Below are 57,671 nucleotides of genomic sequence, written 5' to 3' on the forward strand. Positions count from 1 at the left end.
AGCCCCGGCACCCCGTCAGTCATCGGATCCGCTGGTCACGGTGGCGACGTCGGCATCAGGCCCGCGCCCGTCGCTGTCATTACCAACGTCAGCGACGACTCATCGATCACTAAATGCGGCTGGAGTACTAAATCTGAAGAGCCCCGAGAAGGTGCTACTTGCTGTATAGCCACCCGGTGTCCATACTTCCGGTGAAGGCCCTGCTCATGTTTCTACTCTTAAGGACGTCATTCCACGCCGCGCCAGTATGTGAGGGTGTGGCTGGTGCTTTTGACCACACTCGGTGAGGACTCGGGCTGCGGCCAAATTTGCAGCAGGTAGCGATCAACGGCGGCATTCCCCGGAGCTAGACTGTTCACCTTGGAACCTTCGTCCATGTTGGCGGCGTGATATCGCAGTCGATACCACCCCGGCCCCGAGGGCAGCTCTGGGAGCGGATGGTCGCCGCTTTCTCCAGACCACTCGGCTATGCGGAGATGCTCCGACATGGACCAGAAGCTGATCTCCACGATGTCTTCGTATCCGTCTAAGTCCGTTCCCGGGTCGTGGTCGGCCACGACTACGGAGAAATCGACCGGGCCCGTGTGTAGGCCCGTGACTAGGAAGGCTTTACCGTCTGCGGCTCGGATGATCCCGACCGGGTTCTCCGGGTGATCCTTGGGGCGGGACTCCGGAATCGGAAATTCATCGCTTGCGTCGACGAGATAAGCCTGCTGGTAGTGGACGTGAAGAACGAACCCGATTTGTGTCGTGGCCATGGCCGACAAGCATACAGTTGTCGACCAATGTTTCAGTCGAGCGTATCGGGCTTGCTACGGTACAGAGTCAAGGTATTGCCGGTGGCTGGGGAATCCCACATCAGAAGCCCCTACACCAAGACCGTTGCGTTCTCGGTTGGTGAGACTCTGCACCCCTGGGCCGAGTAGCCCAGTGAGGGCGCCCAGTGCGGAGATGACAAACGCGACCCCTGATGATCGTCGGTGTCTAGCCAGTCGATCAAGAACAGGGGCCGCGTTCGCGTGCCATCATCCCCGATCAACGTGCTCTCTCGCCACCTGGAGCACGTCACCCTCACCGACCCGGCCATCGACCTGCCCACCCTGGCCGAGGTACTGGACACCGTGCCCGACCCCCGCAGCCGCAGCGGACGCCGCTACCAGCTAGGACCGATCCGATCCTCGCCTTAACCATGCTCGCCGTCCTCAGCGGAGCGACATCACTGGCACAGCTCGCCAGGTTCATCGCCGGGTACGACCCCGCCCTGCGCATCCAACTCGGCCTCCCGGCCACGACGCGGCCGGCCGCCTCCACCCTGGGACGGCTGCTGGCCCGCCTGGACGGCGACGCTCGCAGCGGATGGGCGGCTGCACCGAGGGTTACGCGCCGCCCTGGCCCACCATGTCGTCTTCTCCTGGAACCGGCTCGGCCTGCCCTACACGACCCAGGCCGTCCTGGCCCACACCGCGAAGAAGGTCGTGTTCGGGAGCGACCCCACGGTCCCCGTCGCGGACGAAACGAGGAACGAAAGAACATGAACGACTCGCTTCAGCAGATCGCACGGCGCTTCCCTCTGGTCGCCCGCCCCCGGCCAGCGTGCCTGCCCCTCAAGGCCCGCATCGCCGAGGTACGCGACCTTGCCGATGCGACCAGCCAGCGCACGGCCCCCGACCACCTCACACTCGCCGCGCAAGCGCTGAACAAGGCGGCACTGATCGCGAGCGACTGCGGCATCCCTATCACGGCCCGATCGCTGTGCTGGCGGCACTTCACCGCCTACCTGCCCGCCCGGCCGCTCGGCGCACGCGAAGCCCGCCATGCCCTGGAGCCCCTCATCAACCTCGCCCGGCTGGCCATCCGAGATAACGACGGCACCCGCGCTTACCAACTGCTCGACACCCTCTTCCACGCCGTCAGCACCGGCCGCGAAGCCGACATTGACGGCCGTCGGGTGTCCTTCGAGTCATTCACGCGCACGGCCGACGATCTTCGCACCGTCCTGCAGTGGTTCTGGGGTGTCTTCCTGGCGGAAGGCACCCCGGGCGCTCATCAGCGAGGGCCGATGGCATCGAGCGGTAGCCCACGCCGACCAGTACCGGGGCGTCGGCCAGCGGCTTCTGGACGGCCGCCAAGCCGCCATCGTGGCCCACTGTCTCGCCGGCCACACCGATACCGCCACGTCGCTCGTGGCCGGCAGCACGTTGTCCCAGCCGTGGGAACACGCGGTCGCGGCTTGCCTGAGCGCGCTGTGCAGGCGGGCGGTCGGATGCTCGGCCGATGACGCCTTCGCCGCTGTCCGTCAGTACTGCCACGACGTCGACCGCTCAGCAGAGTTGCTGATCTTCCGTACGCGCCTCGGCCTGACCGTCCTTGACCTCGACCAATCCCAAGCCAGCTACGTACAAAGCTCTCTGATCGGCGATGTCTTCGCCATGGCAGACGGTTACGCCGCTCGGGAAGTTCTGGCGCACGATCAGGCCAGGGAGATGCTCGGCGCAGCTAAGAAGCAGGCGCTCGCCTCGGTCGGCTGTCCATCGACGCGAGCAGACACACGGAGGCCAGCAGATACCTCACCGCCACGATCTACGCCGCCCACGAGGCCGACGACCTTTCCCTGGCCGGTCACGCCCTCGGGTACATGAGCCTGCACGCCCTCTACCGCGACCAGCCTGGCAAGGCGCTCGCTCTGGCGCGTACCGCTGTCGATCTCACCAGCGTGGGCACGTCTCCACACGCACGAGCAACCGCACATAACCGCACTGCACGCGCCCATGCCCGGCTTGGCGAGGCCGACGCTTGTAAGCGCAGCCTCGCTCTGGCGCGAGCCGCGTACGACGCGGAGGCGGGCGAGAGGGAGCCCCGATGGGTCGGCTACGTCGACGAGGTAGAGCTACTCGCCCAGCGTGGCGCCTGCTTCCTTGATCTGGGGCTGGCCGGCGAGGCGATCACGGAAATCGAGCACACGATCTCACTCGTACAGTCGAGAACGCCGGAGCATGCAAGAGACCTGGCCCACTACACGGTCCGGCTGGCCGCCGCCTACCTGAGCAAGGGCGAGGTAGCGCAAGCGACGGCCATCGGCGGGAGCGCACACCGAATGTCGGTCGCCATCGGCTCGGCCCGGGTACGGGAACGCTTCACCGAGTTCATGGACAGCCTGTCCGCTCACAAGAAGGTTCCGGAGGTCCGTGAGCTGGCGGAAGAGGTGCGGGCGTCCTACTGAACGTCGTCGGCCACCCCCAGGACGGCACGAATGGCGGCCTGGGTATCGCTGAGATCGGTGAGGACGAGTTCGGCGCCGGCCTCGCGTAGAGTGTCCGCGCTGCATGATCCGGTGGCGACGGCGACAACCCGGGCACCGCCGAGGTGTCCGGCCAGGACGTCGTTCGGGGTGTCCCCGATGAGCACGGTGTTCTCGGCGCCGAAGGCGTGCCCGTACTTGGCCGTGGCCCGTTGCTGCGCCAGCCGCACGAGCTCGGGACGCTCTTCGTGGTCCATCCCGTACGCGCCCGCGTCGAAGTCCACGAACCGGTCGAGTTCGAACGCCTTGAGCTTGCCGATCGCGATCGGCTCCATGTTCCCGGTGAGCACGGACTGGACGACGTCCGGGTGGTCGGCGAGTCTGGCGAGTGCCTCCGTCGCTCCGTCCAGCACGCTGCCGCGTTTCCTGATCTCCTCCTCGAAGGTCAGGAAGGACTCGGCGAGGGCGAGGCCGAACGAGTGCAGCAGCTCAGCCGAAACCTCGATGTGGTGCAGGCGCAGGGTGTCCGCCGTGATCGCGCGTTCGGTGCGGCCGGTCATGTCGGCGAGCTGGCGCATGGCCTGGCCTGTCGCGGTTTGGAAGGCTTCGGCGTAGATGTTGTGGCTGAGGCCGCCGATGGTGATCAGAGTGTGGTCGATGTCCCACAGGACCAAGGTCTTCCCGGCGCTCATCGTACGAGCCTAGCCTCCATCTTGTGATTTCGGCATGTATGGATGAGTCCTATCTTCCCAGGTCATAAGCGCTTTTCTTATGTTCTCGCGTGAAATTCGCCGCGAGAGCCAGAGGCTGGAGAGGCAGTGGGTGGAGTGACCAGAAGGATCGGGTAGAGATTTATACGCCTGAGGATGACGTTCTTGATGACTTCCCACGCCCTCTGGGGGCAAGGCCTGTTACCTCCGCCAGACTTGCGGATCGTGTCGACGACCGAAAGACCGTTCCATCCCACGAGTGAGGCGACTCCGTTCACCGCTTCGAAGGAGCGTGGGCTGCCTGCGATGCTACGTCCACGACGGCCCGGGCTCGCCGCCCTTGCGGTCCTGCTCGTGCTCGGAGGTGCCTTGGCCACCACGCTGCTTGTGCAACGCGCTGATCAGCGGATCTCCGTGATCCGGATCAATCAGCAGGTCGGCTCGGGGGAGGGATTCCGGCCGGCGGTCATGCAGGAAGCGCTGATCGCCGACGCCGGCGGGGAGTACGTGCTGTGGTCGGAACGCGAGCAGATCGCCAGGACAGTGGCCGCGGTGACGATCCTTCCTCACACGTTGCTCACCCGGGCGATGACCACGACGGCGAGCGAGAAACTTGCCGCGGGCAAGGCGCGGGTGGGGTTGGCGCTGAAGCCGGGTCAGGTGCCGAGCGAGTTGAAGCCGGGATACCGGGTGCAGATCATCCATGCCCACCACACGGGGCAGGCCAGTCTTCTGGCGCCCAGCGCGCTGGTGGACAGCGTGGTCGAGCAGCGCAACGGCACGACGATGGTCACGGTCGTGGTGGACAGCGCCGCGGCTCCGGAGATCGGAGCGCGCGCGGCGGCTGGTGACATCGTGATCGTGGAGCTGTCCGGCGAGCGTTAGAACCAATCGAGCACTATAACGAATAGTGGTTGATTGATTACTCTCTGTAGGTGTACTTGTTATGCACCTACGGAGGGGGTCCTCAATGGGCAGGGCGCGGGTTGTCTTGGTTGCTGTAGTCGTTGCATTCGGGGTATCAGGAGTCGCATCTCCGGTAGCCGCAGACAGAGGACCATGGGTCTCTCGCTACAGCGATGCTGGGAAGGCCACGGTCAGCTCCGATCGCAAGACCATCACGGTGTGCGATCTCGATCGCCGGGATGATCTCCGCTTCAAGGCGGAGTTCGCGACGGCGAATCCGATCGATCCTTCGACCTACACCGTCGTCGCTCCCCAGGGCGGCTGCAACGACGACCGTACGTACATCAGCCGGATCCAAGTGTTCAAGCTGTGCGTCGGCCGGCCCTCATTCGGCGGCATTGTGTGGGGCGATTGCTACAACCCCGTTCGGCCCCGCCCTTGACGCTCACGTCTTGAACGCAAGGGATCGCGCGTCGGCGCGGCAACTTGCTAGCGTTCACTGCCCGGGTACGACTCTCGACCCGGACCTTGAGGAGTGAGGCGTAGAGGAAAGGGCCAGATGAACGCTGAGACCGCGGACCTACTCTTGGACGTGGTGCGGCGTCTGGAGAAGAGCATCGTGGCCCGGGAATGCCCCGCCATCGTCGCGGTCCAGGGCGAGCGCAAGCTCGTCCTGAGCGATTACGACTACCTGCGTGACACGGCGGCAGCAGCGGCATTCGAGACCAGAGCTGCGGAGAAGGCGCGAGAGATAGGCGTCGACCGATGGGTGCTGGCCGTTCCGCAGGTGTAGATCTTCAAACCGCCGAGCACGATCGCGGTACGCGCTGTCTCGAAACATCCACTCCGGGAGGGGGAACAAGAAGCCATCACGTGGATGAGCTTCGATCGTGAGAACGGCGTGGACTACGGCCGAGTCGTCTACGCACGCCGCCCCAACGGCGAGCCCGTCTTCGAGGAACCAGAGATCTTTGACGTGGGGATCCGCCCAAGAGAAACGATGCCCGGATTCGTGCTGCTCCAGAGATGTCCAGGGAAGGAGTGAGGGCCGACTCACGAAGAACCGGCCCTCTGACCAACCTGAACTCTCTGACAAAAGAAAGGTTGAGATCGGTCATCACGAGTCTACGACCTGCCATCGCCATTGTCAGGGATCCCGGGGCCCAGCGGATGACCCGTACACGAGCCTTGGTTTAGTACTTGTCGAAGGTTAACTCGATGGAAAAGTGGTCGATAGTTCATATGGCCGCTTCGCGGTCATATGAACTATCTCGAGACAGTTGCCTCTCTGATAATCGTGATTGGTCGACGGTCGTTCTTGTCAATCACGACTCGCTCGCCAAGCGGGTTCGCTAGCTTAAATGGTACAGGAAAGACATGTGCGGGAAGATTGGTGAACTCCTTCTCCCAGGGCCAACTACGGCGACAGGAAGCATCCACGTCAACTTCAACGATCACTTCGGATGACGATTCTGTCACTCCCTTGCCCGTTATCCTTTCGCAGAAGGCACCCGTGCTGTCGGGCGCACCGAAGGACAGTTCAACTGTAAGAGTGCGTTCGTCGGACGACAGTTTCGCTCTGTGAATATCCCAGGGTGAGCTGCAGCCGACTGCTCCGAGTATGGTGCCTGTGATACAGATAAGGATAAGTGTTGTCCTGTGCGCCCTGCTGGGAGGAGTAGACATGGTGTCAGAGTCTACCCTATTTACGCTTCAGGACATCACCGCCGAAGGCTTCGCGAATCGTGGTGATATCGGTGAACACCAGCTCACAGTCGCCGAAGAAAGGACTGACGCCGGCGGCTATTACACCTTTCGCGACGACGGATCCGTCACTGCGGAAGGTGTATACAGGCCCACCTGAGTCGCCATTTTGGGCGCACCCGCTCGGTCGTGTGCCGACGACGATATTGTCTGTTGTTCCACCGTTTGTCTTGCGCCAGGTGTTGGGGTCCTGAACCTTCCAGTTACAGCTCTGTCCCGACTCCGATCCGCCTACGCAGAACAAGTCATTCTTTATGGAGCGCCGACCGTAACCACCCGTCACGGACTTCTTAACGTTCGACCCTGCATTGCCGATGAAGATAGAAGCAGTAGGTGCCACCGGAGCATTCGTACTGACAAGGGCAATGTCACCTAGCCACTTGTTCTGGCCGGGAAGCGGTACCGTCCCGGTGCCGTTGGAGTAGTTGGTTAGTACGCGTTGGCCGTAGTATCGTGTGCCGTCGTTGGTGACCGACACTGAGCTGTAGGCGGTCGGCATGCAATGGCCCGCCGTCACCAGTCGTTTGCCTGCTGGAATTTTCCAGGCGAAGGCCATGGTGCATCCCGGGGTGGAGGTGGCGCTGTAGCGACTGCCGCCGTTGATGAAATCATCGCTGTCGTTCTGTCGGTTGTCGTCGCCATTAAGCAGCTGCATTTCGCTCGCGTTCGGATCGAGTCGGATCACGACGGAGTCGACACCGTAGCGTTGAGCCAGAGCCAGTCTGAGCTCAGGTGTGACAGCATTCGCTGTAACCAGAACCTGCCCGCGTTCTGCCCAGATGCGTGCGGCTATGACATTGTCGGCATTGGGTAGTTGAGTGCTGTTCAGGTTCATGATTTCCCGGGCGACGGATGTCTGGCGGGCGTAGCTGATGGTACTGTTGGGCACCTGAGGCGTGAAGTTATATGGTTCGCTGGGACCTATCACGCCCTCAGAGTCTTCATCGGTGTCGCCATCGATATACTCTCCGGGAAGAGTCCAGTCGACACCCCCGAGCTCCAGGTAAGCGGTTCCTGTCAAAGGCGTGGAGCCGATGCTATGGCCATTCGCTGTAGCGGCAGGGACGATGACCTGGCCACTGACCATGTCGACATAGGGGTTGGCGAGTTCTTCCGGGTTGGCTTCGGCTCGGTCGATGGCTGAACTGAGGGCATGAGCCTGAGATTCGGCCATTTGAGGCATGTCGCTACCCCAATTCGCCGGAGCTTGGATCACTTCCACGCCATCTGGGCCAGCGGGATAAAGGGTGGTGGCGTCGCCGATCGGTGTGAACGTTGCGATCAGTTTGGGAGGGTCATTGAAGTCGGTGTCCTCCGATGAAGGGAATACTCGGTAGTTCGCGCTTGCGTTCTCATTGGGCGACATTAGAACGAGTCCGTAGTTGCCGGCATCCTCCGCCCATTGGCGTGCTATGGGGGTTATATCCCAATTCATAGAAGTCGGGGCACATGATCCACCAACACTATTTCTGTTGATGACGGCGTTTTCGGTGGTGTTGCTCGGCTGCTCCGCCCATGTAACTGTGGTCGGATCCCAGCGATTGGTGACACGCCGCACCTGTATGCCGGCTCCAACCGTCGAACCACAACTGGGTCCGGCGATGTTGAGTAATGACAGAGTGACATTGCTGATTTGCTGCCCGACGAAGGGAGCGGAGTTGAACTTCAAATATGCCCGGGATTTGCTGCCGTCCGACTCCGTCCCCGCCTTCAGGAAGGCGCCATCACCGTTCGGAGAGTCTGGGGAAATGCTCCAGACATCTGCGTCTGCTGTGGCAATAACGGCGACGGCCGATTGCAAGGTCACTGGATACGCCGTGTCGGCGTCCTCAAGAAAGTTCTGGTCTGGCTTGAGAAGTAGTGTTTGCTTCTCATCTACGGTCATTAGGGTGGTTTCCACCCTGCCCGTCTCTGCGCTGCGACTCTCGGTGGCTTCGGCGCCACGCATGATGGGTTGCGCAGTCACAGTGAGATTGCGGCTCCCCTCGCCGACCAGGCGCAGGCGGCCATTGGAATCTCCGCGTAGCGCAAGTTTTTTGCCTCGCACTGGAATCTTGATTTCTAGAGCCTTGGTAGGCCGCTCGCGTAGGACCAGATCGTAACGAAAGCCTGTGGCAAGTGCGGTCACCACGAGGTCGGTGCCGGATCCCGCCGCATCGGTGTAGGTGGCACGGTTACCCTGAAGTGTCGGCCTTGGAAGCCTGGTAGGCCATGCCAGAGTGAGAGATTGCGCGGGGGTGAAGGTAAAGGTGGTTGCAGGATCCGAATCCTCCCCATGAGGAAGTTTCAGATCACCCTTAATCACCTTGGGTCTGATTTCATCGCCCTGAGCTGTGAGGGTAGGGTCGATCCATGCCCATGCGCCTTTTTTCTTGACCCGGACTGGCCTTGTCCAAAGCTCTGTCGTGATGTGTCCATCAGGGTGTCGCCAGTAGCGTGCGGTTTCGGTGGCCGCTCCGAGAAGTTCGACAGCACCGCGTTGTGTGGCTACATCAGTCCCGACCTTGGTGGTTAGGTCCCGCGGGGGATTTGCATGTGCGCTGGGGAGTAGGGGTGAGATGAGGAAGGGGGTTATCAGGAATCCGACGACTGCTGCTCGTAATGGGACCGTGCTCATAAAGCTCCTATCTGACGTTGATCACCAGACGGATTGACATTAACAGCAAAGATCGTCTGCTTCAAGACTTTTTGTTCGTCACAGAGCGTGAGAGTAATACTGTTTGTGTATTCTGGCTACAGAAGAATCACCCAGAGGATAGAGCGCAGGGCTGACGCAGTTCTCACATGAATGAGATCGAGAGCGATCAGTCGATCGTAGAAATCGTCGCGAGCCAAGTTGAGGTGACTCAAGTGCCCCAAACGACTGCTGGGCCATCACTCTCCGTCTTGGGTTCCTGGGATGCTAGGGCCGGACGATACCGATGAACTCTCGCTCTCGGTACGGCACGCCTGCCCAGCCTTCGATTCGTACGGTGCTGCCGGTGGACGGTGCGTGCACCATGCGAGTGGCGTCGATCGCGATGCCGACGTGGTGGATCGTGGCTGGATTCTTCAGGTTGTAGGCGAAGAAGATCAGGTCCCCGGGGCGGATCTGGCTTCTGGGCACACGCGTCCCGGAGTTCCACTGCATGGAGGTGTCTCCGCCGACTCGGACACCGGCCTTGGCCCAGGCATACTCGGCCAGCCCGGAGCAGTCGAAGCCCTTGGTGCCGGCCCCGCGGCCGATGCCGTAACTAGGGCCGTTCGGGCCGCCTCCGCCCCAGGAGTACGGGACGCCCCGCATGGCGAGTGCTGCCCGTACAGCCACAGCTCCGCGGCCGGCGGTGGCCAGTGAAATATCTCCTGCCGAGAGCTCCGCGCAGAGGTCGCCGGCGATCGCGGTGATCGCTTTCTCGGCATGACGCCTGATCTCCGTCTGGTCGTCTCTGCCCGTCTGCTCGGCAAGGGCGGAGGCGACGTCATCGATGGCGGAGCTTCTCGGGGTGCCGAGTGCGGCGGCTGTCTGAATGGCCTGCCGTAGCTCGGCCTTCTCGGAGGCGGACAACCTGACGTGAGAGGTCCCCGGCGAGGCAGCGACCCTGGTGGGCTTCCAGAGGGTGGCTGTGAGCGTTCTGGCTTTGCGCTCGTGCTTGGCGTACTCGCCGCGCAGGTCCTGCCGAGGGCGTTGGACGATCGCCGCTGCTTTGGTCAGCGGCATGGTCTCCCAGCCGGGTACCTTGATCAGCCGCTTGTAGAAGGCGCGTGCCGCATAGTCAGGTGTGCTGACCTGGGCTCGGGTGCCCCATCCGCTGTCCGGGCGCTGCTGGAAGAGGCCGAATGCTTTGCCGGGATCGCCTACGGCGGAGTTGTCGAGCCCGCTTTCCTGCAACGCGATGGCGATCGCGATCTCGGCTGCTCGCCTGGGCAACCTGAGGGCGCGGGCGGCATCGACGATGCCCTTCGCATGGGCCAGCTGGGCGCTGCTCAGTCGCGAGGCGCCCCAGCTGGCGGCGGCCTCTGGAAGGGTTGCGGGTACGAAGGCGTAGGAGCACACCGTGTTGGCATACGTCGACGCATACTGGGCCCCGCCGCTCGCCCCGCTGATCACAACGACGCCGGACACGAGGGCTCCACCCATCACGAGGACCTTCGTGAGGCCGCTCTCGACGATCAACAGCGCTCCTCCGCGGCTGCTGTCGCCTGCGGCCAGTGCTCGGCGAGCTGGGCGAGGCGGAGCCGTCCGGCCCGGCGGTCGTGCGGTAGCCAGATCGCGCCTTCCGGCCCGTCAGCTCCAGCCACGGCGATGGCGCAGGGCACGTGCATGAGGGCGGCTCGGAGCTGGAGCCGGGTGTGCAAGCTGCGCTCCCTCCGGGCGGAGCTAGTCAGGAACAGGAGGGGAGTGGTGATGCCGGTAGCCGCAGTGAGGGTGGCATAGCCCGACAGCTTGGCGAGGACCCGGTCGAAGGTCTCCGTTCCTGTGTCGTATTCGAGGAAGAAGTCCAGCGTGCTGCCGTGCTCCGTCCACCTGCCGTACGCATCTGGGCGCACATGCTCGCCCCACTGCACGGCGCAGCGGGCCTCGGTCCACCACGTCTCCAGGCGGCGCCCGCTGGTCTGGCGGCCGGCGTCGTACAAGCGGGCGAAGACTTCATTGATCCCGACGGTGTGCGCGAGGCGTTGGCTGTAGGCGATCGACAGGGCGCGGTCGCGGCGGTAGCCGAAGTCCGACAGGTCTATGCCGTCCTCGGTGGCCAGGACGGCCGCTCCGGGCTCGCCGAGGACGTAGTGCCAAGGCGCTGATCCGACGGGTGGTTTGGGCCGGAAGCGGTCCAGGACGCCGATGCGGTGGAGCTTGACCAGGCGGTGGCGTGCGGTGATCGGGCCGTTGAAGGCGATGTGCGCGATTTGGTGGCTGGTCAGGACCTTGTGGGTCCAGACCAGCCGAAGTACGTGGCGGTCGCGGTCGGTCAGCCGGGTGGCGAGCGAGGCGAGGACCCCGGGCGTGTAGTGCTCGTTCATGACTCTTCCTTTCTGGGTTGCTGTCGAGGGTCGTCGGCCGGCAGGGCTTCGGGACGGGTACGCGTACGGCCATGGGCCTGGGCGGCGGCGGCGCGGAGGCGTCCCGCGAGTTGCGTGTCAGGCGTGGGGAGAGGCCGGGTGCGCAACGTGAACGGCGCGGTCTCGGCGGAACGGACGACCAGGCGGGCGGCGGCCTGGAATGCGCCCAGGTTGGCGAGGTCGTGCTTGGTCAGGTAGGGGCTGAAGTGGTGCTCGTTCTCGCGGGCGTCCTCAGGGGAGAGCGAGAAGTAGATCTTGTTCCGGGCGTCGGAGCTGATCGCCTGTCGGAGGTCGCGGGGGAGCTGAGCCAGGTGCTGGTGGGCGAGCACCATCGACAGCCGGTAGGCGCGGGCTTCGGCGAGCATGTCGGACAGCGCGTGCGGCAGGTTCAGGAAGTTCTGTGTCTCGTCCACGTAGAGCGTGGCCGGGGCTCGGGTGCGGCCGAGCCGAGCGCGGTGGGACGCGGCCTGCCAGACCTGGGCGAGCAGGAGTGAGCCGAGCAGGCGGGCGGTGTCGTCGCCGACGACTCCCTTGGGAAGCCGGGCGAGCAGGATGCCGCCGTCGAGGATGTCGCCGACGTCGAAGGTGGATTGGGCCGAGCCGAGGATGTCGCGGACGAATGGGCGGAGCATGAACGCCCGGAGCTTGTTCATGATGGGCGCGGTGACGTGTGCCTGGGCCTGCTCCGATAGGTGCTCGTACCAGTTCCAGAACCCGAGCAGGAAGCTGTCGTTGAGCTGGTCGACGAGTTGTCTCCGGTAGACGTGATCGGTGAGGAGGGTCGGGATGTCGGCGAGGGTTCCACCGTTGCGGGAGAGGGTGAGGCAGCAGCCGCGCAGGATGTCGTCGCTGCGTGGCCCCCAGGAGTCGGCGTAGATCTTGTGGAAGATGCCGACGATGTTGTCGACGAGCGTTTCCCGGTCGGTGCCGCTCAGGACGTTGAGCGCGGGCCGGGGATGGCGGTCGTCGGGGTCGATCAGGGCGATGCGTTGCCCGGCTTCCTCGGGGATGAGGCCGAGGAGGTCGGCGACGAGATCGCCCTTGGCGTCGACGATGGCGACGCCGCGCCCGGCCTGGATGTCGGAGAGGATCATGTGGGCGAGCAGGGTGCTCTTGCCGGTGCCGTTCGGTCCGAGTACGTGTACGTGGTGGCAGGAGTCGATGACCCGCAGCGCGACTGGACGCTCGTGCCCGGCGTCGGCGTAGCCGAGGACTTTTCCACGCTGGGCGACCTGGGGCGAGGGCGCGACCGTGTTGGAGCCGGCTCGTTGAAGTCCCGGTACGGCGGCGTCCATCGGCAGGTGCGCGAGCGCGGCCAGTTCGGGTACCGATAGGAGGAATCCGCGACCGAGCTGCCGTGATGCCAGATGGCGTGCAGGGAGCGGCAGGCGGTGCCGTTCGAGCCGGTTGTGGCCGGAGAACAGGGCGAATGCGGAGGCGATGGCGTGCGCCCGGCCCCGGATGGCGCTGCGCCGGGCTCTGCGGGCTGCTCGGTCCTTTCCGTCGTCGCCCTGGACCGTGTAGCGGACGGCGACCTCGTACCTGGGGGACATGGCCTTGTCCCGGATCGCACGGGCCTCGGCGTACTGCTCCAGCCGTACAGCGTGATCTTGTGGGCTGTGGCGGCTCTGAGGGTTCCCAGGGCTGAGCGAGAGGAGATCCAGAACACCTCGTAGCAGGGAGATGCCAGCGGCGCCGCGGGAGAGTCGGCGGCCGGAGGCGGGCCGGGCGAGGATTTGTACTGCGGCGTGCTGCCAGGTGGGCATGCCCACACCGGCTCCGAGCAGAGCCCGCAGCGGGTCGTGATCATGATCGTGCCGGAGCGGGAGCCGCTCGCTACGGGCGATCCTGAACTGCCCGCCGGTTGCCTGCCCGGCCAACGGGATCGGCGGAGCAGCCTCCAGCACGGCGGTACGGGCGGACGGCCAGGCCGCCTCGATCGCATGCTCGACCAGATATTGCGGGACGTTGCCAGGGACCCACAACCTGATCCGGACGCCGCCGGCGCCGAAGACGTACTCGAAGGCCAGGTGCGGCTGGCCGAACAGGACCCGTTTCCAGACAGGGCGCAGCAGGCCGATCAGGTTGGCCCACAGCGCCTCCGCGCCTGGCATGTCCGCCTCGGGCGGGGCCAGGATCTCCACGCATCGCGCGCCCTTGACGAGCGCGCGGTGACGGAGCCGTACGAGCAGGAGACGGAGCAACTCGATCACGATCACGGCGGCTGCAACCAAGACGGCCAGGTCCCAGGCGTGCGTTTCCAGCCAGGTCAGCGTCAGATCCAGGACGGCGTCCGGGTCGTAGAGCATCAGAGCTCGTCCTCCTCGTACTCGGCCAGTTCTTGCGGCGAGGAGGTGACGAGCCGGTGTTCCTGCTCGCTGGCCAGCACCTGGAAGGCCACCCGGGCTGCTCCCGAATCGGCGGCGAGCAGGCCGAAGCCGCGATCCGCGGTCAGGAGGAGTTGCCGTTCACCGTCGGAGAGGCGGAAGGCGTCCGTGACAGCGTCGATGGCCTGGGGTGCCTGCCTGAGCAGGATCTGCGTGGTCGAGTTGGCGACGATCGCCTGCCCGATGTCGGAGCCGAGCAGGTCGGCGGCGTCCTGGGTCACCACGGACAGTCCCGCCCAGTGCTTCCTGGCCGCCTTCGCCATCCGCAGCAGGAACTTGGCGCCCTCCGGGTCCTTCATGAGCAGCCACGCCTCGTCCACGACGACCAGACGAGGACGCCGGTGGTGCGGGTCGGACACCCGCCGCCAGACCGCGTCCAGGGTGAGTAGCGTGCCGACAGCCTTCAGCTCGTCGGGCAGATCCCGGAGCGAGAAGACGATCAGGTGAGAGTCAGGCTCGGTGGTGGTGTGCCCGTCGAAGAGCTGGCGGTGGCTCCCGGTGACGTACGGCGCGAGCCCGGCGGCCACCTCGGCGGCCTTGGGATCACCGTCTTCGGTAAGCGCGGTTACCAGATCGCTCATGAGAGGCGGGCGCTTGTCCCAGGTACTCGGGTCGAAGGTGATTCCGGCCCGCTTGTAGGCGGCGATGATCGCCCGGTCCAGGGCAGCCTTGCTCCCCCTGTCCAGCGGGCCGCCGAGCATGACCGCAACCAGCGTGTGGAGGAACAGCGCCCGCCGGGTGAGCGGATCATCGTTCCGGCGGCTCGCCCGAGGAAGATCGAAGGGGTTGAGCCGGACGCCCGGCGCTCCCAGGTGGAGATAGGCGCCGCCGACCGCCGCGCACACTCTGGCGTACTCGTCTTCGGGGTCGATGACCGCAACCTCGACTCCCACGTACAGGGAGCGCAGCGCTTCCAGCTTGGCCAGGTACGACTTTCCGGCCCCGCTGCTCGCGATGATCGTGGAGTTGTGGTTGGGCTGGGCGAACCTGTCCCAGGCCACCAGGGACGCGCTCGCGGCGTTCGCGCCGTACAGGACCGTGGTCGGCCCCAGCTCAGCGGTCAGGTCCGGACTCGTGAACGGGAACGCCGCCGCGAGCGCGGGAGTGTCGAACGTACGGGCCATGCCCAGGTTGTCGTAGGCCAGCGGAAGCGAGGACACCCAGCCCTGCAACTGGCGGAATGCCACTTGGCGGGCGTCGAGCAGGAGGGAGGCGGCCAGCGCCCGGACCTCGGCGCACGCGTCGCCCAACTCCTCCTGTGTGCCTGCGTGCACGGTCAGGTAGATCGAGGCCCGGAACAGCTTGGCCTGGCCGCGTGCGATCCGTGCTGCCAGATCCTGAGCGTCCTCGGCGGCGACCTCCGTACCGGGATCCAGCAGCCGGCCGTGCTGCTGGTCGCTGCGCAGCCCGGACTCAAGCCGGGCGAGCTGCCGCCGCAACCGGTCCGAGGCGACCAGCGACGGCACCGGATCGACGTGCAGCGACACGTCCAGGCGGCCGGGGTAGGTGAGAAGCGGTTCCAGCCAGCCGGGCGTGACCTCGCGCGGGTACCCGCTGATGGCGAGCGTGGCGCACAGCCTGTCATTGACTCGGAGATCGAGGGCCCCGACCTGGACCGCGTCCGGGCCGAACCCGGTAGGCGCAGTACGCCTGCGGGAAGGTCTCATCGGCGTTCCCCTCTCGTGATGACCTCGTCCTGTGCCGCGAACTCGATCTCGGACGTGGGCGGGGCGGCTGGGTCGAAGCAGGAGGCCAACAGCGCACCCGTGGCCGGGGCATCCAACGGGCGGACGGTCAGCCCGCACGCCGACAGCAGCCGGGCGGCCTCGTCCAGGCGTCGCAGCGCGCGGGCCGCCGCCGCGTCGCGGCCCTTGGCGGATGGTTCGCGGATGACCAGCAGCACCTGGCGGCGCAGCAGGTCGTGCCGTGCGGAGATGTCGGCGAGGAACGCCGCGTGCTTGTGCGCAGCGTCGGTCAGCGCCGGATGGGGGAGCCCGCGGGCGTTCTCCACGAGGGTGGTGATGGTTTCGGTGAGATCCACCCGCTCGGCGCGTACGAGGATCTGGGCCGGGCCGGAGAGCGAGTTGAGCCAGCCTCCGAACACCGAGACCAGCGCGTCCTGCTCCTCCGGCGTCCGGAGCGCGAAGCTGACCGTGGACACCTCCGCGACCGCCGCGACACCGTCCGGCCCGAGATCGATCAGCCCATCGTTTGCTACCCCGCGCGCAGGAAGGCGAAGAGGCGCGGGCCGAGGATCGGACCGGGCGGCCACCCAGGAAGGCGCCGGAGCGGCCTTCCCGGGTGCGGGGACCAGGGACTTCGGGGAACGCTGGTAGCGGACCGCCGCCAGAAGGTACCGGTCCAAGGGCACGCCATCACGCCGGCCGATCGCCACGAGGACGCCGAGAATCCCTACAGGGAGCGCTACGACGGCACACATCGCCAGCGGCACCCGATCGCCGATGATCAGATAGGCCGTGTAGAGGATGCCTCCGGTGCCTCCGAGGATGGCTAGCTGTCGAGCGGTGAAGCCGCCGACGATCCGGTCTTCCTGCTCGATGTCGGCAGGGATGCGGACGGGTTGCCCCCAGCTCATCGGCCGCCACCTCCCGGCTTACGGCGCGGCGTGCGCCCGGCCTGCGAAGGATTGGGCCGACCGGCGGCATTGGAAGCGGGCGGGACGGGAGGGCGAGAGGCTCCGGGCGCCGATGGGCTGTTCTGATTGCGGAGCCAGTACATCTGCGCCAGACCGGCGGGCCCGTTGGCGTAGTAGGTCTCCCGCGGGTATCCGTATACCGGAGTGTTCCGAGGAACTGGGGCCTGTCCGGAGGGCCGGTACTTGCCTTGCACGGCCGGCGCAGGCTGGCCGGGACGGCGTGCGGCAACGGACGCAGACTTGGCCGCTCCGGCACGGGTACGGGCTGCCGAGGTTGCCGTCGCGGCACCGGCGGCACCGGCACCGGCAGGCCCTCCGGCAATCGCCGGTAGAGCCCTGCTGGCCATGGCGGAAACCGCGGCACCCCTGGCGGCACCGGAAGCCCTGCCACCGCGTCGACTCCGGCCGAGATGGAGAGCGTTCAGAACCGGAGAGGTGAGCTTGTACGCCAGGGCGTACTTGATGATCCGGGTGATGGTCGAGCCGCGGCCGGCGGTCTGGGCGAAGATCCTGCGGGTGATCCAGCCCGGAATGCGGACGAGGATGATCAACAGGCAGAGGGCGAGCACCAGGTTGACGAGCTGTCCGGTGGGAGTGAGACCGAGCAGGAGTCGGCCGTCCTGGTTGAAGACGATCCTGACGGCCAGGATCAGCGTGAGCGACTGGGTGACCTGGATGAGCAGAAGCCCACCGAAGGCTCGCGCCCAGAATCGGGCCAGCCCGTCGGTGTACGGCAGCGCGAGGCAGGCCAGCGCCAGCGGCGCGGCGACCACCAGCAGCAACACCAGGGCGGCCCGCATGACGAACGCGATCAGCAGCAGGATGAGCAGGACGACAGCGACCAGGGCGAGCAGGATGTAGAAGATCTCTTGCTGACTGGGGACGATGACCAGAAAGCGAAGAGTGGCCATGGCCCGGCGGCCGTCGAAGTCCTGACCGAGCAGCGCCGTCGACAAGGAGTTGGCCAACTCGATCACCTTGCCGCAGATCAGGAAGCTCGTGTTCGCCGCCAGGAACGCGACGCAGAGGCGGGGCAGGACCTCCTTGACCGCGAAGCGCGTCTGCACGGTCTCGTGCCCCATGGCCGCAATTGCGCCGACGGTGGCGAGCAGGACGAGACCGGCATCGGCGATGACGGCGTTGGCCTTCCACAGGTCGAACGCCCTGCCGCTACCTGAGACATCGGGAGTCGCGAGAAGCGTCACCGCCAGCAGGTCCAGCAGCGGCTTGACCGCCATGGTCACCAAGCCGGCGAACCAGGAGTTGATCTGATCGGCGATCAAGTCGCCGATGCCGAACCCGAACCCCGGACTCTCCGGCAGCGGTGCAACCACGGCATCGGATGGAGATGGAGACGGCGTCGGAGTGGCAGCCTCGGCAGCGGCGGCCATGGCGGCGAGGACCCCGATTACCGCAGCGGCAACGACAGCGAATCTGTGCTTGGGGTGAGTGAACACCGCACTCACCCGCCCACGATGCGCTTGAGGACGCTCACGAACAGCGGGGCCAGCACAGCCAGCGCGTAGCCGAACGCGGCGGCCTTCAGCGCACCCTTCGCCTTCTGGACCTCGCTGGGATCACCTCCGGCCACCAGGTAGCGCAGCCCGCCGATGGTCAGCATCAGCGTGGACAGCGCGGCGAGGAGGCCGATCAGCCAGTTCCGCAGATTCGTGAGGACGGAGTTCAGATCCTTCGGGACGGCAGCCACCACCGAGGCCGCGCACGCACCCGTTGCCGCGGCGGCAATGACGAGCACCGCGGCTGCCGTTACGGCCAGAACCCAGGTGACGACCCAGCACGGCAACGGTGTCCTGCGCCGGGGACGGCAGCGGGCCGGGCGCCGCCGTCTGGCGCGGCGGGCGCGGGCGGCGACCGAGGGGTGGTTGGGGGAGATCCGCGCGGAGCCAGGGGTCGTGCCCCTGCCTCCCTTCGGGTCGGTTGCCGTTGTTGCATCCGGAGTTCCCTGGTTCCGCGCGGAAGTCATGTGCGCTTGTTCGTCCACACCTGTGGATGAACAAGCGGCCGAGGAGAAGGTGGGCGGTACGGGCGTGCGCAGGGGCACGTCCTCCAGCCGGGACAGGGCGATCAGCTCGGCGTCCAGCTCGTCAAGCACGCCTTCGCTCACCGCGTCGATCAGGACCAGGTCCGGGTGGAACCAAGGCCGCGGAGGCGGCGGTTCGCCTCGTTGCCGCTCGGCCTTGGCGACCAGGTACCGGACGGTGCGCTCGCCCGCGAACCGGGCCGCCTCGCACAGGCGGGGCCGGATGCCGGGCAGGTCGACGTCCACTCGGTGGACTCCGCGCAGGAACCCGGCCAGGATCGCGATGTCCACGTCGACGGGGTCACCGGCAGGCAGGGTGCGGGTGAGCGAGAGGGCGATCGTGCGGAGCGCGGGCATCGCCATCCCGACCGCCGCGACGGTCCACGCGGACTTGCCTTGGCGAGCACGGGCGACCAACTCTCGCCAGACGGCGTCCCGGGCGGCGTCGCTGACGTGCCGGCTGGTGAGCAGCGTCCGAAGCTCACGCAGGCCAACCGAGCCTCGGGGCAGTTCGGGGGTGATCGCGGCGCAGTTCAGGGACAGGCCGCCGGGGCCCGTCGTCAGCAGCCGGAACGAGGTCTCCGCGGTATCCAAAGGTGATTCAGCGAGGCGATGCGCGCCCATGTCGTACTCCGGGTCGAGAGAGGTCCGTGGTCTCGAAACCGGTCTACGCACGGCCTCAGAAACGGCTCAGAAGCCCGTTGAGCGTCCGCTCGGGAATTTCTCAGAACCTCAGAACCCAACTGGCCTCGACGACCTCTGAGCGGTGGCATCTGAGCAGACTCTGAGCGCGCTGCTTGCCTGGTCACACGCCACCAGCGCCGCACCCGCGGCTGCTGCGGCGTACATCCGGAGAAACGTGTCCCGACGAAACTATGGAGCACTGGAATGACATCCAGAACACCATCCTGAACAGTTCGGAGAATCGGCAGCTGGTGATTGCACCGGTCACCATTCAGACCGCGCGGGCATTCGCCGCCTGGACCCACCCGCACCTCGCTCCGCCGGCCGACGCCGAATTCGTCATCGGCGTGCACTCCGGCCGCGGCGCCCTCGTCGGAGTCGTGTTCATCGACCGGCCAGGCCGCTGGGCCCTCGACGACGGCCGCACCGCCGAGATCACCTGCCTGTCCACCGACGGCACGCCCAACGCCTGCTCGGCCCTGCTCGGCGCCGCCTGGCGGGCCATCCGCTCCAAAGGGTGCAGGCGGCTGATGGCCTACACCCGTACGAACGAGCCCGACATCCGCCTGCTGTGGGAGGTCACGACCTTCGGAGGGCGCTCATGAGCGCGCTGCGAAAGCCGTACTGGAGCGACGAACACGCGACGCTCTACCAGGGAGACGCCCGCCAGGTGCTGGCCGAGATGGCCGACGGCTCGGTGAACTGCATCGTCACCAGCCCGCCGTACTGGGGCCTGCGCCACTACTGCGAGGACCAGTACGGCCAGGAGCCCACACCCGAGGAGTACGTGGACAACCTGCGGGCCACCTTCGCCGAGGCCCGCCGAGTACTCGCCGACGACGGCACGTGCTGGCTGAACCTGGGCGACTGCTACGCCGCGAACTCCGACGGCTGGGCACGCGGCAAGGCCTACAACACCCGCCAGCCCAAGCTCAGGCCGAAGGCCCGGCTGGCTGTCCCGCCCAAGAATGCGCTCGGCATGCCGTGGCGGGTGGCCTTCGCCTTGCAACAGGACGGCTGGATCCTGCGCAACGCCATCGTCTGGCACAAGCCCAACGCGATGCCGCAGTCCGTCCGCGACCGGCTGTCCAACCGCTACGAGCTGATCTTCCTGCTGGTCAAACAGCGGACCTACTGGTTCGACCTCGAACCGATCCGCCAGACCTACACCGGAGACCGCTCGATCACCAGACGAGCCCGCACCGGCGGCACCAAGCCGAACAGCATCAAGACACCTTGGCCATCACCCGGCAAGTACGGCAGAACCGGCCAGGACGCGGCAGGCCCGCGGCACGGGACGGCCATGCGCCCCACCGGGCAGCGGCACACCGCAGCCCACCCCGAGGGCAAGAACCCGGGAGACGTCTGGCACATCTCCACCCGGCCACTACGGGCGGCGCACTTCGCGGCCTTCCCGATCGACATCCCGCTCAGAGCCATTGCCGCCGGCTGCCGCCCCGACGGAACCGTCCTCGACCCGTTCACCGGCAGCGGCACAGTCGGCATCGCCGCCCGGCAACTCGGCCGGAAGTTCGCCGGCATCGAACTCAACCCCGACTACTGCGCGCTCGCCCGTACCCGGCTGCACGTGGAGGCCGGAGGCGAGGGTGACTGAACAGCCACAAAGGGCCTGCTCAGGGCCTCCCGAACCAGGTTCACCGGCGTACTCTGCAGGGCCTCTGGATCGGGAAACGCAGCCGACCAGATCAAGCCTACGGATCGAACTGCCCAACGAAGAACCACCGCTGCCACCGGCAGCAGCACGTGTGCTCCTCCGGATCCTCCTCAAGAGCCACGCCGAGCTGACCAGGAGTCAGCAGAAAGAGAGGAACACTGAATGATCCCGTTCGCCTTCTGGGGCCGGGTGTCCACCGAGGACAACCAGGATCCGGCCTCATCGCGAAACTGGCAGCTATCGCGGTCACGAGCACTGATCGAGCCGCGCGGCGGCGTCATCGTCGCCGAGTTCTTCGACATCGACAAGTCACGGTCGATCCCGCCGCAGCGCAGGCCCCAGGCCGCGATCCTGCTCGACGAGCTGCGCAACCCCAACCGCGGGTTCGACGCCGTCGTGGTGGGCGAGCCGCAGAGAGCCTTCTACGGCAACCAGTTCGGCAACACCTTCGAGCTGTTCAACCACTACGGGGTGCCCCTTTGGGTGCCCGAGGTCGGCGGGCCGATCGACCCGGCCAACGAAGCGCACGAGCTGATCATGCTGATGTTCGGCGGGATCAGTAAGGGCGAGCGCAACAGGATCAAGATGCGCGTCCGCACCACCATGGAGGCACAGGCCAAGATCGAAGGACGCTTCCTCGGAGGTCGCCCGCCGTACGGCTACCGTCTCGGCGACGTCGGGCCGCATCCCAACCCGGGCAAGGCCGCCGACGGCAAGCGGCTTCGCCGGTTGGAGCCCGACCCGGTGACCGCTCCCATCGTGGCCCGCATCTTCTGGGAGTTCCTCCACGGCCAGGGCCTCTACCTGATCGCCGAAGGGCTCACCCGGGAGGGCATTCCCTGCCCGTCCGCCTACGACCGGGCGAGAAACCGTCACCGCAGCGGGCTCGCCTGGTCGAAGTCGGCCATCCAGGCCATCCTGCTCAACCCGCGCTACACAGGCCGCCAGGTCTGGAACAAGCAGCGTAAGCAGGAAGAGCTATTGGACGTCCAGGACGTCACCCAGGGGCACATCACCAAGCTCAAGTGGAATCCCGAGAGCCAGTGGGTCTGGTCCGAGAAGATCGTGCACGAGCCGATCGTGGATACCGAGACGTTCGAGCGAGTCCAGAAGCTCCTGTCCGCGAATGGCCGCCCCGCCGTCGAGCGCAAGCCCCGCAGCAGTCCGAGACCGTACGTCCTGCGCGGCCTGCTGCACTGCGGTGTCTGCAACCGCCGGATGGAAGGCTCCTGGAACAACGGCCGCACCCACTACCGGTGCAAGTTCCCCACCGAGTACGCCCTGGCCAACAAGATCGAGCACCCGCGGACTGTCTACGTCCGCGAGGACCAGATCCTCGGCGAGCTGGATACCTGGCTCTGCCAGATCTTCGCGCCCGACAACCTCCGGAGAACGGTCGAGACCTTGCTGGAGGCAAGGGACAACGAGGCCGACCGGGTCGTGATCGAGGCGGCCAAACGCACCGTCGACGACTGCGACCGCCGGATGGCCCGCTACCGGACGACGCTGGACGCGGGCGGAGACCCGCAGGAGATCGGCAGGTGGATGGCCGAGACGCGGGCTGAGAGGCTCAAGGCGGAAGGAAGCCTGCGCGCCATCAACCGCAGACGAGAGACGACGGAGAAGGAGGTCATGGAGCTGATCCCCAGGCTGGCGGAGATGACCGATGTCCTGGAGGATGCGGACCCCGCGGAGAGGAACGACCTCTACACGCAGATGGGCCTGCACCTCGTCTACAAACCCTCGGAGAGAGTCGTCGTAGTCAAGGCCAGGCCCAGCATGTACCAGAGTACGTGTCCGAGGGGCGAGCACCACCGGACGCACATGGCCCACCACCGCCGTTGGCCACATCCGCGTAGCCTGACCGCCGGCCGGAGCGACCGCCTGGTTCACGGCCTCTGACGGGTCCGACGCCACCGAGATCGATTCGGGGAGACGCACACTCAGCAGCGCGGTTTTCGTTTCGTATCTTGATGGATCTTGGTGCAGCGGTCACAGTGAGTGGGGTGCTGGTCATCGACCGGAGGTGCACGTGGCCCGAGTCCCCAAGCGCGACACCAGAGCCACCGCGAACGCGATCGTTGCTAAGTTCGGCCGGACGGTGGCGGAGAAGCGAGGGCTGGGCGGCGCGGAGGAGGACCAGTTCCGTGGGCCGTTGGAGACCCTGCTGCGCGATCTCGGCGCGTTGATCGGTGTCGAGGCGATTCCCTATGGCGAAGTACGACTGAAGCATCTGCGGGCGCGGCCGGATTACGCGGTGAACATCGGACAGGTCCGCGTCGGTTACGTCGAGTTGAAGAGGCCAGGCAAGGGGGTGCCAGGTGCGCCCGAGTGGCGCCCCGACAAGCGGGATCTGGAGCAGTGGGGCAAGCTCTCCGCGCTCCCCAACGTGGTGTACTCGGACGGGGTCACCTGGGCGCAGTACTCGTTCGGCGAGCGGATCTCGCCGATTGTCAGGTTGGGGAACACCGTCGCTGAGTTGCGGCGCCCGGCGGCGCCGGCCGTCGCCCAGCTGGTAGGCATCGTTCGGCGGTTCATGCTCTGGGAGCCGGAGTCTCCTCGGACACTTGGCTCGCTCGTGAAGATCATCGGCGGGTTGTGTAGCCTGCTGAAGGACGAGGTGTATGCGGCAATCACCGACCCTTTGAAGAAGCGCTCCCAGATGCGGCTGGCGCTACTGGCCGACGACTGGCGAAAACTGCTGTTCCCTGGGCTCGACCATGAGCGCTTCGCCGACGCCTTCGCCCAGACCGTCACGTTCGCGCTGCTGCTGGCCCGCTCGGATGGTATTGACCTGATCGGCGAGCCCTACCAGGAGATCGCTCGGAAGCTGGGCAAACGGCACCTGCTGATGGGACAGGCGTTCGCGGTGCTCACCAGCGGGGCCGACGACGAACTCAACACCATCGAGACCCTGCGCCGCGTGATCAGCGTCGCAGACCTGCAGACGCTGGACGTCAGCCCGGTGGACGCCTACGCCTACCTCTACGAACGCTTCCTCGCGAGCTACGATCCCACGCTCCGCAAGGACACCGGCTCCTATTACACCCCGGTAGACGTTGCCCGCCATCTTGTCCGCTTTGTAGACGAGGTACTTCGTGAGCATCTCAGTAAGGAGTGGGGGTTCGCTGACGACGACGTGGTGGTCGTCGACCCGGCGATGGGAACCGGCACCTTCCTGGTCGAGGTCATCGGCCGTGTCGCGGACCGGGTCGCCGACAAGCTCGGGCACGGATCTCGAGAGGATTACGTCAACGACCTAGTCACCGACCGGCTGATCGGGTTCGAGATCCAGGTCGCCCCATACGCGGTGGCTGAGCTGCGTATTCATGGATCGTTCCAGAGCAGGTTCGCGGTGGAGACTCCGACTGAGGCTCTGCGGTTTCTCAGCGACGCCTTAGCTGACCCGCACCATGTACAGCCAACGCTGGGTGCTCAGTACCGAGTGATGGAGGAAGCACGAGACAAGGCGAACGGCATCAAGCGCAGGATCCCTGTGATGGTGGTTATCGGGAATCCGCCTCACGTGGAGAACGCCAAAGGACGAGCCGAATGGATCGAACGCCCGCGCAAAGGAAAGACCCGGCAGGAAGCCACGGTTGACCGCCCCTCGCTTGACGAGTTCCGAGCCGACGGTTTCGGCCGGTATGAATCTGATCTGCATGGGATGCCGTGGTATTTCCTGCGTTGGGCGGCTTGGAAGGTATTCGAGGCCGAGCATCGCATGCCGGAAGGCGTAGTGGCGTTCATCGTCCCCTCCAGCGTGATCAAGGGAGCAGCCTTCAGGGGGTTGCGTCAATACCTGCGACGCACGTGTGACCTGGGCTGGATCATAGAGCTCACCCCCGAAGGGAACCGTCCACCGATCGCGACCCGGGTCCTCGGGCCCGATGTCGGGCGCCAACTCGCCATCCTCATCTTCGCCAGGACAGCGCACTCGGACGCCAAGAAGCCAGCGACGGTCCGCTATCTGGCGTTGCACGGGACGCGTGAGGAGAAGACGGCCGCGCTAGCGCAGCTGACGACGACAGGATCGCGCTGGCACACCTGCGGTATCGGGTGGCAGGACTCCTTCCTCCCGGCCGCCGACCCGCAATGGGTGGCGTTTCCCTCGCTCGGTGACCTGATGCCGTGGCGGTCGAGAGGCGTCACTCCCGGACGGACATGGGTCTATGCACCCACCGCCGAGGTCCTGCGTACCCGGTGGCGGACATTCCTCGCCGCGTCGAGGGAGGATCAGCGTGAATTCTTCCGAGAGGGGCGGGATCGCACTCTGCACAGTCGAGTCGACCCCCTGCCTGGGTTCCCGCCAGTCCAGCGCTCGCTGGCAGAGGAGTCGGAACCGTGTCCCGAGCCGATCCGGGTCGCCTACCGCTCGTTCGACCGGCAGTGGCTCATTCCCGACAACCGACTTCTTGTCATGGCCCGTCCGCCGCTCTGGCAAGTCCGCTCCGACCACCAGATCTACGTTTCCGAGCAGGACGCGCACGAGATCACCGACGGCCCTGCTCTGGTCTTTTCCGCGCTCATCCCCGATTTGCACCACTTCAACGGCTGGGGCGGCGGCGGGGTGCGTCCGCTCTGGCGCGATTGCCTGGCCAGCGTCCCCAACATGACCCCGGGGCTGCTCGAACACCTCCGAAGCTGGCTGGGCGTTCCCGTCGGCGCAGACGACGTCCTGGCTTATATTGCGGCGATCATCGCGCACCCCGGATACACCCGCCGATTCCGTGAGCATCTTCGGCAACCGGGCGTCCGCGTCCCGCTCACTGCGGACTCGATCCTGTGGAATCGCGCGGTGACGATCGGATGCGAAATCCTCTGGCTCCACACCTACGGCAGCCGCTGCGTCGATCCCACTGCGGGTCGGGGGCGCTCAGAACGTGCCCTCATCGAACGATTCGGCGTCAAGTGCTTAACCCCCGTCAGGTCACTTCCTGAGCGGCTCGGCGAGCACCTCGACTACGACCCCGGAGCACAGACACTCACCGTGGGCAGTGGAACATTCGCCCCCGTACGTCAAGAGGTCATCGACTACACGGTTTCCGGCCGACGCATCGTATGGCGGTGGTTGAACGACCGGACCATACAGCCTCGAAACAAGCGCCGGACATCGAGCCTCGACGACATCACACAGACCTCCTGGAACCGTGAGCTGACACTCGAATTCCTGGCGCTTCTCTCCGTGCTGACCGGATGCGTCCTGATGCATCCCGAGCAGGACCAGTTGCTGACCGATGTGTGCTCGGGGCCGCTGATCGGTCAGGCCGATCTTGCCGCCGCTGGCGTGCTCCCGGTCCCGGAATCAGCGACGAGGCCGCCGAAGCCGAGGCAGGCTGGAGCGCATCCTCTTCCCGGCAGCTGATCCAAATCAGCGCGTCTGGGGTTCCAGTCCCTGGCTGCGTACTGCCTCTGTTCAAGCCCCGGGGCTCAAACCCGGAGCCTACGGATTCAAGGCCGATGTGGTCGTTGGTGGTCGGCCACTATGGCGGCGAATTAGGTGCGTCTTGGGCGAGGCGCACGCGGTGGCCTTCTGCAGTGTCGCCGAAGTCGCGTTCATCGTCGTCGCGGAAGCGTTTGTAGAACCACTCGGGTACTCGGGTGGGGTCCAGGCGGGTGCGGAGTACGCCGTCCTGCACGTCCCGTGCGATGTTCCGTAGGCGGTGCCATTCGTCGTTGGGAACGGGGCCGGGGCGTCCGTTGTGCAGCTCGGTATTGACGATCTTGGTGAGCCGGTCGCGTTCGTCGGCCACCTTTCGTTGGCCAGACCAGATCTCGTAAGAGATCTGGTAGGCCGCCAGCGACGGGACGAAGAAGCTGAGGAGAGTGTCAAGCAGCGTAGCGTCCGCGACCGCGAGGCCGATAACGAGGCCGATGGTAGTCCACAGGATCGCGGTGGCGGAGATGAAGTGACTATAGCGGCGGCGGAGGCGCGCGTCCCAGGCGAGGTTCTGTTCCTGGGCGATGAGCACGTCATAAGGGTGGTGGACGTCGTTGGTGGGGTCGTACCAGCCGTCGGTGATGCGCTTGTCCTTCGCGCCGCCTCGGATGAGTTTGCGCGCGAGCCGGCGGACGTCGGGTTGAGGGATGGGGTCGCCTGCAGTGGTGGCACGCCACGGCAAGTGGAATAAGGCGGTATCGAACATCTCCTGGAGTAGGGCACCCTGGCGGGCGGTGTTCCCGGCGAGGCCCTTGAGCAGGAACGCTGAGACGACGAACCAGAAGAACCCGACGATGGAGACGGTTGCCCGGCCGTGACCGATCAGCGTGATCAGAACACCGGCCCCGGCGAGCGCAACGGCGGTGATGACGCGCACGGCTTCCAAGAACTGGCCGCGCTGATGACTTGCCGCTGCGGCGCGCTGTAGGAGCAGCATGGCGTCGTCGAGCTGCCGCTCATGGATGGCCCGAGGTGGTATCCCCCGGACACCGCCAGGATCGGTGGAAAGGTTCATGGCTTGGTTATCCGGTTTCCGAACAATTGCTTCCACTCGTCGTACGCCGCGCGTTCTTGGCCCTCGTCCTCAAGGTCCACCGCCCGTTCTGCGATGGAGCGGGCCTGGTCGAGTGCGTTGGCGGCAGCAAGTTTCTGGGTGGCGTCCATGACAGCGTTGACGTCGCCGCCCAGGCCGGCGGGGTCGGGCCACTCGTCGCCGATGCGTTCGGCGGCGGTCGCGAGGAACAGCACGATCTCGTCCTGGTAGCGCCCGATCGGCGGCTTCACCAGCGACTGTGCCATGACCTCCAACAGGAACGACGGCGATACAGGCTCGCCGAGTTCGCGATTGATGCCCTTGACCATCTTGACGAAAGGTACGTACTTGCCGTCGCAGTCGGCGTTCTTGGCGATACTCAGCTCGTGGTGACGCTTGGGGTTGGTCGCGATCCAGTCGCCTGCCGAGGGATTGGGGATGTAGTAGCCGCCGTTATCTCGCTTGAAGGCGGGAACTACATCGACCGACATGACCTCGTCGTCGGAGCCGTAGGGGATGACGACGGCCATGCCGTCCCGGGCGGCGGCGGTCCACTTCTGACGGAGCAGGGACTCCAGGGCGTTGATCACCTCGATGGGGGCCTGATCGCGGAAATCTGCCTGGGAGCCGTTAGCGTCGAGGACCATGAAGATGTCGATGTCCTTGAGCTTCTTCGTCTTGGTGTCGCGCCGGTAACTGCCGGTCAGGAAGTCGTCGATGAGGTCCCAGTGAGATCGGACGAAGTCGCGGATGGTCTCGTGGCGTGTTTTCGCCAGATTCTGCTCGGTCTGGGTGATCTCCAGGTTGTGCTTGAGATTGGTGAAGGCGTCGTCGATGTATCCCATGGGGCGTGTTCCTGCTCGTGGTCTCAGGTGTGGAAGTACCGCATGCCGGTCGAGGCGTGCGGGGCAGAGCCAAGGGTGCCGAAGGTGATGCCGCGCAGGCCGTCCGTGCTCGCCCGACGGCCGGGATCCCAACCTGGCTGAGGGGTGCGCGGTCCGTTGAACGTGCAGAACAGCCGGTAGGTGGTGCTCGTGGGTACCCGGTCGAACTTCGCCCGAAACCGGGCGGCTCGGGCACGGGAGGCGGTGAACTCAGCGTTGCCGTTCCCGGAGGTGGTGTAAGAGACCGGGAACTCGATCACCGGTGCGACGGTGCCTGAGGGTTGGTGACACTCGAGGACGACCGTGTCGAGGGAGCCTTCCTCGATCCACGCTTTGATCGCGTTCTCGTTCTGCACCCAGTCGCGGTGCAGCTGGTCCATGTTGATCCCCAGGTCGGCGAGGATGTCGGTGATGGTGCCGAGGATGACGTCGGTCAGGTGAGTAGCGGTGTGGGTGCGGGTGTAGCTGAAGGTGTACGTGGAGGTCATCGCGGCGTCACCGCCCGCCGCAGAGCTTCACGGTCGATCAGCGGACCGGCGTTGGCAGTCTTCGTCTCCGGCGCGGGCGGGGCAGTGTCAGACAACCGGTCGTGACCGTTAGCGGCTGCCTTCACCTGCTCCTGAAGTGGGGACGGGGACGGCAGGTGGATCATAAAAGTGTCGGTGCCCGCCGCACCGGGGACGGGGTTGAGGTTCTCGTCCAACGTCAGCGCCGCCGTGCCGGACACTGTCGTGATCTCGCAGTACACCTTGCCTGCCACGAGAGTAATTGGATGCTGCTGCAGGTGCCCTGCTGCGATCAGCATCCGTCCGACCGCCTCGGCGGCCGACATTGCCTGTACCGCCTCGTCGCGAGACAGCGCGGAGGACTGCGCCACCGTGTCGGCCACGAGCTCCGAGACCACCGTCCAGGTTGCGCTGGCGCTGCGCACGGGAGAAGCTGCGATCTGTCTAGTGCGTAGCACGAGACACCTCCGGCTGACCCGTGTCCGCGACAGCGTTGCGTACCGCGTCGGCTAGGTCGTCTTCGGTGAGGTTGCCAGGGTCCAGGACCGTGTCCAGCCGCTGAGCCAGGGCTTCGAAGACCACCTTGCGCGTACGGCGACCGTCCAGCCCGTGAGCGGCGAGGGCGATGCGGTCCATCGCCGAGGAGCGCGCCAGCTCACCCAAGGCCGGGTACTTGTCGGCCAGCGTCAGCAGGGTGGAGACCACGATCTCCCGGAGCGCCTCCGGCTCGGGAAGTGGGACGAGGATGGCGGCGTCGGAGCGGGAGAGGAACGCCTCGTCCAGAGCGGTGGTGAAGTTGCTGGTCGCGACAAAGAAGAGGTGCGGGTGCTCGACGGCGTTGCGATCCAAGGCGGTGAGGACTGCGTCGGTGGCGCGGTGGACATCAGCCGGGTTGGCGGCCAGCGACGCTGCCGAGCGGGCGACCGCCATCGACTCGACCTCGTCGAGGATCACCACGGTCGGCACGCCATTCGACGCGAGACCCGGCACGTACTCGCTGAGCAGCTCGCTGACTCGCTGCTGAGACTGCCCGTGCTCGGCGCTCATGAGTCCGTGCGGGTTGATCTCGATCCGCCGCACCTCGCCTCCGGGGACGTAGCAGGCGACCTGCGCCGGCAGACCCCGTGCCAGGGTGGTCTTGCCGGTGCCAGGAGGACCGTAGAGCGTGCACAGGCCGTGCAACGCCGTCACCGCGAACGGCAGGTCAGGTCGTACGAGCAGCGACAACACGGTCTGGTTGCGCAGCCGCTCCTTGATTTCCTTCGGCACCACGATGGCGTCCCACAACGCGGCCTCCGCCGAGTCGGCAGAGATCACCTCGTCCGACAGCACGCACTCCTGCACCCTCATACCTCAACTCCGTCCTCGCAGGTATCGAGCAACCTCAGATTTCAACATCATCTTCTCGCTACATGGTAGACTATAGAGCATGGTAGGTGTGTGGTTGGACACACTTTGCCTGGCATGTCGGCTAGGAGTTGGGTGACTTGACTGTCCAGTAACCAAGGTGTGCCTAAGATGCGAGCGGAGGAATCAAGATCGAGAGTCGTCCGCTGATCGGCGGACGGTGACTGGCGCGGAGACGAGCGACGTGAACGACCCGCAACTGAATGTCGGCGACATCGCGGCCCTGTTCGATCGCGCCCGACTGCGCATGGCGCGCGAACTTCGCGGTCTCACCCAGGTGCAGCTGGCCCGGGAGGTCGGCTCCGTCACCGCGGCCTCAATCAGCCAGTTCGAGAACGGACACACGAAGCCCGCCGCATCGACGCTTCGTCGGCTCGCGGTCGCGTTGCGCGTACCGCCGTCGTTTTTCGCTGCTCCAGCCCGCCCCCCCGCCACTGATCAGGCCAACGGGTTCTTCCGTAGCCTTCGTTCCACCTCCCCTCGAGATCGTCAACAGGCGCTCGCCTACGTCCACCTCGCGCGGGAGCTTGCACTTGAGCTCGAAAAACACGTCGCGTTGCCCGACCTCAATGTGCCGCGCGTCCCAATCCACGAAGGTCAGACTCTTCAGCCCGCCGACATCGAACAAGCGGCCGCACAGGTTCGTGACCACTGGAACATCTCGCGCGGTCCAATTCAGGACGTTGTGCGACTGTTGGAAATCAACGGAATTGTTGTCGTCCGTTTTCGCGTCGGCATCGATAAGGTCGATGCATTCTGCGTCGACTTCCCAGATAGGCCCGTTGTTGCTCTCGGAGCCGACAAGGGCCTGCGTGACCGCTCCCGCTTCGATGCGGCCCACGAGCTAGGCCACCTGGTCTTGCATGGCATTAGTGGAAAAGTTGGCGACAAAGTCACTGAGAGTCAAGCTCATGAATTCGCTGCCGCGTTGCTTATGCCTTCCGACGACATCAAATCCGAGCTGCCGAGGCAGCTTGACTGGCCCGCTTTTCTTCGCTTGAAAGCAAAATGGCACGTCTCGCTAGCTTCCCTCCTGGTCAGGGCAAAAACGCTCGGCGTCATGAGCGAACACACCTATGCGCAGGGATGGAAAGCCTTGTCCGTCCGCGGATGGAGGAAGGTGGAGCCAGGAACTCTGGGAAATCCGGAGGCTCCTGTACTCCTGCATCGTGCACTAGAACTAATGGAAACAACCGGCATTCCCTTCACCGATTTTATTAATCGTTCAAACCTCCCGGAAGCTGACGTTCGAACCCTACTCAGCCGGGACATCAGCGAACGACCCCGCGTAGAACTCTGACCTACCTCGTCTGATCCATCTTGCGCACCCAGGACGACCACGCCCATAGCGTCGCCTCCGACGATCACTGCGGCCTCGGGTAGATCGAGCACGGATCCATCAAGCGCCAGCAATCGCTGGTGCCGCCAAGTCCCGTCGGCATCGCTGAGGTGGCTGGGAGGGCCGCCCGCTCGAACATCTCCTGACCGCTCGGCACCCAATCGCTGCCCGACCTGCGTCGTTGCCATCGAATGCTTGTATGGTCTGTGGCGAGAGAAGCGCTCATCTGCGCGGCCTGAGCTGTAGAAACGTTAGTGTGGATGCCGCTATTCGTTAGCTGAGCTGGGTGTATGCAGTGGCTAGGCGGGCGCGGCGAAACTAAAAGCCATCAGTCCTGCCGGTGTGGATCCGAGCATCGGCCCGATCCCGTACAGCCTGTGCAAGGCGGAGTCGCCGATGCGGCCTACCCTCTCGTTGCGGGCGTTGGGTTAGCCCTCTCCGCTACGTTGCGGGCGGGCCTGAAAATTCCGCCTGACTCTCGCATACGCAGGAGGCCAAGCTGCGGGAAGATGGCATCACGATGCCCCGTCGGCGGGCGTGCGTTGCCTTGCGCGGGCGCGACTGCCCCGGTGGGCCAGCGCAGCCAGCACGTTGAGCGATTCCATGAGGAGCCTTGTGAGCACGCTCGGTAGTTTCATCTGGTCGATCGCTGACCAGCTTCGGGGTCCCTACCGCCCCAACCAGTACGGGAACGTGATCCTCCCCTTCACGATCCTTCGACGCCTCGACTGCATCCTGGAGCCGGACCGCGAGACCGTCCGAGACCTGGCCGCGGCACACGAGAACCCGAACCGGCTCCGGATCGAGGTCAAGAAGGCCACCGGCCGACCGTTCTACAACACCTCGAAGTACAGTTTCGCCAACTTGCTGCAGGACGCGGACGGGCTGGAGGACAACCTCGTTGACTACATCGACCGGTTCTCCGCCGATGTCGATGTGTTCGAGTACTTCGATTTCAAGAAGGAAATCATCGCCCTGGAGAAGGCCGGTCTCCTGCGTGAGATCGTGAAGTCCTTCGCGGTCGTCGACCTGCACCCTAATGTCGTGTCCAACGCCGACATGGGGGACGCGTTTGAGTACATCATCCGCAAGTTCAACGAAGCCGCGAACGAGACCTCCGGTGACCACTACACGCCGCGTGACGCGATCCGGCTGTTGGTCGACCTGCTCTTCGCCGAGAAGGACGCCGCGCTGGGCGAGGAGGGCATCGTCCGATCGCTCTACGACCCCACCGCCGGCACCGGCGGCATGCTCGCCCTGGCCGAGGAGCACCTGCTCAAGCAGAACCCGGATGCCCGGCTGAGCCTGTACGGCCAGGAGTACAACCCGCAGTCGTACGCGATCTGCAAGTCCGATCTTCTCGCCAAGGGCCACGACGCGTCTAACATCGCCTTTGGCAACACGCTCACCGACGACGCCTTCAAGGGCCGCCAGTTCGACTTCTGCATGTCCAACCCGCCGTACGGTGTCGACTGGAAGCAATACGCCAAGGCGGTTACCAAGGAGCGCGACGAGGCCGGCCCGTACGGCCGGTTCGCGCCGGGCCTGCCGGCCACCTCGGACGGGCAGATGCTGTTCCTGCTGCACCTGGCACACAAGATGCGTGCTCCTGAGGACGGTGGCGGCCGGGCCGGGATCGTCATGAACGGCTCGCCGCTCTTCAACGGCGCCGCTGAGTCCGGCCCGTCCAATATTCGCAGGTGGCTGCTGGAGAACGACCTGGTCGATGCGATCGTCGCGCTGCCGACCAACATGTTCTTCAACACCGGCATCGCCACCTACATCTGGATCCTCGACAACACCAAGCACCCCGACCGCAAGGGTCTGGTCCAGCTCATCGACGGCACCTCGTTCTGGACCAAGATGCGCAAGAACCTCGGCAGCAAGGGCCGCGAGATCAGCGACACCGACCGCGCCAAGATCGTCCAGCTGTACGCCGACTTCACCGACGCCGACCCGGACTTCTCCAAGGTGCTGCGCAACGACGAGTTCGGCTACTGGACCATCACCGTCGAACGGCCACTGCTGGATGAGGACGGCAAGCCCCTCGTCGACCGCAAGGGCAACCCGAAGCCCGACTCCAAGAAGCGCGACACCGAGAATGTGCCGTTCACCTACGGCGGCTCGACCGCCGGGTCTGTGGGCAGGGCCGAGGTCACCCAGGCGTACTTCGATACCGAGGTGAAGCCGCACGTGCCAGACGCCTGGGTTGACTGGGCCAAGGTCAAGGTCGGCTACGAGATTCCTTTTACCCGCCACTTCTACAAGTACGTCCCGCCTCGCCCCCTTGCCGAGATCGACGCTGATCTGGAGAAGCAGGTCGCCAAGATCCTCGACCTCCTGCACGAGGTGGAAGGGTGAGCCCGGCTCCGCGAGCAGGCTGGCGCCAGACGACCATACGCCGGGTGCTCCGTCCGCTAGACCGCCCGGCTCAGCCCGGGCTCGGTGTCATCACCGCCTATCGGGACGGCATCGTGACCCTTCGCTCCAACCGCCGTGAGGATGGCTACACCTTCTCGGACACCGAGAACGGTTACCAGGAGATCCGTCCCGGCGATCTGGTCTTCCACGCGCTCGACGGTTTCGCTGGCGCAGTCGGCGTCTCCGACAGCCACGGCAACGCTTCCCCCGTCTACCATGTCTGTGAGCCCGTCGCTGGCGACGATCCCGGTTACCTTGCCCGTCTGCTACGCCACCTCGGCACCTCCGGCTTCCTCGCCACCCAGGCGCCGAACGTCCGAGAGCGCAGCGTTGATTTCCGCAACTGGAGTACCTTCGCCCGCATCCCCCTGGTGCTGCCCCCGGCGGCGGAGCAGCGCGCCATCGCCGACTACCTCGACCGCGAGACCGCCCGCATCGACACGCTGATCGAGGAGCAGCAACGTCTGATCGAGATGCTCCGCGAGCGGCGCGAGGCAACGATCCGCTCGGCGCTCCTATCCGGCCTCGATGCCGCAGATAAAAGGCCGTCTGGAGTGGAATTGCTGGGTGCCATACCGAGGCACTGGCGAATGGTTCCGACCCGATACCTCTGCACCATCACCACTGGTTCCGAAGACTCGGGAAATGCTACTGAGGACGGTGATTACCCGTTCTATGTCCGCGGTCGCGAAATCCTGCGTATCGGCCACTACTCCTTCGACGGCGAAGCGGTCATGACACCTGGCGACGGTCAGGGGGGCACAGGCAAGGTCTTCCACTACTTCAAGGGCAAGTTCGAAGCACACCAGCGTGTCTATGTCTTCAAAGACTTTGCAGGCATCTCAGGCTGGTACTTCTATTACTTCCTGTCCACGTTCCTCCGGCCGGTCGCGCTCGCGGGGAGCAACACGGTCACCATGGAATCGCTACGGCGCCCATTGCTCGCCGACTTCAAGATCGCGGTTCCACCGTTGGATGAGCAGCGGCGGATCGCAGCATACCTTGATGAGCAGACTGCGAAGATCGACGCGCTCACTGCTGAGGCCGAGCGGTTCATCGAGCTCGCCCGTGAGCGACGGGCTGCCTTGATCACGGCTGTGGTAAGAGGTCAGATCGACGTACGAGAGGCCGCGTGATGGCCGACCACAACGAGGTCGTCTTCGAGACCGAGATCTGCGAGCACCTCGCGGCCCATGGCTGGCTGTACTCAGTCAACGACACCGGCTATGACCGTGAGCGGGCGCTGTTCCCCGAGGACCTGTTCGCGTGGCTGGAGGCGACCCAGAAGACGGCGTACGAGAAGGCGTTGAAGGCGGCGGGATCGCGGGCGAAGTTCCTCGACGTACTGACGACGGCCCTCGATAAGCCGCTGGAGCACGGTGGCGGGATGCTGAACATCCTGCGCAGCGGAGTGCAGTACATCGGCGGTGGCCGGTTGAAGATGGCGCAGTTCCGGCCCGAGACGACGCTGAACGAGACGACGAACGCCGAGTATGCGGCGATGCGAGTCCGGGTGATGCGGCAGGTGCGCTTCTCAACCGCCGATCAGCGCAGCATCGACCTGGTGTTCTTCGTCAACGGGCTCCCGGTCGCGACGGTGGAGCTGAAGACCGACTTCACACAGTCGCTGAACGAGGCGATCCAGCAGTACCAGAAGCACCGCAACCCGATGACCAACGGTCGGCGCGAGCCGCTGCTGTCGTTCGGGCATCGGGCGCTGGTCCACTTCGCGGTCTCCAACAACCTGGCCGCGATGACCACCCGACTCGAGGGCGAGACGACGCACTTCCTGCCGTTCAACACCGGCTTCGACGAAGGTGCAGGGAACCCGCCCGGGGCGAACGGGAGGTCGGCGACGGCGTACCTGTGGGAGCGGGTCTGGGAGAAGCACGCCTGGCTCAACATCATCGGCCGGCTGATGCTCGTGGAGACCAAGCAGGAGTGGGATGTGGCGACCGGCACGTCGGTGCGCCGTACGAGCATGCTGTTCCCCCGGTTCCACCAATGGGAGGCGGTCACGAACATCGTGGCCGCCGTGGCTGAGGAGGGCGTCGGTCAGCGTTACCTGATCGAACATTCTGCGGGGTCGGGGAAGACGAACACGATCGCCTGGACGGCGCACCGTCTCGCTCGGCTGCACGTCGATGATGAGAAGGTCTTCGACTCGGTCATTGTGGTCGTCGACCGCACGGTGCTCGACGGGCAGCTTCAGGACGCGATCCGGCAGATCGACGGCAGCGGGAAGATCGTCGCGACGATCAGCCCCGAGGACGTGCGCAAGGCCGGCGCGAAGTCGAAGTCCGGCCTGCTGGCGCAGGCGCTGAAGAACGGCGAGCTGATCATCGCCGTGACGATGCAGACCTTCCCACACGCACACGATGAGATCCGAACCGACGCCAGCCTGAAGGGCAAGCGGTTCGCCGTCATCGCGGACGAGGCGCACTCTTCTCAGTCTGGGCGGATGTCCTCGAAACTAACGCAGGTCCTGACCGCCGAGGAGATCAGGGAGATCGAGGACGGTGGCTCGATCGACATCGAGGCGGTTCTGGCCTCGGAGATGGCCGAGCGGGCCGAGTCGGAGAACATCTCCTACTTCGCTTTCACCGCGACTCCGAAGAACAAGACTCTGGATCTGTTCGGCCGCAAGGGGCCGGACGGCAAGCCGCGCGAGTTCCACCTGTACTCGATGAAGCAGGCGATCGAGGAGGGCTACATCCTCGACGTGCTCAAGGGCTACCAGTCCTACGACACCGCGTTGAAGATCGCAGGCAAGGCCGAGAGCGGCGACGGTGGCGAGGTCGAGGAGTCGACTGCACGCAAGGGACTGATGCGCTGGGTTCAGCTGCACCCCACCAACATCAGCCAGAAGGTGCAGATCATCGTCGAGCACTTCCACGCCAACGTCGCCCACCTGCTGGAGGGCAAGGCGAAGGCTATGATCGTCACCGACTCTCGCAAGGCCGCGGTGAAGTACAGGAAAGCCATCGACGCCTACATCGCCAAGCGAGCTGCCGAGGACGCGTCCTACAACTACCGGGCTTTAGTCGCGTTCTCCGGATCGGTGTCGATGGCAGAGAACGACGAGTGGAGCCAGGACTGGGGGCCGACGCCGTCGAAGGACGACGAGTTCACCGAGGCCAAGATGAACCCCGGAGCGGGTGCCGACCTCGCCGCGGCGTTCAAGGGCGAGACGTACAAGATCATGGTGGTTGCCAATAAGTTCCAGACTGGCTTCGACCAGCCGCTGCTCTCGGCGATGTACGTCGACAAGAAGCTCTCCGGGGTCACCGCCGTGCAGACGCTCTCCCGGCTCAACCGCACCCACCGCACCGCCGGCGGGGAGCAGAAGGCCAAGACGTTCGTCATCGACTTCGCCAACAAGCCTGACGACATCAGGGCCGCCTTCGAGCCGTACTTCACCAATGCCACCCTGGAGACCGAGACCAACCCGTACGTCGTCATACACCTGGCCAACAAGCTCGCCCAGGCGGGGATCTACACCGAGGAGCAGGTCCGCCAGGTCGCTGAGCTATGGGTCACCCGCAAGGGCAACAACGCGCTCTCGGCGGCGATCAGCCCGGCCCAGCACGACTTTCGGCGTCGCTACGCGGCAGCGATCGAGGCTGAGGACAAGGTCACGCTCAATACTCTCGATCTCTTCCGCAAGGATGTCTCCACCTACGTGCGGCTCTATGACTTCATGAGTCAGATCGTCGACTACGGCGACCCGTACATGGAGATGCTCTCGATCTTCCTCCGGCTTCTGGAGAAGGTTATCGCCGAATCCTCGTGGAGCGCCGAGGTCGACCTTTCTGACGTGGTCCTGGTCGGTGTGAAGCACACCAAGAAGATCGCGGTTGACATCTCGCTGACCGGAGACGGGCAGTTGAAGGGGATCAGCGCAGCGGGAACCGGCGCCAAGAAGGAGCCGAAGTATGTCGCGCTCCAGGTCGTCATCGACAAGATGAACGACCTCTTCGGCGCTGAGTCGTTCGCCGAGTCCCAGATCCGGGAGTTCGTGCAGGGGCTTGTGCAGCGACTGCTCGACAACCCGGACCTGGTCCAGCAAACCCGTGTGAACTCGAAGAAGCAGTTCATGGAGTCGCAGGACTTCCAGTCCGCTGTTACCGAGGTCGTCGCCGATAACCAGGAGGCGCACAACACCATGGCTGACTACTTCTTCAGCGACGGGCCTGCGATCAAGGGGATCACCATGGCGCTCGCCGACGCATTCTATGAGGCCGCGATCGATAAGGGGCAGGCCGGCTTGGTTAAGGATCTTGAGGCATTCAGCACCGGCAAGTCAGTGTGACAGGGTTGCGCCTGCCGAGGGTCTGAGCGTCAAGCTGCCTTTGGTGAAGGGGCTTCGGAACCGTCGTAGGCTCCGCGCCTGGAGTTGTCGTATGGCGAGGGGTGCGTGATCTACCGGCACAACCTCTCCCTCGACCCTCGGCCCAGGGCCCTGTGGCTGTCGATCGGCAGGACAGAGCTCATCGGGTGCTCGATTCTCATCTGGCTAGGACGGGTCCTGGGCTGTAGAGATGGTGGCCCGATAAAACAGCTTGGTAGGCAACTCGCTCTGGCTAAGCCTCTCGTAGAACTGCTGCGCGCTTGCGTTCTCGCGATCGGTGGTCCACTCAACTCTGCTGCATTCCTGTTCGGCCGCCAGCGCAAACAGCGCGTCCATTAGAGCCGTCCCCACCCCTTGGCGCTGCGCCGACTCTGCCACGTAGAGCTCTTTCAGGTACAGCGACCGCGTCAGCCCGACGGCGGGCCACAGGAACGAGTAGGACGCGACGCCGACGAGCTGCTCACCCTGCCAGGCAAGTAACGCGAATGCAATACGAGGTTCGGTGAAGAGGGCTTGGTGAACCTGCCGAGTACGTACCTCCACTGAGTCCAGCTCCGTAGCGCCGTAGTACCGATCCATCTCCTCCAGCAATTTCACAAGAGCTTCGATGTGATCCGAGGCCGCGGGCTCCACTTTGATCGTCACGTGAGCTGGATTCCTCCTCAGTCGCACGACGACAGAAGCTCACGAAGCTGCCGTACAGCTGGCAGAGCCTTCTGCCCGTGCGGTATGACCTCGAGGACTTCCCTGCCACGCAGATTGATGATGCCCTCGCGTTGATCCTTCGTGAGCGGGACGAGCGTAGCCGCCGCGTACTCCAGAGCACCAGCGCTGTCACCGTCGCGCGCCAGACACAGGGTCCGATCCAGGCCGACGAGCGCCCGATCCAGATAGTCCGTCGCAGAATACAGTTCGAGAGCCCGCTGCTGAGCCTGCCAGGCTGCCCTGGTGTCACCCAGGTAGGTGTACGCATTGCCCCGGTGGAAGTAGAGCTGGGCCTCGTTGTAGCCGAAGGCGGAATCGTTGATCTCGTCAGGGCGTAGCGAGGCGAGAAGGCCCTCCGCCCGCGCGAGCGCCGCTTGAGCCTCACCGGCGCGTACGGGTCCGAGCGCGGCCTGCGCTCGGGCCTCCAAGGCGGCCGCGAGGACTGCACCCACGGATGTGTTCACGAGCGATTGTGCGCCCCTGGCGACGTCGATGGCCTCCAGGTAGTCGCACGCGTAGAAGTGGCCGTATGCCTCCTGAGCGAGCACCCAGGAGTAGGTCCACGGGTCTTCAGCTTCCTGAGCCGCCAGGCGAGCCGTTCGGGCCCAGCGGCGAAACGCGGCGCGGTCGTCGAGCTTGATGTGGGTCAGGCACATGAGTCCGGCCATGTGCGCCGCTGCCCGGGTGAGCCGGCGCTTGGTGGAGGCCGACCTGTTCTCCGCGAGGGCCTGGTGCAGGTCGGTGAGGTCTGCAGCCAGGTCGTGGACGAGGAGGTTGGCCGGCCTGGTGTGGGCTGCTTGCCCGTAGAGGACGACTGCACGCTCCCAGTCGTCCAGTGTCGCGTTGCTCATCGTGCCTGCCGCCAGTACGTCGTCGAGGCGTTGGCGCAGGTTCTCGTACCCGGAGCCCCCGAAGAGTTCGCATTCAGACATGTTGAGCACGGTTGCGCACAGTCTGCGATAAAACGGGCTTGCGTCATGCTTTCCCGCTTCCCATCCATATATATTCCTTTTGAGGCTTTCGATTGACGGCAGCCGTGTCGGCTTGTGCTCGGCATCGGCCGCCGCTTTGATCAATTTGCGGGCGAGATCACTCTGGCTCCACCCGTGGGCTTCGCGCTCTTCGCGCAATCGGTTCGTCATCGGCTGGATCTTAGAGGCCATGACCCGGTACCTCGCAAGGAGCGGAAACGATGGGACATCCACTCGTTTCATAGTCTCTCGGCTTCCCACGCTAGGGAATGGCCGGTCGAATGGATTCGTGTTTGCATTCACGGATCCCGATGCTGGGTCATTCATGTCGACCGCTGTCGAGCATCGAATGTTGGGCGTGGGAGGCTTGGGCGAATCCTCCCTGTCGGACAGTATGGCCAGCCCATGGCCGGAGGTTTGTGCTTTTCCCCGAACACACGTCTCCGTTCGTACCGCAAGAGGCGGGATATAGGCGCCATGACCGATACCAGTTGCCAGCCAGGGGCGGTGGCATCAGCACCTGCGGATCTCGCGTGGGAGCCGCACGTGCTGCCCGGCGGCGACGTCGTCCGCGTGAGGCACACCGCATGTTGCGGTGCCTTCGAACTGGCGTCCCTCGGTGGGCAGTACTTCGTGCTGCGACCCGCCGAGGTGACGGGCGAGTACGAAGAAACCGCCCGGGGGCGCTACATCACGGCCGTCGCCGCGTACGTCGCCCTGCTCAAGCAGCACCACGCCGAACACTTGCGCCGGGGGCAGACGCCAGAGCGTGACAGGCTCCTGGACCACCCAGGATGAGCGCCAGTCCACCGTGCGGCGTGTTCGTGGACACCGGACATGGCCCAGTTCAGCGTGAACCACGCCAACGCGGGGATGCGGCGACGGCATCCCCTGACCACCACAAACCGCGAAGAGGAGCCATCCATGACAGACGACACCAGCGAACAGGCTCGGGCCGCTGAGCTCAGGGACAAGCTCGCGGACGAGCTCATCGCGGCAGGACACATCAAGTCCGCGCCGGTGGAGGCAGCCTTCCGTACGGTGCCGCGGCACGCGTTCGTTCCGGCCGATACGCCGCTGGAAGTTACCTATGCCGTCGACAACGCCGTGGTGACCAAGAGGGATGAACGCGGCATCGCCATCTCCTCGGTGAGCGCGGCGTACATCCAGGTAGCCATGATCGAACAAGCCGAGCTGGGGCCGGGCATGAGCGTGCTGGAGATCGGCTCCGGCGGCTACAACGCGGCCTTGCTGGCCGAAGTCGTCGGAACCGGCGGCCAGGTGGTCAGCGTGGACATCGATCCAGAGGTGACCGACCGTGCCACCGCCCTGCTGGAGGCCGCGGGATACGCCGATCGGGTCACCGTGATCACGGCTGACGCCCAGGCCGAGATACCGGGGCACGGGTCGTTCGACGCGATCATCGTGACCGTCGGCGCGTGGGACGTGTCTCCGGCCTGGCTGCGCCAGTTGGCTCCGGACGGCAAGCTCGTGCTGCCGCTGCGCATGAACGGCGTCAGCCGCTCCATCGCCTTCCGTCGAGAGGGTGATCATCTGGTCAGCACCTCCGCAGTGGTGTGCGGATTCGTGCCGATGCAGGGGGCAGGGGAGCATATCGACAGGGAGTTGGGGCTGCCGGACGCGCGGGGGCGCCTCGTCACCCTCCGGTTCGACGACGGTCCGCCTGTCGAGCCGACCTTGTTGAACGGCGTCCTCGCCGGTGAACGGACTGAGGCATGGTCTGGCGTCACGATCGAACACGGGGTGTCCTTCGCCGACCTGCATCTGTGGCTCGCCAGCTTCCTGCCCGGCTTCTGCAAGATGGCCGCCGAAGAGGGGACCGAACTCGCGCAGGAGCGCAAGACCTGGTTCCCCTTCGCCGTGGTGCGCGGCGACTCCTTCGCCTACCTGTCGGTGCGTCCCGCGTCCGAAGGCTCGGGAGTCGAGTTCGGAGCACGCGCCTACGGCCCCCACGGCGACGAGCCGGCAACCGCCATGGTGGAACAGATCCGGGCATGGGACGCGCGAGCCAGGCGTCGGCCCGAGCCCTCGTTCGCCTACTGGCCGGCCGGAAGTGCCCCTGGCCGTGTCCTGGAGAACGAGGCGGTCCTCCACAAGACCCACGGTCTTCTCACGATCTCCTGGCCCGCGGACTGAATTACCCCTAAGGGCCAGGGTGCCCACACCGAACCCCGATGCGAAGGAGTACGAATCCCATGTCACCACTGCTGACCCTCGACGCCACCGAGGCGCTGGACCCCACGGATGTCGTGGCCGAGGAGGACTTCGAGCTGGACATGCGCGTCGTCGAGGCGACGACGTCGCTCGTCGTCATGATGTGCGACACCGGCGACGGGTGCGGCAGCACCTGTAGCACCAGCGCGTGCAGCACCAGTTCCAACGACCCTTCCTGATCACATCCGCAGTCGTCGGCGCCCGGGTCTCGCGGGCGCCGACGGCGCAGCTCGTAACCGATGCCGAAGGGATCACTGTGACCGTCCTCCCGCGGTACGAACACACCGGCCTGGTCATGGTGCGCGCGACCACCGATCCAGGCGACCTGGAGCTACCGACGCGTCTCGACCTGTCCGATGAGACGGTGATCCAGCACGAGGGTAGGACATGGCTGGCGAAGGCCTGGGCGCGCGACGACGTACGCGAGGCCCTGCGGATGGCCACTCCCGTCCTCGCCAGCCGTATCGATCGCCTGCTCGGTTGCGAGCACTCCGCCACCGCCGACCTACGACGAGCCATCCTCTCCACCACCTCGTATCTGCTGCGTTGGCAGCGACGCGCCACCCCCTTCGGGCTGTTCGCCGGAGTGACCACGGCCACGGTGGGACCTGCGAAAGCTGATTTCGGAAAGCGACATCGTGCTCGGTCTCGGGTGGACGCCGAGTGGCTCATGAACCTGATCGACCAATGCGAACAGCACCCCACCCTGCGTCCGCGTCTGAAGGTGATCACCGACAGTGCCGGCGTCATCCGCGATGGCCGCTTCATCGTGGCCGCGCGGCGAGAGGTCGGCGCGCGGACCCCTGGTCCTCTTCGTGATGTATCCGTGCGCTTGACCCGACCTGTGCGGTGCGCGTTGGTCGCAGCCGCTCAGCCCATCCAGTTCGACGAACTCGCCGACGAACTGAGCAGGCGCTTTCCCGCCACACCGCCGGAAAAGATCCATGGCTTGCTGCACACCTTGGTCGACCAGCGCGTTCTCATCACCAGCTTGCGCCCGCCGATGACCGTGGTCGATCCCTTGGAGCACCTGATCAAAGCTCTGCGCATCGCGGGCTGCCGAGACCTGCCGGACATCGCGGGGCTGCTACGCCAGCTCGAATGCGTGCAGGACCTGCTCACCCCCCAGGGCCCCCTCACGGATCAGGCCGGGGCCGCCGCCGTTCGCGCCGAGGCCTGCACGCGAATGAACGTTCTCGCTCCGGAAGCCGGCCTGGCCACCGACGTGCGGCTCGATGCGACGATCACAGTCCCCGAAGTCGTGCTCAAGGAGGCAGAGCTAGCCGCCACTGCCCTGCTGCGCCTGTGCACCGAGCCCTTCGGCCGGACGGCCTGGATGGACTACCACGCCCGATTCCTGGCCCGGTACGGTCGGGGCGCCCTGGTGCCCGTACGAGAGCTGGTGGGCGACGTCGGCCTCGGCTATCCCCCCGGTTACCTCGGCGCACCTCGTGCCAGGCCCGCTTGGCGCATGCTGACCGAGCGAGATGCCGTTCTTCTCGCACTCATTCAGGAAACGGCGCTTTCCCGATGTGGGGAGATCACGCTCACGGAGGCGCATCTTGAGGCGTTGACCGTGGGGGATCACACCACCGTCGTCCCGCCTCGGCGCATCGAGCTGGGCGTGGCTCTGCACGCCGAGTCCGCCGAAATGATCGACCGCGGCGAGTTCGAGCTGTGGATCACGGCCGCCCCACGCTCCCACACCAGCATGGCTGGGCGCTTCGCCTACCTGCTCGATGACGACGATCGAGCCCGGCTCGCCGCGAGCTACCAGCATGCCGGGGACGACGTGGTGACGGTCCAACTGTCCTTCCCGCCTCGACGCCCGCACAACGAGAACGTCGTACGTGTCGCGCCGCTCCTCCACGACACCATCCACCTGAGCGAGCACGCCGAGCCCGGGACGATTGATCTCGACGACCTGGCGGTCACCGCCGATGCCGCGCAGATGTACCTGGTTCAGCGTTCCACCGGCCGCCGCGTGATTTCCCAGATCCCTCACGCGTTGGACACCGTCGTTCAAAGCCCGCCCCTGGCTCGCTTCCTCGCCGAGGTCGCGGAGGCCCGAAGCGCGGTCTTCACGCCGTTCACCCCGGGCGCCGCTCGCACTCTGCCGTACATTCCGCGCATCCGTTACCGACGTACCGTTCTGTGCGCCGCCCGCTGGATCCTCTCCGCCGCTGACCTGCCCAGCAACGGCTCATGGGACCGATGGGAGTCGGAACTTCACGCATGGCGTACACGGTGGCGCGTACCGGCTCGGGTGGTGCTGTGCCACGGGGAGCTACGCCTGCCGCTCGACCTCGACCGTCAGATGGACCGTGCCGTACTCCGCACACGGCTGGAACGGGCAGAACGGATCGAGTTGAAGGAGGACGGCCCGTCCGAGGGGCAGGAGTGGATGGGGCGTCCAGGCGAACTGCTGATCCCCATGACCGCGATCGGGCCGTCCTCATCGAGGCTCCCCTCGACCGCGCCCCCGGGAGCTGTTCACCGGCCAGGTACCTCCGAGGTGGTCCGCGCTCATCTGATCGGCAATCCTGCCCGGTTCGACGCGATCCTGACGCAGTACCTCCCCAGCTTCGTCGACGAGCTCAGCGGCCTCGTCACCCGCTGGTGGGTGAGCCGGCACCGCGACATGATCCGCCTCGACGCCGACCAGCACCTCGCGCTCTTCGTACGGCTGACCGACCGTAGTCAGTATGGGAGGGTCGCCGTGCGTCTGGCCGCGTTCGCCGAACAGTTGGAAGCGCGTGGCTTGCTCGGGCAGCTCGCCTTGACCACCCATTATGAGCAGCCCGGCCGGTACGGTGATGGCGATGCCCTACAGGCCGCCGAGCAGGTTTTCGCCGCGGACACCTTGGCCGCGATCGCGCAGATCACAGCCGCAGAGAGCTCCGGCCTGCCAGGTCAGCCGCTGGCCGCCGCGTCGATGGTCCATCTGGCGGTGGCCTTCGCTCCCGACGCCGCCACCGGGCTCCGGTCACTGATTCATCGCCTGGATCGGACGACAGGACCACTGGACCGTTCCTTGCGCGACCACGCTCTCCGATGGGGCGATCCCACGGGTGACTTCGCTTCCGTCCGATCCCTCCCCGAAGGAGAAGACGTCGTCGCCGCGTGGCACGCACGCGGAAATGCTCTCCGTACGTATCGTCAGATCCTCACTGAACAGCGCGACCCGGCCACGGTGCTGCGCACCCTGCTGCACGAGCACCACGTGCGAGCTCTCGGTGTCGACCCGGCATTCGAGCAGGTGACGAACCGCCTGGCTCGCGCGGTCGCGCTACGCCGCTTGGCCTTGGTGGGTGCTCTGTGAGCGTGGAGACGTGGAGCGCGGATGAGGTGATTGCCCAATCGCTGTCGCGAGGAGCGGCCGGAGTAGCGCTGCTGTACATAGAGCGGGCCCTGTCCGGGACCGAAGCTTGGGAGAACGTCCACGCCCACCTGCGGCAGGCCGCATCCGGAAGGATCGACGTCGCCGAACACGTCGGCCTGTACTACGGCGCACCCGCCATCGCCTTCGTCCTCCACTCCGCGAGTGCGGACGGAGAGCGTCGTTACCGCTCGACAGCGCTCAAGCTCGACGAACTCGTGCTCCGCATCGCCCGCCGTCGCCTAGCAAGTGCGACAGCTCGAATGGACCGGGGAGAGCCGGCGACGTTCCAGGAGTACGACCTCTTCTCCGGACTCATCGGGATCGCGGCGCTGCTGCTACGCCGCATGCCGGAGAACGACGTCCTGACCTGCATCCTGCGGTATTTGATCCGGTTGACCTGTGCCCGTAACGAGGACGGACTGGAGCTTCCCGGATGGTGGGTGCCGCACGACCCCGATCCCATCCTGCCCACCCCAGGTGGGCACGCCAATCTGGGAATGGCTCACGGCGCCGCAGGTCTGCTCGCCGTACTCTCCCTGGCGACTCGCCAAGGCTGCGTCGCACCCGGGCAACGTGAGGCGATCGCCTCCCTGCTGTCCCGGTTCGAGCAGTGGAAGCAGACTTCGGCGGATGGTCCCTGGTGGCCGCAGTGGCTCACCAGGGAGGACCTGCGGAGCGGGCAGCTCACCCAATCCGGCCCAGGCCGTCCGTCGTGGTGCTACGGCACGCCCGGCATCACGCGCGCCCTCCAGCTCGGCGCCATCGCCCTGGGCGATCAGGCACAGCGCCGGGCGGCGGAGGAGGACATGGCAGCGTGCCTGACCGCGGGACAGCTCCGCCGGCTGAGTGACGCTGGTCTGTGCCACGGCTTGGCGGGGGTGTATCAGACCGCCTACAGAGCGTCCCAGGACGCGCTCGACGGGGAGATCGCAGCGCGCCTTCCCGAGCTGGCCCCTCTTCTGATCAAGCAGGCCGGGGCTTGCCGTGGCAACGGTGACGGCCTGCTGACCGGAGAAGCCGGAGTTCGGCTGGCCATGGAGACGGTGTATGCGCCGCCCTGTTCGGGATGGGACTCATGCCTGCTGATCACCTGACTGCCGCTTCACCCGCGAGGGTCGCCGCCGCCGTTCTCGCCGTGCTTTCCGGCTCGGATCTGGAGGACACAGCGGCTGGGATAGGCATGTCCGCCGTCGAGCTGGCCGACGCCGCCCAGATGTTTCAGGCGGCCGGCCTCTCCGCCCTGGAACAGCGAACGAATAGCGAGTGGTACCAGCTCGCGATCGAGTTCGCGGACGGAAGTACGAGCCAGTCGGTCGGTGCGACGTGCCTCGGACCCCGGCTGGACCTTCTCCAAGCCCAAGGTGTCGTGAAGGGCTGGTGGTTCATGCGCAAGCCGCCGGGCTGGCGGCTACGGCTCCGCACAACAGATCGGGCCGCCGTGGACCGGACGCTCCGCGAGCTTGCCGAGGTCCGCTCGATCGCTCGTTGGTGGTCTGCCATCTACGAGCCGGAGATCTTCGCCTTCGGCGGACCGAACGGGATCGACATCGTGCACGAGCTGTTCTGCGCCGACAGCCGCGGAGTGCTGGACTATGCCCGCCAGGAGGCTCCCGGCCTGGGACGACGTGAATGCTCCCTCCTGTTGATCAGTGCCTTGCTCCGAGAAGCGGGACTCGACTGGTTCGAGCGCGGCGACGTCTTCCAACGGGTGGCCGAAATCCGTCCGGCGCCGTCCGCCGACCATGCCTCGGCCATACAGGCACTGGCGCCGAAAATGCAGGCTCTCCTGCAGGCGGCTCAACAGGTCGACAGCGCGTTGCTCACGGGCACGATGGCGTTCGCCAGACCTTGGTTCGCCGCGTACGAGGTGGCCGGTCGCCGGCTCGGTGACGCGGCGGCGCAGGGACACCTCGATCGCGGTCTTCGCGCCGTGCTCACCCACGTACTGATCTTTCACTGGAACCGGTTGGGCTTGTCAGCCGCCGCTCAAGGCGTCCTCGCCCACGCGGCGACGGCCGCCCTTTTGCCTCGGAGTTGAGATGGACCTCAGGACGTTGCACGCCGCCGTACGCCGGTTTCCCCTCGTCGGCCGTCCCCGCCCAGCCTGCCCCTCCCTCCAGGAACGGGTACGGGAGATTGCGGAGATCGCCGACATCGCCCGGCAACAGGGCGCGAACGGCCTGCACCAGGCGGTCCACGCACTGAACAAGGCGGCCTTGGTAGCCAGCGACTGCGGGCTCGGCGACCTCGCCCGTGATCTGTGCTGGCAACACATCAGCGTCTACCGGCAGACCGGTGCCCACCTCACCGTGCCGCACGCCAAGTACATGCTCGAACCCGTTCTCAATCTGGCACGACTGCAGATCCGGGCCGGCAACGGCGACCAGGGACTGCGACTCCTCGATGCGGTCTACCAGGCGGTGACCGCACGCACCGACCTCATTGTCGAAGGGCAAACCTTGCCCACCGCCCGCCTCATAGGAACGCGACAAGAACATCACAAGCTCCGCGAGTGGATCTGGCTGCAATATCTCGCTGAGGGTATTCGCGCCCTGGCCATGACCGGCCGCTGGGACGAGGCAGTCACGCACGCCAAGGTCCACAACGGCATCGGAGTCCACCTGATGGAAGGACGGCAAGCCGAGATCATCGCGCATTGTCTGCACGGCGCGCCCCAGGCCGCGCGGAACGTCCTGGAGGAGTGCGAGCTGACCGAGCCCTGGGAGCGACAGGTCGGAGCCTGCCTGCACGTGATGTGCTCGGGCGCGTCCGCCAGCGAGGACGTTCAGGCGATGGTTCAGCAGTTTCTCGGCAGTGAACCAAGGCCTGGCTACGCGGTCTTCCGCGCCCGATTCGGTTTGACCGTAGCCACCTTGACCAACGCCTTGGACCGCGGCGCTACGGAACGGGTCCTGGCTCAGGTAATGATGGAGGCGCTCGAATCCGGAGACGGGTACGCCGCTCGCGACGTACTGGGCCATCTCGCCGTGACGGAGCAGGCCGACGACCGCAGCCGTGGTCTGTCCGAGTTGGTGGCCTCTGCCGGTCTCGGACGTGGGCACCTTCCCGCGCCGCTATACGACTCGATCTCTGCTGCAGTCAAGATCGCGCGTGAAGCGCTGGCCAGGTCTCTGCTCCCCACGTCCGGCCAGCCTGTTGCTCGTTGAGAAGCACCTCATGCCTTCCAAAGCGCTCCCGACGTGCTTGGACGACTTGACCCTGGACGCGAAGTCGATCCCCCATAGGGATCCGTCGCGTCCACCCGGATACGACGCCGACAACCACAGGAGGAACACCGCGAATGATCGCAGCGATGAAACCGCAGGAACAACAGGAACGGACACGTGTGCCCGAGCGGATGATGTGGCGGTGCGTGTTCCCCGGGGAAACTGACCAGGTCCGGCAAGCCCGGCGCATGGTCGAGGCGCTGTTCGCCGGAACGGGGCGCGAGAACGACGCCGGGCTCATCGTGTCCGAGCTGGCGACCAACACCTTGCTGCACACCCGCTCCGGTCACGCCGGAGGCTGGTTCGGGGTCGAGATCCGCCTACCGGACAACGGTCCCGCCTACCTTGGGGTCTATGACCTCGGCGGAGCCGGGATCCCCCAGTTCAGGCGTCACCCGGGCGGGCCAGAGCAGAGGGTGGGCGGACTCGGCCTCGGGATCGTCCGTGAGCTCGCCATGACGCTCTCGCTGATCGGTAGCCCTCAGACCGGGCACACGGTGTGGGTCTATCTCGAACCCAAGGTCAGCCCATCCAGCGTGCGGGCGCCGCAGCGAGATGAAGGGGGTCGGCCTGCTGCTATCAGGCCGACCCTCGGCGTACGGCCAAGGACGTCTCCCGAGGAGGAAGCCGGATATGAGCGCGGTTAACTTCGAAGCCGTCCTCGATGAGCTGTATCCGGGGCGCGGCAATGACGTGCGGGCGAAGCTGTTCGCCCTGATGTGCGACGTCACCTTCGTCTACGTCAGCAGTGACGAGGTCGGCAACTTCAACGTCAGCCTCGACTGCACCCTCGACGCTGTCGAGGAAAACGTCCGAGAGATGTGGAACCGCCGCCACAACCTGCTTTCCCTCCTGTCCGCCGTCGGTGACGGGGGGCGGAGCAACGGTCACGAGGTGGACGCTTACATCTGACCCCTGCGGTGCCCACCCCAGCCACGGGTGGGCACCGTTGTGTCTGGACCGTCAGCTCACCTGGAGCGCTTCGGGGCGGTCGGCGGTGACGGCGACCAAGTGGGTGTAGAGGAAGGAGCTGATGGCCTCGTACGCGGTCAGTTCGTTGGCACGGTTGGTGAAGCCGTGTCCCTCGTCGGGGTAGATGTCGTAGCGGACCTCGACACCACGTTCGCGCAGGCGAGCGACGATCTGATCGGACTCGGCCTGCGGGACACGCGGATCATGAGCTCCCTGGAGGACGAACAGGGGAGCGTTGATGCCATCGGCGTGGGTGACGGGGCTGCGCGCCAGGAGCTGCTCGGCGCGAGTGTCCGGATCGCCGAGGACGGTGGCGACGAAGGTCTTCCACGTGGGGGGTGACGCCTTCGCCAGGGTGAGCAGGTTGCTCGGACCGCACATGGAGACGCCTGCGGCCCATGGATAGGGAAGGCGGGCCAGGCAGGACAGGGCGGCGAAGCCGCCGTAGGAAGCGCCCATCACGGCGAGGCGGTTCGGGTCGGCCCAGTCGAGGGTGTGGAGGTACTGGACGCCATGGTCCAGGTCGTCGAGGTCGATGCCACCCCAGTCGCAATAGATGAGCTTCTGGTGCGCGGTGCCGTAGCCGGTGGACCCGGCGAAGTTGGGAGCCAGGATGGCTATCCCCTGGTGGAGCAGGTGCTGGTAGAGGCCGGAGCGAGCGTAGATAGGGCGTTCCTGGGACTCCGGGCCACCGTGGATGGAGAGCAGGACCGGGTGGGGGCCGGGGCCGTCCGGGCGGTAGAGCAGGGCGTGGACGTCGCGTCCGTCGCGAGCCGGATACGTGATCAGCTCAGGGGCGATGGGGTCGATGACGTGCAGGGCCGGAGGGCGGGTGTCGGTGAGGTAGCGGAACTCGTGGCGGGCCAAGTCCAGGACCGCCAGTTCTGCCGGCCTCGCCGCGGAGTTGATCAGGACTACCGCGAAGGAGGCGTCAGGCGCCAGGGAGAGGGCGGAGATGACGCCGGGCGGGATGTCGGGTAGCGCGATGGGGGAGCCGTCGCGGTCGGCGTGCAGGCGGGAGCTTCCGCCTTCGTTGACTGACCAGATGCGGACTCCTGCCGCCGCGTTGAGGACCTCGACGTCCCAATTCGGCCGCGCGATCGGGCGCATGGTTTCGGTGGCGAGATCGTAGAAGGCGGCGGCGGTGAACTCGCTCCAATGGTCGGTGAGCAGGTGGAAGCCGCTGGAATCTGCCGCCCATACTCCGGGATCGAAGACGCCTTCGCCGATGGCGGAGGTCACACAGACCGGCTCGGCGTCCGGGTCGCTCAGGTCGGTGAGGTAGACGGCCAGGTCGGTGTTGGAACGGAAGCCGGTCGACAGCAGCCAGCGGCCGTCGGGGGAGAGGCCGACCGCCTCGAACACGACTCCCTCGGGGGGTGTGAAACGGCGGAGGTCGCCGGTCTCTAGATCGTGGACGATGAGGTCCTGGGCGCCGGGGTCGCGGTCGTTGGCGGTGTAGGCCAGGAACCGGCCGGTCGGGTCGAACGGCGACCCGGCCAGGAACCGCTGGCAGTCCGGCCCGGAGCTGATCTCGCTCAGGTCGCTGCCGTCCTGAGCGACGAGGTAGAGGCGGAACTGCTCGTCCCCGTTCTCGTCGGCGGTGAAGACCAGCTGATCGCCTGAAGGCGTCCAGGCGATCTGGCGGACTGTCCGGTCGTCGAAGCCCGCTACGCGGCGCGGCTCGCCACCGGCCACGGGAACGACCCACAGGTCGTAGTGTCCGGAGACGTGGCTGGAGTAGGCGACCAGCCGGCCGTCCGGAGACAAGGCGAGGGTGGGCTGGAAACGCTGCTCGGGGACGAAGTCCAGGAAACCGGGCATGTGACAGGGCCTCTCGGGTTCAGTTGATCCAGCCGCGGCGCGCTGCTGCGGCTCCGGCGGCGAAGCGGGTCTCCACGTCCAGCGCATCGCGAATGGCAGTCCAGTGCCTGCGCATCGTGTTGACGCTGATGTCCATCCGCCGGGCGATCGCCTCGTCGGACAGGCCTTGAGTAAGCAGTTGCAGCACCTGCGACTGCGCGGGGGTGAGCGGGCCGACGGCTTCCGTGCTCCCGAACGGGATCGCCTTCTCCCAAAGCAGCTCGAAGTACTCTCGGAGGGCGCCGACGACGACTGGCGAGCGGACAAGCAGCGCCCCGCCCATTCCGGTGGGCGTCAGTGGGAGGAGCGCGACCGCCTCGTCCGCGAGCTTCATCTTCATCCCGATACGAGGGAGCAGACGCGCCTGCTCCCCGGCGGCCACCGCAGCCTCGATCGTTTTCGCGCCGATCGGATGCTCCGCGCAACGGGTCTCGTAGATCGCGCGGCATTGGACCTGGCCCTCGAACACCGGTAGCGGCGCGTACCCGGTGGAGTCCTCGACGGGTGCCTCAAGAACGTAGTTGTCCAGCGTGAGCCAGTCGTGTCGTGCGGCGTTGATGAGCGCGTAGGACAGGGAGCTGATCTCGTCCCGGTCGGTGACGATCTGCACCAGCCGGTCCATCGCCGAGCTCGAGGAGGCGGCGGTCGGTGTCTGGTGGAACTCGCTCAGCCGCTTGTGTCCGGACAGCAGCCGCTCCTGATCGCTGACGAGCCGGCGCGAGAGGTCTGTCAGGACGCCCTGCAGCGCGAGCTCCGGGGGAGCGGGCACGAGACGCGGTGGCATCAGCGGACCGTCCGGCCGGAGGTGCGCCATCCCGCGGGCGGTCAATTCCGTTACTTGGTCGCATCCTCCGAGCAGGGACGCGGCGCCGTCCTCCGGGCAGCCGTCCTCCGCGAGCAACTTGGAGTACGACGCGAAGATTTCGTCCGGGACGACGCCCTGCAGCAGGCGCTGCGCGTTGATCTGATTCTGGCCGTCCATCACCACCCCCAGTCAGAGAGTAGTGGTGTGACTGCAGAAGGTGATGCTCATCTTTCGGTCGTGTCGGCGGTGAGTGGTTCCGCGCGATGGTGGGTTTTCACCATCCGGCACCGTGGCGCAGAGTCTCGGCGCTGTAGGCGTTCTCGCGGTCCTGGAGGTCGCGCCCTCGGTAAGTAGCCGCCGTGAAGGGTTTCACGTGTCTTGGTAGGACGCCGCGCACGGTCTGATCAGGGTGAACGCTCAGGAGAGGCAAGGGAGGCAGCATGCGGCGCCATCTAGTCGGAAGGGCAATGAGGAAGCTGACCGGACCGTCGTTGGTGGCACCTGGTCTGATCGGGCTCGCGGTGACGTTCGGCTTGCTGAATTGGCGCAGTCGTTCGCTTGTCCCACTCGCAGAATCCCACCAGCCGAGGGCCCTGGCGGCAGACACTGGGCGGGATGCGGCGGTCCCCGTGGCGCCCGCCGTGCCCACAGCCGTTCTCGACGTCGCGCCAGCTACTCGCCCCGGCGTGATCCGCCTGATCGGCCAGCGCGCCATCGAGGGCCCCAACCGCACGGCAGGTGGTTGGGGAACCGATACATGGGCGCTCCTCGGCCTGCTCGCCGAGCACCGTTCTTCCCTGCTGACCAAGGCAATCGCCTGCGACAAACTGTGGCCCGAAGCCGAAGCTCAGCACGACCGGTTCGCCGGCCTCCTCAAGGCGACCCGCGCCAAGATGTGCGATGCCCTGGGGATGCCCGGCACCTACGGACGGGTCGTCATCCAGTTCAAGGGCGGCACCGGATACCGGATCAATCCCGATCTCTACGTCTGCGACGTCTGGCAGCTTCGCGACCTCCTCGCCGCGGCGGCCGTTGCCACAGGCCCGGAGAAGATCGCCGCGCTGACTGCTGCCGTCGACCTCTATGCCGGCTCGTACCTGCCCGACGTTCCGCATGCCTGGGCGCGGCAGACGGCGGACGTCCTGAACCGCGGCATCGTCCAAGCCCTCGCCGAACTCGCTCGTCTGGAGGAGCAGCCCGAACGTGAGGTCGGCTACCTCGAACGCGCCACAGAACTCGACGGCGCTGCCGAGCACCTTTATCAGCGGCGAATGGAGGTATACGCCCGTCTCGGCAGACCCCAAGCTGTGCATTACTGCTACGACGAACTACGTGAACACTTGCGCGCCCGAGGCAGAAAACCCTCCTCCAAAACGCAGCAGATCTACTGCGAAATCGTCGACTCCGGATGAGGGGGTCGGATCATTCGGATTTCCGTCTCCCGCGACTTGACCTGAGGGGGTGAGGTGGTACTCGATATACCGCGTGCGCGTGAGCGCACGATGGGATTCTCGTATATTCGAAGGAGGGTGCATGGCCGCTAGACACTTATTAGGAAATGCGGCTCCATGATGCGATGGGACGTCTCGCCACACAATCGGCGGAGATCGTTCCACTGTTGAGCCGACGAGAGCGTTGAGGTGTGCGACCTCGTCGGTTCCGGCGTCCCGCACGGCCAGGTTGGGTAGCCGAAACCACGACGCCTTCGCCCTCAAGAGGGGCTACGGCTGTGGGCACCGCCTTCACGTCGGCTACGTCGTCCGTGCCAAGTCTCGCCTGGTCCGAGCCGCGTAGGCGAGCAGAAAGGGTGGGACCAGCCGGCTGCTATCCGGTTGGTCCCACCCACAGCGTAGGGCGAGGCTCGATGCGAGATGGCGTGCTTCCCTCGCCGCAAGTCCTTCGTTGCGGGAACTTTGCGCGCCGACGATCGGCCTGCCGGTCGATGCGCCGATCGCCCTGCCGGTCGGCCTGCCGTCTTGACCTGCACCCCCGTGCCGGGGAACCCCCGCAGGCGTAGGGGGTGGCTGGCCTACCGATGGCCCGCCCGACTCGCCTTGACAGACGAGAACTTGGCAAGGAGCGACGCCGTCGCCGAGCTAGCTTCCTGCTCTATTGCTTATCTCATCCCAGGTTTTCATCTGGCTCCGCTCTACTCGAATCTTTTCGCTGAGGCGAGTGCTGAGTGCCTGGTTGTTGAGAGCCGAGTCGCGCATTGGGGAAACGATAGGGCGGCTCCAGCATGGTGTTCACGTGGAATTGTGCCCGTCGAAATCGTCAAGTATTCGTTACCCGGCTTGGCGATCAGAGATCCATCGGTTATAGCCCGCTTCACCGAACCGGCTTGCTTTGCATGCGGAATCGAGAAATGGTCGTCGTGTACGAAGGAATTCGGCCCAATGAAAATGTGGGCCGCAACCGAAATGAAGGAGAACGAAAATGGCGACGAACACGATTACCGAAAGCGCCACCACCCCGGCCGAGTTCCGCCCGGAAGGCGCGGCAAGCAAGGTGTGGGAGGCACTGACCGCGAACCCGGCCACGTCCATCACGACGATCGCCGAGGCGGCGGGCGTCTCCCGCCCGACCGCTACCAAGGCCCTCACCGGGTTCGCCGAGTCAGGCCGCGCCATCCGTACCCCTGGAGGCCGCACGGACAAGGGCCGCCCCCTCCCTGACACCTGGTCCCCGGCCACCCAGACCCACGCCATCGTGTCATCTGACACCGAGGTTCCCGTCGCGCCTGAGGTCCCGGCGACGCCGGAAGCCACTGAAACACCCGACCAGGACGCCTCATCCCTTCCGGACGACGGACCCACCGCGACGCCCACCATGTCCATCCAGGACGCGATGCGCATCCTGGAGCAAGAAGCCGACCGCCGGGCGGTCGCCGAGGCCGAGTTGGCCCGTGCCCAGGCCGAGGAGGAGGCCCGCCGTCAGCAGGCGGCACAGGCCCTGGCGAAGGCTCGCATGATCGAGGACAGTCGCCGCGCCCTGACGGACCTCCTCCAGGCTGTCACCACCACGTACGCGGCCCTGTTGGCTGACGACGAAACGGCATTCGCCAGCGGCCTGGAGACCATCTACACGGGCACCGCAGACGTCCGGAAGGCCGCCCGCGTCACACAGCCCAAGACCACCGGCACCACCACCTCCTGGGGCTCCTCGCGGGGCGACCGCAACGCCCCTCGTCCCCTGCGTCCGGACGTCCTGACGCACCTGATCAAGCACCCTGACCTCGCCTTCACCGCCAACGAGATCGCCAAGGTCCTCGGCCGTTCCTCCGGCGCGGTCGCCAACGCCCTGGACACCCTCGTGAACAACGGCGAGGCCGAACTCGTCAGCGAGCGTCCCAACCGCTTCCGCATGGCGCAGCCCCAGGACGACTGACCCCCCACCCGAAGGGCCCGGTCACCCGGCCGGGCCCCCGTCATGCAGAGGAGCCGCAATGCCCGATGAGATGTTCACCCTGCTGGGGTGGGCATGGGATGTAGATCTAGCCACCCGCCTGGCCCGACGCCACCCAGTACGCCCGGCTGCTATCCGGACGTTGACCGGCGTCATGGACCTGATCCGCATCGACCCCGACCACGCCGCAACCGTTGACCTGACCAAACCCCTCCTGGTCGTGCCCCTCCCGTGCGCACCGCCTCCCGGCAACCGCCTGGTGATCGACGGGTGGCACCGGATACACCGCGCGCTGGATCTCGGCATGGAGGAACTGCCCACGGTCCTCCTCGATCCGGCCGACGAGCGAACATGCCGCCTACGCGGCGGCGACATCTGACACAGGGAACACGAGGCGGGGGTAGCCATGGGGGCCACCCCCGCCTCACCCGTCTACAGGGCTGTACGGGTGATCTAGCGGCGTGGACGGCCGTAGCCCACGATGTCCCCACGCGCGGTGTACCGGCTCACCCGGACACGCAGCCCGGTGCGGGGGGCCTCGATCATGCGCTCGGCGTCGAGGACCAGGCCGACGTGACCGGGGTGGTTGGGCCCGCCGCCGGATCCCTGGAAGAACACGAGGTCTCCCGGAGCCTGTTGACCGGGCGGAACATGGGCGAGCGCGTGCCACTGTTCGGCAGCGGTACGCGGGAGGGTGACTCCGGCCTGATGCCAGGCGTAACGGGTGAGGCCCGAACAATCGAAGCCGATCGTGTTCGTGCCTTGGCCGATTCCTCGGGTGGGACCGTCGAAGTTACCTCCTCCATAGGAGTAGGGGGTGTTGAGCCAGCGGGATGCCGCTGCTATCGCGACCGAGCCGTGTCCTGTCCCCCTGATCGTCAGCGGTTCGCAGGTGGCGGTGTAGGACTCCGCGAGGCGAAGAACCTTGGTGACGTAGGAAGGATCACCGTTGTAGCGGAGGAGGGCCTGGTTGAGGCGGTCCGGGGCTCCGCTGTGACGGAGGTAGTTGGCGGCGGCGGGTATGGCGTCGGCCGGGTCGTAGACGTTCCTGGTCCCGTCGGCGTTTCCGTCTACGCCGAAGGCGCGCCAGGTGGCTGGCATGAACTGCATGGGCCCCGCCGCTCCGGCGTGGTTGCTGCCCGTGGTGATGCCGGTCCCGGTGCCTCGGCCGTGGTCAGATTCGGTCTTGCCGACCGCCGCCAGCACGGCCCAGGGGATGCCGTACCGGGCGGCGGCGTGGCGATAGAGATCGAGGTATCGGGACGGGATGTCAGCGGGCGCGTTGCCGCAGGCCACGCCTGGGGCAGGACCGCCGCGGCCGGGTAGCACGGTCGCGGTGACGCCGATGATGACGGCGACCAGGACGAGCGCCCCGATCGCCGTCGCGGCGACGACAGGCATCATGCGGGGCCAGCGGACATGATCGGGCCCCCTGCGTCCCGTAGAGCGCTCAGGCGGCGGCGGGGGCCCGTTGATCCGGCCGGTAGCCACACCGGCCCGGCGGGGCCGTCAGCGGCCGTTGCGGGGGTGTGAACGGCGGTGGCGACGGGGACGTCAGGGGCGGTCAGGAGCTTGCGGAGGTTGGCTTCGCGGGTCGAGTTCGGGAGCCAGAAGAGAACAGGCGTCG

47 protein-coding genes (1 of these 47 running past the window's edge) are annotated in these 57,671 nt (G+C 65.8%); 26 read left to right on the forward strand and 21 right to left on the reverse strand.

Annotation, left to right across the window (positions count from 1 at the left end; genetic code table 11):
• Positions 1-227 precede the first annotated feature (227 nt).
• The gene (locus KME79_RS14995) at positions 228-758 is read right to left on the reverse strand and encodes a hypothetical protein (RefSeq protein ID WP_219544940.1); all 531 of its coding nucleotides are present in this window, start codon (positions 756-758) and stop codon (positions 228-230) included.
• A 261-nt stretch (positions 759-1,019) separates the two neighbouring features.
• On the opposite strand from KME79_RS14995, the gene KME79_RS15000 reads away from it, so the two are divergent.
• The 3 genes from KME79_RS15000 (at position 1,020) to KME79_RS15010 (ending at position 3,220) form a co-directional block, all read left to right on the forward strand.
• Positions 1,020-1,187, forward strand: coding sequence for a transposase family protein (locus tag KME79_RS15000; protein ID WP_219544941.1), 168 nt, complete (start codon positions 1,020-1,022; stop codon positions 1,185-1,187).
• Positions 1,188-1,531: 344 nt separating this feature from the next.
• Complete coding sequence (locus tag KME79_RS15005) at positions 1,532-2,278, forward strand: hypothetical protein (RefSeq protein ID WP_219544942.1); 747 nt, start codon at positions 1,532-1,534, stop codon at positions 2,276-2,278.
• Between the two features lie 246 nt (positions 2,279-2,524).
• Entirely contained in the window at positions 2,525-3,220 is a 696-nt protein-coding gene (locus tag KME79_RS15010; RefSeq protein WP_504739477.1) for an NsdA family TPR-like regulatory protein, read from the forward strand.
• Here KME79_RS15010 and KME79_RS15015 read toward each other — a convergent pair.
• Positions 3,214-3,930, reverse strand: a complete 717-nt coding sequence (locus KME79_RS15015; protein ID WP_219544944.1) for an HAD family hydrolase — start codon at positions 3,928-3,930, stop codon at positions 3,214-3,216. The two genes, KME79_RS15010 and KME79_RS15015, sit on opposite strands and share 7 nt — an antisense overlap.
• A 387-nt stretch (positions 3,931-4,317) precedes the next feature.
• Between KME79_RS15015 and KME79_RS15020 the strand changes: the two genes are divergently transcribed.
• The 3 genes from KME79_RS15020 (at position 4,318) to KME79_RS15030 (ending at position 5,647) form a co-directional block, all read left to right on the forward strand.
• Positions 4,318-4,833 carry a hypothetical protein gene (locus KME79_RS15020; protein WP_219544945.1) on the forward strand — a complete coding sequence of 172 codons (516 nt, stop codon included), beginning with the start codon at positions 4,318-4,320 and terminating at the stop codon, positions 4,831-4,833.
• 238 nt (positions 4,834-5,071) lie between these two features.
• Complete coding sequence (locus KME79_RS15025) at positions 5,072-5,296, forward strand: hypothetical protein (RefSeq protein WP_219544946.1); 225 nt, start codon at positions 5,072-5,074, stop codon at positions 5,294-5,296.
• Between the two features lie 117 nt (positions 5,297-5,413).
• On the forward strand, positions 5,414-5,647 hold the full coding sequence (locus KME79_RS15030) for a hypothetical protein (protein ID WP_219544947.1): 234 nt from the start codon (positions 5,414-5,416) through the stop codon (positions 5,645-5,647).
• Between the two features lie 909 nt (positions 5,648-6,556).
• Here KME79_RS15030 and KME79_RS15035 read toward each other — a convergent pair.
• The 8 genes from KME79_RS15035 to KME79_RS44810 form a co-directional block, all read right to left on the reverse strand.
• Positions 6,557-9,235: a DNRLRE domain-containing protein gene (locus KME79_RS15035; RefSeq protein WP_219544948.1), complete on the reverse strand. Its 2,679-nt coding sequence runs from the start codon at positions 9,233-9,235 to the stop codon at positions 6,557-6,559.
• 285 nt (positions 9,236-9,520) lie between these two features.
• Positions 9,521-10,771 carry a C40 family peptidase gene (locus tag KME79_RS15040; protein ID WP_246639883.1) on the reverse strand — a complete coding sequence of 417 codons (1,251 nt, stop codon included), beginning with the start codon at positions 10,769-10,771 and terminating at the stop codon, positions 9,521-9,523.
• The gene (locus KME79_RS15045; protein ID WP_219544949.1) at positions 10,768-11,616 is read right to left on the reverse strand and encodes a replication-relaxation family protein; all 849 of its coding nucleotides are present in this window, start codon (positions 11,614-11,616) and stop codon (positions 10,768-10,770) included. Before KME79_RS15045 ends, KME79_RS15040 begins: the two co-directional genes overlap by 4 nt.
• A complete protein-coding gene (locus tag KME79_RS15050; protein WP_219544950.1) occupies positions 11,613-13,964 on the reverse strand; it encodes a type IV secretory system conjugative DNA transfer family protein in 2,352 nt (783 codons plus the stop codon). The genes KME79_RS15045 and KME79_RS15050 overlap by 4 nt, the downstream gene beginning before the upstream one ends.
• On the reverse strand, positions 13,964-15,709 hold the full coding sequence (locus tag KME79_RS15055; RefSeq protein WP_219544951.1) for a VirB4 family type IV secretion system protein: 1,746 nt from the start codon (positions 15,707-15,709) through the stop codon (positions 13,964-13,966). Before KME79_RS15055 ends, KME79_RS15050 begins: the two co-directional genes overlap by 1 nt.
• Complete coding sequence (locus tag KME79_RS15060) at positions 15,706-16,638, reverse strand: PrgI family protein (protein ID WP_219544952.1); 933 nt, start codon at positions 16,636-16,638, stop codon at positions 15,706-15,708. The genes KME79_RS15055 and KME79_RS15060 overlap by 4 nt, the downstream gene beginning before the upstream one ends.
• A complete protein-coding gene (locus KME79_RS15065) occupies positions 16,635-18,164 on the reverse strand; it encodes a TrbL/VirB6 family protein (protein WP_219544953.1) in 1,530 nt (509 codons plus the stop codon). Before KME79_RS15065 ends, KME79_RS15060 begins: the two co-directional genes overlap by 4 nt.
• Positions 18,161-19,333, reverse strand: a complete 1,173-nt coding sequence (locus KME79_RS44810; RefSeq protein ID WP_246639884.1) for a pilin — start codon at positions 19,331-19,333, stop codon at positions 18,161-18,163. Before KME79_RS44810 ends, KME79_RS15065 begins: the two co-directional genes overlap by 4 nt.
• A gap of 341 nt (positions 19,334-19,674) precedes the next feature.
• Between KME79_RS44810 and KME79_RS15075 the strand changes: the two genes are divergently transcribed.
• From KME79_RS15075 to KME79_RS15090, 4 genes are all read left to right on the forward strand, one after another.
• Positions 19,675-20,028 carry an XF1762 family protein gene (locus KME79_RS15075; RefSeq protein ID WP_219544954.1) on the forward strand — a complete coding sequence of 118 codons (354 nt, stop codon included), beginning with the start codon at positions 19,675-19,677 and terminating at the stop codon, positions 20,026-20,028.
• A complete protein-coding gene (locus tag KME79_RS15080) occupies positions 20,025-21,038 on the forward strand; it encodes a DNA-methyltransferase (RefSeq protein WP_219544955.1) in 1,014 nt (337 codons plus the stop codon). The genes KME79_RS15075 and KME79_RS15080 overlap by 4 nt, the downstream gene beginning before the upstream one ends.
• 222 nt (positions 21,039-21,260) lie before the next feature.
• A complete protein-coding gene (locus KME79_RS15085) occupies positions 21,261-23,000 on the forward strand; it encodes a recombinase family protein (protein ID WP_219544956.1) in 1,740 nt (579 codons plus the stop codon).
• A 130-nt stretch (positions 23,001-23,130) separates the two neighbouring features.
• A complete protein-coding gene (locus KME79_RS15090; RefSeq protein ID WP_219544957.1) occupies positions 23,131-26,463 on the forward strand; it encodes a type ISP restriction/modification enzyme in 3,333 nt (1,110 codons plus the stop codon).
• Positions 26,464-26,581: 118 nt separating this feature from the next.
• On the opposite strand, the gene KME79_RS15095 is transcribed toward KME79_RS15090, so the two are convergent.
• Genes KME79_RS15095 through KME79_RS15115 form a run of 5 tightly spaced genes read right to left on the reverse strand, consistent with a single transcriptional unit; the run spans position 26,582 to position 30,311 of the window.
• Positions 26,582-27,553, reverse strand: coding sequence for an S-4TM family putative pore-forming effector (locus KME79_RS15095; RefSeq protein ID WP_219544958.1), 972 nt, complete (start codon positions 27,551-27,553; stop codon positions 26,582-26,584).
• Entirely contained in the window at positions 27,550-28,416 is an 867-nt protein-coding gene (locus tag KME79_RS15100) for a CBASS oligonucleotide cyclase (protein WP_219544959.1), read from the reverse strand. The genes KME79_RS15095 and KME79_RS15100 overlap by 4 nt, the downstream gene beginning before the upstream one ends.
• Before the next feature lie 23 nt (positions 28,417-28,439).
• Positions 28,440-28,943, reverse strand: coding sequence for a hypothetical protein (locus KME79_RS15105; protein WP_219544960.1), 504 nt, complete (start codon positions 28,941-28,943; stop codon positions 28,440-28,442).
• Complete coding sequence (locus tag KME79_RS15110) at positions 28,940-29,386, reverse strand: CBASS system Cap8 protein (protein ID WP_219544961.1); 447 nt, start codon at positions 29,384-29,386, stop codon at positions 28,940-28,942. Before KME79_RS15110 ends, KME79_RS15105 begins: the two co-directional genes overlap by 4 nt.
• 19 nt (positions 29,387-29,405) lie before the next feature.
• On the reverse strand, positions 29,406-30,311 hold the full coding sequence (locus tag KME79_RS15115) for an AAA family ATPase (protein ID WP_219544962.1): 906 nt from the start codon (positions 30,309-30,311) through the stop codon (positions 29,406-29,408).
• A 241-nt stretch (positions 30,312-30,552) separates the two neighbouring features.
• On the opposite strand from KME79_RS15115, the gene KME79_RS15120 reads away from it, so the two are divergent.
• The 4 genes from KME79_RS15120 to KME79_RS15135 all read left to right on the forward strand — a co-directional run bounded on the left by KME79_RS15120 (position 30,553) and on the right by KME79_RS15135 (position 38,440).
• Complete coding sequence (locus KME79_RS15120; RefSeq protein ID WP_219544963.1) at positions 30,553-31,668, forward strand: helix-turn-helix domain-containing protein; 1,116 nt, start codon at positions 30,553-30,555, stop codon at positions 31,666-31,668.
• A gap of 642 nt (positions 31,669-32,310) precedes the next feature.
• Positions 32,311-34,068 (forward strand): HsdM family class I SAM-dependent methyltransferase, encoded by a 1,758-nt coding sequence (locus KME79_RS15125; protein ID WP_219544964.1) that lies wholly within the window; start codon positions 32,311-32,313, stop codon positions 34,066-34,068.
• A 44-nt stretch (positions 34,069-34,112) separates the two neighbouring features.
• Complete coding sequence (locus KME79_RS46940; protein WP_219544965.1) at positions 34,113-35,264, forward strand: restriction endonuclease subunit S; 1,152 nt, start codon at positions 34,113-34,115, stop codon at positions 35,262-35,264.
• The gene (locus KME79_RS15135; RefSeq protein WP_246639897.1) at positions 35,264-38,440 is read left to right on the forward strand and encodes a type I restriction endonuclease subunit R; all 3,177 of its coding nucleotides are present in this window, start codon (positions 35,264-35,266) and stop codon (positions 38,438-38,440) included. Before KME79_RS46940 ends, KME79_RS15135 begins: the two co-directional genes overlap by 1 nt.
• Positions 38,441-38,644: 204 nt before the next feature.
• On the opposite strand, the gene KME79_RS15140 is transcribed toward KME79_RS15135, so the two are convergent.
• Positions 38,645-39,124 (reverse strand): GNAT family N-acetyltransferase, encoded by a 480-nt coding sequence (locus KME79_RS15140; protein WP_219544967.1) that lies wholly within the window; start codon positions 39,122-39,124, stop codon positions 38,645-38,647.
• Positions 39,125-39,141: 17 nt separating this feature from the next.
• Positions 39,142-40,326 (reverse strand): helix-turn-helix transcriptional regulator, encoded by a 1,185-nt coding sequence (locus tag KME79_RS15145; RefSeq protein WP_219544968.1) that lies wholly within the window; start codon positions 40,324-40,326, stop codon positions 39,142-39,144.
• Between the two features lie 336 nt (positions 40,327-40,662).
• Here KME79_RS15145 and KME79_RS15150 point away from each other — a divergent pair, with 336 nt between their 5' ends.
• The 9 genes from KME79_RS15150 (at position 40,663) to KME79_RS15190 (ending at position 49,911) form a co-directional block, all read left to right on the forward strand.
• Complete coding sequence (locus tag KME79_RS15150) at positions 40,663-40,953, forward strand: hypothetical protein (protein ID WP_219544969.1); 291 nt, start codon at positions 40,663-40,665, stop codon at positions 40,951-40,953.
• A gap of 126 nt (positions 40,954-41,079) precedes the next feature.
• Positions 41,080-42,312: a methyltransferase, FxLD system gene (fxlM, locus tag KME79_RS15155; RefSeq protein WP_219544970.1), complete on the forward strand. Its 1,233-nt coding sequence runs from the start codon at positions 41,080-41,082 to the stop codon at positions 42,310-42,312.
• A gap of 59 nt (positions 42,313-42,371) precedes the next feature.
• On the forward strand, positions 42,372-42,569 hold the full coding sequence (locus KME79_RS15160; protein ID WP_219544971.1) for an FxLD family lanthipeptide: 198 nt from the start codon (positions 42,372-42,374) through the stop codon (positions 42,567-42,569).
• Entirely contained in the window at positions 42,539-45,712 is a 3,174-nt protein-coding gene (locus KME79_RS15165; protein WP_308248921.1) for a lantibiotic dehydratase, read from the forward strand. The genes KME79_RS15160 and KME79_RS15165 overlap by 31 nt, the downstream gene beginning before the upstream one ends.
• Positions 45,709-46,866, forward strand: coding sequence for a lanthionine synthetase C family protein (locus KME79_RS15170; protein WP_219544972.1), 1,158 nt, complete (start codon positions 45,709-45,711; stop codon positions 46,864-46,866). Before KME79_RS15165 ends, KME79_RS15170 begins: the two co-directional genes overlap by 4 nt.
• Positions 46,867-46,952: 86 nt before the next feature.
• Positions 46,953-47,810, forward strand: coding sequence for a thiopeptide-type bacteriocin biosynthesis protein (locus tag KME79_RS15175; RefSeq protein ID WP_246639885.1), 858 nt, complete (start codon positions 46,953-46,955; stop codon positions 47,808-47,810).
• 1 nt (position 47,811) lies between these two features.
• Positions 47,812-48,939 (forward strand): hypothetical protein, encoded by a 1,128-nt coding sequence (locus KME79_RS15180; protein ID WP_219544974.1) that lies wholly within the window; start codon positions 47,812-47,814, stop codon positions 48,937-48,939.
• Positions 48,940-49,073: 134 nt separating this feature from the next.
• Positions 49,074-49,646 carry an ATP-binding protein gene (locus KME79_RS15185; protein WP_219544975.1) on the forward strand — a complete coding sequence of 191 codons (573 nt, stop codon included), beginning with the start codon at positions 49,074-49,076 and terminating at the stop codon, positions 49,644-49,646.
• A complete protein-coding gene (locus KME79_RS15190) occupies positions 49,633-49,911 on the forward strand; it encodes a hypothetical protein (protein ID WP_219544976.1) in 279 nt (92 codons plus the stop codon). The genes KME79_RS15185 and KME79_RS15190 overlap by 14 nt, the downstream gene beginning before the upstream one ends.
• Positions 49,912-49,962: 51 nt before the next feature.
• Here the strand turns inward: KME79_RS15190 and KME79_RS15195 are convergent, their stop codons facing one another.
• Positions 49,963-51,795 (reverse strand): S9 family peptidase, encoded by a 1,833-nt coding sequence (locus tag KME79_RS15195; protein ID WP_219544977.1) that lies wholly within the window; start codon positions 51,793-51,795, stop codon positions 49,963-49,965.
• Positions 51,796-51,814: 19 nt separating this feature from the next.
• Positions 51,815-52,816 (reverse strand): helix-turn-helix transcriptional regulator, encoded by a 1,002-nt coding sequence (locus KME79_RS15200; RefSeq protein WP_246639901.1) that lies wholly within the window; start codon positions 52,814-52,816, stop codon positions 51,815-51,817.
• A 509-nt stretch (positions 52,817-53,325) separates the two neighbouring features.
• Here KME79_RS15200 and KME79_RS15205 point away from each other — a divergent pair.
• The 3 genes from KME79_RS15205 to KME79_RS15215 all read left to right on the forward strand — a co-directional run bounded on the left by KME79_RS15205 (position 53,326) and on the right by KME79_RS15215 (position 56,423).
• Complete coding sequence (locus tag KME79_RS15205) at positions 53,326-54,051, forward strand: AfsR/SARP family transcriptional regulator (RefSeq protein WP_219544979.1); 726 nt, start codon at positions 53,326-53,328, stop codon at positions 54,049-54,051.
• 1,024 nt (positions 54,052-55,075) lie between these two features.
• The gene (locus KME79_RS15210; RefSeq protein WP_219544980.1) at positions 55,076-56,026 is read left to right on the forward strand and encodes a hypothetical protein; all 951 of its coding nucleotides are present in this window, start codon (positions 55,076-55,078) and stop codon (positions 56,024-56,026) included.
• A 58-nt stretch (positions 56,027-56,084) separates the two neighbouring features.
• Positions 56,085-56,423: a hypothetical protein gene (locus tag KME79_RS15215; protein ID WP_219544981.1), complete on the forward strand. Its 339-nt coding sequence runs from the start codon at positions 56,085-56,087 to the stop codon at positions 56,421-56,423.
• 74 nt (positions 56,424-56,497) lie between these two features.
• Here KME79_RS15215 and KME79_RS15220 read toward each other — a convergent pair whose 3' ends face one another.
• Positions 56,498-57,448 (reverse strand): C40 family peptidase, encoded by a 951-nt coding sequence (locus KME79_RS15220; protein ID WP_219544982.1) that lies wholly within the window; start codon positions 57,446-57,448, stop codon positions 56,498-56,500.
• Positions 57,445-57,671: the 3' end of a replication-relaxation family protein gene (locus KME79_RS15225; RefSeq protein WP_219544983.1), read on the reverse strand. Its footprint extends 679 nt past the window's final position; 227 of the gene's 906 nt are visible here — the last part of the coding sequence; its start codon lies beyond the right edge, outside the window; it ends in the stop codon at positions 57,445-57,447. The genes KME79_RS15220 and KME79_RS15225 overlap by 4 nt, the downstream gene beginning before the upstream one ends.

The organism is Nonomuraea harbinensis (assembly GCF_019396385.1).
Classification (GTDB): domain Bacteria; phylum Actinomycetota; class Actinomycetes; order Streptosporangiales; family Streptosporangiaceae; genus Nonomuraea; species Nonomuraea ferruginea.

Excerpts from the sequence above, each read along its gene's own strand:
- KME79_RS14995 (WP_219544940.1), bottom strand. The coding sequence starts at position 758 with ATGGCCACGACACAAATCGGGTTCGTTCTTCACGTCCACTACCAGCAG.
- KME79_RS15005 (WP_219544942.1), top strand. The coding sequence starts at position 1,532 with ATGAACGACTCGCTTCAGCAGATCGCACGGCGCTTCCCTCTGGTCGCC.
- KME79_RS15015 (WP_219544944.1), bottom strand. The coding sequence starts at position 3,930 with ATGAGCGCCGGGAAGACCTTGGTCCTGTGGGACATCGACCACACTCTG.
- KME79_RS15030 (WP_219544947.1), top strand. The coding sequence starts at position 5,414 with ATGAACGCTGAGACCGCGGACCTACTCTTGGACGTGGTGCGGCGTCTG.
- KME79_RS15035 (WP_219544948.1), bottom strand. The coding sequence starts at position 9,235 with ATGAGCACGGTCCCATTACGAGCAGCAGTCGTCGGATTCCTGATAACC.
- KME79_RS15045 (WP_219544949.1), bottom strand. The coding sequence starts at position 11,616 with ATGAACGAGCACTACACGCCCGGGGTCCTCGCCTCGCTCGCCACCCGG.
- KME79_RS15050 (WP_219544950.1), bottom strand. The coding sequence starts at position 13,964 with ATGCTCTACGACCCGGACGCCGTCCTGGATCTGACGCTGACCTGGCTG.
- KME79_RS15055 (WP_219544951.1), bottom strand. The coding sequence starts at position 15,709 with ATGAGACCTTCCCGCAGGCGTACTGCGCCTACCGGGTTCGGCCCGGAC.
- KME79_RS15060 (WP_219544952.1), bottom strand. The coding sequence starts at position 16,638 with ATGAGCTGGGGGCAACCCGTCCGCATCCCTGCCGACATCGAGCAGGAA.
- KME79_RS15080 (WP_219544955.1), top strand. The coding sequence starts at position 20,025 with ATGAGCGCGCTGCGAAAGCCGTACTGGAGCGACGAACACGCGACGCTC.
- KME79_RS15085 (WP_219544956.1), top strand. The coding sequence starts at position 21,261 with ATGATCCCGTTCGCCTTCTGGGGCCGGGTGTCCACCGAGGACAACCAG.
- KME79_RS15095 (WP_219544958.1), bottom strand. The coding sequence starts at position 27,553 with ATGAACCTTTCCACCGATCCTGGCGGTGTCCGGGGGATACCACCTCGG.
- KME79_RS15100 (WP_219544959.1), bottom strand. The coding sequence starts at position 28,416 with ATGGGATACATCGACGACGCCTTCACCAATCTCAAGCACAACCTGGAG.
- KME79_RS15105 (WP_219544960.1), bottom strand. The coding sequence starts at position 28,943 with ATGACCTCCACGTACACCTTCAGCTACACCCGCACCCACACCGCTACT.
- KME79_RS15115 (WP_219544962.1), bottom strand. The coding sequence starts at position 30,311 with ATGAGGGTGCAGGAGTGCGTGCTGTCGGACGAGGTGATCTCTGCCGAC.
- KME79_RS15125 (WP_219544964.1), top strand. The coding sequence starts at position 32,311 with ATGAGGAGCCTTGTGAGCACGCTCGGTAGTTTCATCTGGTCGATCGCT.
- KME79_RS15135 (WP_246639897.1), top strand. The coding sequence starts at position 35,264 with ATGGCCGACCACAACGAGGTCGTCTTCGAGACCGAGATCTGCGAGCAC.
- KME79_RS15145 (WP_219544968.1), bottom strand. The coding sequence starts at position 40,326 with ATGACGAACCGATTGCGCGAAGAGCGCGAAGCCCACGGGTGGAGCCAG.
- fxlM (WP_219544970.1), top strand. The coding sequence starts at position 41,080 with ATGACAGACGACACCAGCGAACAGGCTCGGGCCGCTGAGCTCAGGGAC.
- KME79_RS15160 (WP_219544971.1), top strand. The coding sequence starts at position 42,372 with ATGTCACCACTGCTGACCCTCGACGCCACCGAGGCGCTGGACCCCACG.
- KME79_RS15175 (WP_246639885.1), top strand. The coding sequence starts at position 46,953 with ATGTCCGCCGTCGAGCTGGCCGACGCCGCCCAGATGTTTCAGGCGGCC.
- KME79_RS15180 (WP_219544974.1), top strand. The coding sequence starts at position 47,812 with ATGGACCTCAGGACGTTGCACGCCGCCGTACGCCGGTTTCCCCTCGTC.
- KME79_RS15185 (WP_219544975.1), top strand. The coding sequence starts at position 49,074 with ATGATCGCAGCGATGAAACCGCAGGAACAACAGGAACGGACACGTGTG.
- KME79_RS15190 (WP_219544976.1), top strand. The coding sequence starts at position 49,633 with ATGAGCGCGGTTAACTTCGAAGCCGTCCTCGATGAGCTGTATCCGGGG.
- KME79_RS15195 (WP_219544977.1), bottom strand. The coding sequence starts at position 51,795 with ATGCCCGGTTTCCTGGACTTCGTCCCCGAGCAGCGTTTCCAGCCCACC.
- KME79_RS15200 (WP_246639901.1), bottom strand. The coding sequence starts at position 52,816 with ATGGACGGCCAGAATCAGATCAACGCGCAGCGCCTGCTGCAGGGCGTC.
- KME79_RS15210 (WP_219544980.1), top strand. The coding sequence starts at position 55,076 with ATGGCGACGAACACGATTACCGAAAGCGCCACCACCCCGGCCGAGTTC.
- KME79_RS15215 (WP_219544981.1), top strand. The coding sequence starts at position 56,085 with ATGCCCGATGAGATGTTCACCCTGCTGGGGTGGGCATGGGATGTAGAT.
- KME79_RS15220 (WP_219544982.1), bottom strand. The coding sequence starts at position 57,448 with ATGATGCCTGTCGTCGCCGCGACGGCGATCGGGGCGCTCGTCCTGGTC.